The sequence below is a fragment of the Arthrobacter bussei genome (assembly GCF_009377195.2).
Taxonomy (GTDB): Bacteria; Actinomycetota; Actinomycetes; order Actinomycetales; family Micrococcaceae; genus Arthrobacter_D; species Arthrobacter_D bussei.
This window is the reverse complement of record NZ_VJXX01000001.1, coordinates 1,250,232-1,304,730: the sequence shown is the minus strand read 5'-3', so window position 1 is coordinate 1,304,730 and position 54,499 is coordinate 1,250,232. Positions and strand designations below refer to the sequence as shown.

The 54,499-nt window shown below is 69.7% G+C and carries 57 protein-coding genes and 2 riboswitches (2 of these 59 only partly in view); of the genes, 33 read left to right on the top strand and 24 right to left on the bottom strand.

The features are described 5' to 3' along the window. A protein-coding gene (locus FNH21_RS06155; protein WP_241742741.1) for a glycosyl hydrolase crosses the window boundary here: on the bottom strand, positions 1–1,116 show its 5' portion. 123 nt of this gene lie to the left of the window's left edge; only the first 1,116 of its 1,239 coding nucleotides appear in the window; it begins with the start codon at positions 1,114–1,116; the stop codon falls past the left edge of the window. Positions 1,117–1,134: 18 nt separating this feature from the next. Continuing rightward, a riboswitch (cyclic di-GMP riboswitch) is annotated at positions 1,135–1,209 on the bottom strand. Between the two features lie 246 nt (positions 1,210–1,455). On the opposite strand from FNH21_RS06155, the gene FNH21_RS06150 reads away from it, so the two are divergent. Further along, positions 1,456–2,127 (top strand): peroxiredoxin-like family protein, encoded by a 672-nt coding sequence (locus FNH21_RS06150; protein WP_152813073.1) that lies wholly within the window; start codon positions 1,456–1,458, stop codon positions 2,125–2,127. Positions 2,128–2,191: 64 nt separating this feature from the next. Here FNH21_RS06150 and FNH21_RS06145 read toward each other — a convergent pair whose 3' ends face one another. Then, on the bottom strand, positions 2,192–2,593 hold the full coding sequence (locus FNH21_RS06145; RefSeq protein ID WP_152813071.1) for a VOC family protein: 402 nt from the start codon (positions 2,591–2,593) through the stop codon (positions 2,192–2,194). Positions 2,594–2,751: 158 nt separating this feature from the next. Next, complete coding sequence (locus FNH21_RS06140) at positions 2,752–3,771, bottom strand: LacI family DNA-binding transcriptional regulator (protein ID WP_152813069.1); 1,020 nt, start codon at positions 3,769–3,771, stop codon at positions 2,752–2,754. Between the two features lie 112 nt (positions 3,772–3,883). On the opposite strand from FNH21_RS06140, the gene FNH21_RS06135 reads away from it, so the two are divergent. The 5 genes from FNH21_RS06135 to FNH21_RS06115 all read left to right on the top strand — a co-directional run bounded on the left by FNH21_RS06135 (position 3,884) and on the right by FNH21_RS06115 (position 8,800). Then, on the top strand, positions 3,884–4,618 hold the full coding sequence (locus tag FNH21_RS06135; protein WP_191931659.1) for a TIM barrel protein: 735 nt from the start codon (positions 3,884–3,886) through the stop codon (positions 4,616–4,618). Then, a complete protein-coding gene (locus FNH21_RS06130; protein WP_152813067.1) occupies positions 4,615–5,757 on the top strand; it encodes a Gfo/Idh/MocA family protein in 1,143 nt (380 codons plus the stop codon). Before FNH21_RS06135 ends, FNH21_RS06130 begins: the two co-directional genes overlap by 4 nt. A gap of 162 nt (positions 5,758–5,919) precedes the next feature. Next, a complete protein-coding gene (gene mgrA, locus FNH21_RS06125; RefSeq protein ID WP_152813065.1) occupies positions 5,920–6,966 on the top strand; it encodes an L-glyceraldehyde 3-phosphate reductase in 1,047 nt (348 codons plus the stop codon). 91 nt (positions 6,967–7,057) lie between these two features. Continuing rightward, the gene (locus FNH21_RS06120; protein ID WP_338403173.1) at positions 7,058–8,029 is read left to right on the top strand and encodes a TolB family protein; all 972 of its coding nucleotides are present in this window, start codon (positions 7,058–7,060) and stop codon (positions 8,027–8,029) included. A 135-nt stretch (positions 8,030–8,164) separates the two neighbouring features. After that, complete coding sequence (locus tag FNH21_RS06115; RefSeq protein WP_055766972.1) at positions 8,165–8,800, top strand: uracil-DNA glycosylase family protein; 636 nt, start codon at positions 8,165–8,167, stop codon at positions 8,798–8,800. 117 nt (positions 8,801–8,917) lie between these two features. On the opposite strand, the gene FNH21_RS06110 is transcribed toward FNH21_RS06115, so the two are convergent. From FNH21_RS06110 to FNH21_RS06100, 3 genes are all read right to left on the bottom strand, one after another. Then, positions 8,918–9,280, bottom strand: a complete 363-nt coding sequence (locus FNH21_RS06110; RefSeq protein ID WP_152813063.1) for a hypothetical protein — start codon at positions 9,278–9,280, stop codon at positions 8,918–8,920. A 243-nt stretch (positions 9,281–9,523) separates the two neighbouring features. Then, a complete protein-coding gene (locus FNH21_RS06105; RefSeq protein WP_152813061.1) occupies positions 9,524–9,751 on the bottom strand; it encodes a hypothetical protein in 228 nt (75 codons plus the stop codon). Next, a complete protein-coding gene (locus FNH21_RS06100) occupies positions 9,748–10,269 on the bottom strand; it encodes a MarR family winged helix-turn-helix transcriptional regulator (protein WP_338403172.1) in 522 nt (173 codons plus the stop codon). Before FNH21_RS06100 ends, FNH21_RS06105 begins: the two co-directional genes overlap by 4 nt. A 96-nt stretch (positions 10,270–10,365) precedes the next feature. Here FNH21_RS06100 and FNH21_RS06095 point away from each other — a divergent pair, with 96 nt between their 5' ends. Together FNH21_RS06095 and FNH21_RS17280 are read left to right on the top strand one after the other, a co-directional pair. Next, positions 10,366–10,779 (top strand): GNAT family N-acetyltransferase, encoded by a 414-nt coding sequence (locus tag FNH21_RS06095; protein WP_152813057.1) that lies wholly within the window; start codon positions 10,366–10,368, stop codon positions 10,777–10,779. Positions 10,780–10,990: 211 nt separating this feature from the next. After that, the gene (locus FNH21_RS17280) at positions 10,991–11,116 is read left to right on the top strand and encodes a hypothetical protein (protein ID WP_277819705.1); all 126 of its coding nucleotides are present in this window, start codon (positions 10,991–10,993) and stop codon (positions 11,114–11,116) included. Positions 11,117–11,203: 87 nt separating this feature from the next. Here the strand turns inward: FNH21_RS17280 and FNH21_RS17400 are convergent, their stop codons facing one another. Next, positions 11,204–11,953: a GAF domain-containing protein gene (locus tag FNH21_RS17400; protein WP_191931658.1), complete on the bottom strand. Its 750-nt coding sequence runs from the start codon at positions 11,951–11,953 to the stop codon at positions 11,204–11,206. A gap of 537 nt (positions 11,954–12,490) precedes the next feature. Between FNH21_RS17400 and FNH21_RS06085 the strand changes: the two genes are divergently transcribed. Continuing rightward, positions 12,491–13,363 carry a GAF domain-containing protein gene (locus FNH21_RS06085; protein ID WP_152813055.1) on the top strand — a complete coding sequence of 291 codons (873 nt, stop codon included), beginning with the start codon at positions 12,491–12,493 and terminating at the stop codon, positions 13,361–13,363. A 95-nt stretch (positions 13,364–13,458) separates the two neighbouring features. Here FNH21_RS06085 and FNH21_RS06080 read toward each other — a convergent pair whose 3' ends face one another. The 5 genes from FNH21_RS06080 to FNH21_RS06060 all read right to left on the bottom strand — a co-directional run bounded on the left by FNH21_RS06080 (position 13,459) and on the right by FNH21_RS06060 (position 18,746). After that, entirely contained in the window at positions 13,459–14,415 is a 957-nt protein-coding gene (locus FNH21_RS06080) for a hypothetical protein (RefSeq protein WP_152813053.1), read from the bottom strand. A gap of 125 nt (positions 14,416–14,540) precedes the next feature. After that, a complete protein-coding gene (locus FNH21_RS06075; protein ID WP_152813051.1) occupies positions 14,541–15,560 on the bottom strand; it encodes a metal ABC transporter permease in 1,020 nt (339 codons plus the stop codon). Continuing rightward, positions 15,557–16,387: an ATP-binding cassette domain-containing protein gene (locus tag FNH21_RS06070; protein ID WP_152813049.1), complete on the bottom strand. Its 831-nt coding sequence runs from the start codon at positions 16,385–16,387 to the stop codon at positions 15,557–15,559. The genes FNH21_RS06075 and FNH21_RS06070 overlap by 4 nt, the downstream gene beginning before the upstream one ends. Next, the gene (locus FNH21_RS06065) at positions 16,380–17,297 is read right to left on the bottom strand and encodes a metal ABC transporter substrate-binding protein (RefSeq protein WP_338403171.1); all 918 of its coding nucleotides are present in this window, start codon (positions 17,295–17,297) and stop codon (positions 16,380–16,382) included. The genes FNH21_RS06070 and FNH21_RS06065 overlap by 8 nt, the downstream gene beginning before the upstream one ends. A gap of 99 nt (positions 17,298–17,396) precedes the next feature. Beyond that, complete coding sequence (locus FNH21_RS06060) at positions 17,397–18,746, bottom strand: hypothetical protein (protein ID WP_206687029.1); 1,350 nt, start codon at positions 18,744–18,746, stop codon at positions 17,397–17,399. Positions 18,747–18,868: 122 nt separating this feature from the next. On the opposite strand from FNH21_RS06060, the gene FNH21_RS06055 reads away from it, so the two are divergent. From FNH21_RS06055 to FNH21_RS06040, 4 genes are all read left to right on the top strand, one after another. Next, entirely contained in the window at positions 18,869–19,936 is a 1,068-nt protein-coding gene (locus FNH21_RS06055) for a spore photoproduct lyase family protein (protein ID WP_152813047.1), read from the top strand. A 90-nt stretch (positions 19,937–20,026) separates the two neighbouring features. Beyond that, on the top strand, positions 20,027–21,190 hold the full coding sequence (locus tag FNH21_RS06050; protein ID WP_338403170.1) for a glycoside hydrolase family 26 protein: 1,164 nt from the start codon (positions 20,027–20,029) through the stop codon (positions 21,188–21,190). Further along, positions 21,187–21,981 carry a YqjF family protein gene (locus tag FNH21_RS06045; RefSeq protein ID WP_422108747.1) on the top strand — a complete coding sequence of 265 codons (795 nt, stop codon included), beginning with the start codon at positions 21,187–21,189 and terminating at the stop codon, positions 21,979–21,981. The genes FNH21_RS06050 and FNH21_RS06045 overlap by 4 nt, the downstream gene beginning before the upstream one ends. Positions 21,982–22,156: 175 nt before the next feature. Next, positions 22,157–23,038: an SDR family NAD(P)-dependent oxidoreductase gene (locus tag FNH21_RS06040; RefSeq protein ID WP_152813045.1), complete on the top strand. Its 882-nt coding sequence runs from the start codon at positions 22,157–22,159 to the stop codon at positions 23,036–23,038. Between the two features lie 58 nt (positions 23,039–23,096). On the opposite strand, the gene FNH21_RS06035 is transcribed toward FNH21_RS06040, so the two are convergent. Further along, positions 23,097–23,801: an SDR family oxidoreductase gene (locus tag FNH21_RS06035; RefSeq protein ID WP_152813043.1), complete on the bottom strand. Its 705-nt coding sequence runs from the start codon at positions 23,799–23,801 to the stop codon at positions 23,097–23,099. A 164-nt stretch (positions 23,802–23,965) separates the two neighbouring features. Here FNH21_RS06035 and FNH21_RS06030 point away from each other — a divergent pair, with 164 nt between their 5' ends. From FNH21_RS06030 to FNH21_RS06020, 3 genes are read left to right on the top strand one after another with little or no spacing between them, the layout of a single operon-like run. Beyond that, positions 23,966–24,418, top strand: coding sequence for a nuclear transport factor 2 family protein (locus FNH21_RS06030; RefSeq protein WP_338403169.1), 453 nt, complete (start codon positions 23,966–23,968; stop codon positions 24,416–24,418). Continuing rightward, on the top strand, positions 24,415–25,827 hold the full coding sequence (locus FNH21_RS06025) for a purine-cytosine permease family protein (protein ID WP_152813041.1): 1,413 nt from the start codon (positions 24,415–24,417) through the stop codon (positions 25,825–25,827). Before FNH21_RS06030 ends, FNH21_RS06025 begins: the two co-directional genes overlap by 4 nt. Beyond that, positions 25,814–26,488 (top strand): cyclase family protein, encoded by a 675-nt coding sequence (locus tag FNH21_RS06020; protein ID WP_152813038.1) that lies wholly within the window; start codon positions 25,814–25,816, stop codon positions 26,486–26,488. Before FNH21_RS06025 ends, FNH21_RS06020 begins: the two co-directional genes overlap by 14 nt. Positions 26,489–26,700: 212 nt before the next feature. Here the strand turns inward: FNH21_RS06020 and FNH21_RS06015 are convergent, their stop codons facing one another. Both FNH21_RS06015 and FNH21_RS06010 read right to left on the bottom strand, forming a co-directional pair. Further along, the gene (locus tag FNH21_RS06015) at positions 26,701–27,564 is read right to left on the bottom strand and encodes an aldo/keto reductase (RefSeq protein WP_152813036.1); all 864 of its coding nucleotides are present in this window, start codon (positions 27,562–27,564) and stop codon (positions 26,701–26,703) included. 77 nt (positions 27,565–27,641) lie between these two features. Beyond that, a complete protein-coding gene (locus FNH21_RS06010) occupies positions 27,642–28,760 on the bottom strand; it encodes an alcohol dehydrogenase catalytic domain-containing protein (RefSeq protein ID WP_152814110.1) in 1,119 nt (372 codons plus the stop codon). Positions 28,761–28,894: 134 nt separating this feature from the next. Here FNH21_RS06010 and FNH21_RS06005 point away from each other — a divergent pair, with 134 nt between their 5' ends. Then, a complete protein-coding gene (locus FNH21_RS06005) occupies positions 28,895–30,091 on the top strand; it encodes a TerC family protein (RefSeq protein WP_152813034.1) in 1,197 nt (398 codons plus the stop codon). 2 nt (positions 30,092–30,093) lie between these two features. Here the strand turns inward: FNH21_RS06005 and FNH21_RS06000 are convergent, their stop codons facing one another. After that, the gene (locus FNH21_RS06000) at positions 30,094–30,699 is read right to left on the bottom strand and encodes a hypothetical protein (protein ID WP_152813032.1); all 606 of its coding nucleotides are present in this window, start codon (positions 30,697–30,699) and stop codon (positions 30,094–30,096) included. Positions 30,700–30,963: 264 nt separating this feature from the next. On the opposite strand from FNH21_RS06000, the gene FNH21_RS05995 reads away from it, so the two are divergent. Beyond that, the gene (locus FNH21_RS05995; protein ID WP_338403168.1) at positions 30,964–31,761 is read left to right on the top strand and encodes a GAF domain-containing protein; all 798 of its coding nucleotides are present in this window, start codon (positions 30,964–30,966) and stop codon (positions 31,759–31,761) included. 37 nt (positions 31,762–31,798) lie between these two features. Here FNH21_RS05995 and FNH21_RS05990 read toward each other — a convergent pair whose 3' ends face one another. From FNH21_RS05990 to FNH21_RS05980, 3 genes are all read right to left on the bottom strand, one after another. Further along, positions 31,799–32,113, bottom strand: coding sequence for a DMT family transporter (locus FNH21_RS05990; protein ID WP_152814108.1), 315 nt, complete (start codon positions 32,111–32,113; stop codon positions 31,799–31,801). 10 nt (positions 32,114–32,123) lie between these two features. After that, positions 32,124–32,191: riboswitch (guanidine-III (ykkC-III) riboswitch) on the bottom strand. A 44-nt stretch (positions 32,192–32,235) separates the two neighbouring features. Next, positions 32,236–33,873, bottom strand: a complete 1,638-nt coding sequence (locus FNH21_RS05985; protein WP_152813028.1) for an ABC-F family ATP-binding cassette domain-containing protein — start codon at positions 33,871–33,873, stop codon at positions 32,236–32,238. A 203-nt stretch (positions 33,874–34,076) separates the two neighbouring features. Then, positions 34,077–34,310, bottom strand: a complete 234-nt coding sequence (locus tag FNH21_RS05980; RefSeq protein WP_152813027.1) for a hypothetical protein — start codon at positions 34,308–34,310, stop codon at positions 34,077–34,079. Between the two features lie 190 nt (positions 34,311–34,500). Between FNH21_RS05980 and FNH21_RS05975 the strand changes: the two genes are divergently transcribed. The 6 genes from FNH21_RS05975 to FNH21_RS05950 all read left to right on the top strand — a co-directional run bounded on the left by FNH21_RS05975 (position 34,501) and on the right by FNH21_RS05950 (position 41,124). Next, positions 34,501–35,820 (top strand): M20 family metallopeptidase, encoded by a 1,320-nt coding sequence (locus FNH21_RS05975; RefSeq protein ID WP_152813025.1) that lies wholly within the window; start codon positions 34,501–34,503, stop codon positions 35,818–35,820. 55 nt (positions 35,821–35,875) lie between these two features. Next, a complete protein-coding gene (locus FNH21_RS05970; protein ID WP_152813023.1) occupies positions 35,876–37,444 on the top strand; it encodes an AbgT family transporter in 1,569 nt (522 codons plus the stop codon). 108 nt (positions 37,445–37,552) lie between these two features. After that, the gene (locus FNH21_RS05965; protein ID WP_191931656.1) at positions 37,553–38,500 is read left to right on the top strand and encodes an ATP-grasp domain-containing protein; all 948 of its coding nucleotides are present in this window, start codon (positions 37,553–37,555) and stop codon (positions 38,498–38,500) included. A gap of 135 nt (positions 38,501–38,635) precedes the next feature. Beyond that, complete coding sequence (locus FNH21_RS05960; RefSeq protein ID WP_152813021.1) at positions 38,636–39,496, top strand: phosphatidylinositol-specific phospholipase C/glycerophosphodiester phosphodiesterase family protein; 861 nt, start codon at positions 38,636–38,638, stop codon at positions 39,494–39,496. Between the two features lie 213 nt (positions 39,497–39,709). Further along, positions 39,710–40,732, top strand: a complete 1,023-nt coding sequence (locus FNH21_RS05955) for an NADPH:quinone reductase (RefSeq protein ID WP_152813019.1) — start codon at positions 39,710–39,712, stop codon at positions 40,730–40,732. Positions 40,733–40,737: 5 nt separating this feature from the next. After that, complete coding sequence (locus FNH21_RS05950; protein ID WP_152813017.1) at positions 40,738–41,124, top strand: YchJ family protein; 387 nt, start codon at positions 40,738–40,740, stop codon at positions 41,122–41,124. Between the two features lie 274 nt (positions 41,125–41,398). Here the strand turns inward: FNH21_RS05950 and FNH21_RS05945 are convergent, their stop codons facing one another. Then, complete coding sequence (locus FNH21_RS05945; protein ID WP_338403167.1) at positions 41,399–42,592, bottom strand: M14 family zinc carboxypeptidase; 1,194 nt, start codon at positions 42,590–42,592, stop codon at positions 41,399–41,401. A 258-nt stretch (positions 42,593–42,850) separates the two neighbouring features. Between FNH21_RS05945 and FNH21_RS05940 the strand changes: the two genes are divergently transcribed. From FNH21_RS05940 to FNH21_RS05930, 3 genes are all read left to right on the top strand, one after another. Continuing rightward, the gene (locus tag FNH21_RS05940) at positions 42,851–43,273 is read left to right on the top strand and encodes a ChaB family protein (RefSeq protein ID WP_152813015.1); all 423 of its coding nucleotides are present in this window, start codon (positions 42,851–42,853) and stop codon (positions 43,271–43,273) included. 112 nt (positions 43,274–43,385) lie between these two features. Beyond that, entirely contained in the window at positions 43,386–44,441 is a 1,056-nt protein-coding gene (locus FNH21_RS05935; RefSeq protein WP_152813013.1) for an iron-siderophore ABC transporter substrate-binding protein, read from the top strand. Between the two features lie 80 nt (positions 44,442–44,521). Next, entirely contained in the window at positions 44,522–44,848 is a 327-nt protein-coding gene (locus tag FNH21_RS05930; protein WP_152813011.1) for a PRC-barrel domain-containing protein, read from the top strand. 79 nt (positions 44,849–44,927) lie between these two features. On the opposite strand, the gene FNH21_RS05925 is transcribed toward FNH21_RS05930, so the two are convergent. Continuing rightward, positions 44,928–45,194, bottom strand: coding sequence for a DUF6480 family protein (locus FNH21_RS05925; protein WP_152813009.1), 267 nt, complete (start codon positions 45,192–45,194; stop codon positions 44,928–44,930). A 137-nt stretch (positions 45,195–45,331) separates the two neighbouring features. Beyond that, on the bottom strand, positions 45,332–45,721 hold the full coding sequence (locus FNH21_RS05920; protein WP_152813007.1) for a hypothetical protein: 390 nt from the start codon (positions 45,719–45,721) through the stop codon (positions 45,332–45,334). 110 nt (positions 45,722–45,831) lie between these two features. Here FNH21_RS05920 and FNH21_RS05915 point away from each other — a divergent pair, with 110 nt between their 5' ends. Then, positions 45,832–46,803 (top strand): bile acid:sodium symporter family protein, encoded by a 972-nt coding sequence (locus FNH21_RS05915; protein ID WP_422108746.1) that lies wholly within the window; start codon positions 45,832–45,834, stop codon positions 46,801–46,803. Positions 46,804–46,834: 31 nt separating this feature from the next. Here the strand turns inward: FNH21_RS05915 and FNH21_RS05910 are convergent, their stop codons facing one another. After that, positions 46,835–47,119, bottom strand: a complete 285-nt coding sequence (locus tag FNH21_RS05910; RefSeq protein ID WP_152813003.1) for a hypothetical protein — start codon at positions 47,117–47,119, stop codon at positions 46,835–46,837. A gap of 201 nt (positions 47,120–47,320) precedes the next feature. On the opposite strand from FNH21_RS05910, the gene FNH21_RS05905 reads away from it, so the two are divergent. Next, positions 47,321–47,959, top strand: a complete 639-nt coding sequence (locus FNH21_RS05905; protein ID WP_152813001.1) for a GNAT family N-acetyltransferase — start codon at positions 47,321–47,323, stop codon at positions 47,957–47,959. A gap of 88 nt (positions 47,960–48,047) precedes the next feature. On the opposite strand, the gene FNH21_RS05900 is transcribed toward FNH21_RS05905, so the two are convergent. After that, complete coding sequence (locus tag FNH21_RS05900; RefSeq protein ID WP_152812999.1) at positions 48,048–49,418, bottom strand: dihydrolipoyl dehydrogenase family protein; 1,371 nt, start codon at positions 49,416–49,418, stop codon at positions 48,048–48,050. Between the two features lie 150 nt (positions 49,419–49,568). Between FNH21_RS05900 and FNH21_RS05895 the strand changes: the two genes are divergently transcribed. The 4 genes from FNH21_RS05895 to FNH21_RS05880 form a co-directional block, all read left to right on the top strand. Beyond that, complete coding sequence (locus FNH21_RS05895) at positions 49,569–50,330, top strand: DUF7793 family protein (RefSeq protein ID WP_152812997.1); 762 nt, start codon at positions 49,569–49,571, stop codon at positions 50,328–50,330. Between the two features lie 111 nt (positions 50,331–50,441). Beyond that, positions 50,442–51,437 (top strand): MmyB family transcriptional regulator, encoded by a 996-nt coding sequence (locus tag FNH21_RS05890; RefSeq protein ID WP_191931655.1) that lies wholly within the window; start codon positions 50,442–50,444, stop codon positions 51,435–51,437. A 101-nt stretch (positions 51,438–51,538) separates the two neighbouring features. Then, positions 51,539–52,591: an NAD(P)-dependent alcohol dehydrogenase gene (locus FNH21_RS05885; RefSeq protein WP_152812995.1), complete on the top strand. Its 1,053-nt coding sequence runs from the start codon at positions 51,539–51,541 to the stop codon at positions 52,589–52,591. Between the two features lie 307 nt (positions 52,592–52,898). Beyond that, positions 52,899–54,499 carry the 5' portion of a sensor histidine kinase gene (locus FNH21_RS05880; protein WP_152812993.1) on the top strand. 469 nt of this gene lie beyond the right edge of the window, so the window shows 1,601 of its 2,070 coding nt (coding positions 1–1,601); it begins with the start codon at positions 52,899–52,901; its stop codon lies beyond the right edge, outside the window.

The window sequence follows — 54,499 nt, the reverse complement described above, 5'->3', positions numbered from 1 at the left end:
GAGGTATCCGAACAGGTCCGTGATCCAGCGGGCCTTGGAGCCGCCGAGCTCGGAGGAGGACGTCTCGGCGATCACGATGGGCGTTCCGGGTGCGAGGCGCCGCAGCTGCGCGAGCCCGTCCCCGAACAGCGCCGCCGGATCCTGCCAGCTGCTCCAGGACTGCGACGTACCCCAGTTGTAGCCGTCGAGGGCGACGACGTCGGCGTAGCCCTGCCCCGGGTACAGGCCGTCCAGTGGGGTGGAGCCCCAGTAGGGCACGTTCGGGTTCCAGACCCAGCTGACATTCATGGCTCCCGTGGAGCGGAGGACGTCGTGCACATGGCGGTAGGCGGCTACATAGTCCCCCGCACCGTTGCCGTTGACGCCCTCCGACCACGGGTACCAGTCGCCGTTCATCTCGTGCCCGAAGCGCAGGTAGACGGGCTGGCCCCACTGCCCGAGGGCGCTGCCCCACTCACGCAGGTAGGCGTCGAAGTCGCCCGCGGCGATGCGGTCGAGCGAGTAGGCGGGCTGCTCCGTGCCACCGCCCCAGGTCCAGGGCTCCCACGTCAGCAGCGTCTCGGCACCCCGCGCCCTGACGGTCTCCAGCTCGGCGATGGGTGCGGGCTGGTTGAAGTCCTTGTAGGAGAGGACGATCGACGGAGCCTCGCCCGCCAGAGCTGCCACCTCGTCGAGCTCGCTCCCCGCGGCTGGGCCGCCGCCGGTGCCGACGCCGAAGCGGATGCCCTTCGCGGAGTCGGTCCCGGGCGCCGCCGCGAGGACGGTGTACCCGGCGGAGGCCGCGGTGCTGCCGACCGCTGCGCTGATGGTCACCGTTCCCGAACCCCCGGGCACGATCGACACCTGGAGGGTGCCTGTGGACGTCGTCGTGACGGCGACGCGGCTGGTGCCGGCGACGACGGTCCCCTTCGTGCGCTTGGGGAAGCCCGCACCCGTCACGGTGACTTCGGCACCGGCTGTCCCGGCGGAGCCACTCAGCGTGATCGTCGCCGCGGCGCCGGCCGGAGGAGGCGTGAGGCCCACCATCAGCACGGCCATCGCGGTGAGGAGCAGGAGGATCCGGGTGGCGCCGTGGAGCGTTCCGGGCGGGAGGGGTTGGGCGGGGAGGATGCTCATGGGGGGGTACCTCGCTGGTTCGGTAGCCCGGCTGACCGCGTGGGTCCCGTGGCTTTGCGTCCCCGGCTCACGCCGGGTTTGCCTTTGTCGCCCGGCGGTCACCGCCGGTCGTCCGTCCTCGTGGACTGCTTCCATTCTCCCGCGGCCTACACGCCACGGGGTGCGATCACCCCGAATTCTGCCGAAGGATTGGTGCAGGTCCGGCGCAGTGCCTCCTGCAGCGCGCAGCACCGGCACGGCGCGGTGAGGCCCGGTACCGCTGTGCTTTTGGTGTGTCCTGGCCCACAATGGTCCTGTCGCGGTTGGAGGCACCCGCGACGGGTTGTGCTGGAGGGAACCATGAAGCAGATACCGGCGTTCACGCGCACCATCGCGTCTCAGGTCGACGGATACAGGCCGGAGTTCGAGGCACGGGTGGGGCCGGAACTCGCCGCGGTCTTCGCCCGCGAGCAGGAGGACCTCCGCCGCGCAGGACTGCCGGCAGGGATCGCCCGCGTGGGTGATCGGCTCCCGGATGCGGTCCTGCATGACGCCGCCGGCCGGGCCGTGACCCTGTCCACGGTGCTCGATGCCGCCGCCGCGATCATCGTCTTCTACCGCGGGTCCTGGTGTCCGTACTGCAGTATCGCGCTCAAGACCTACCAGCGGGAGCTGCGGCCCGTGGTCGAGGCTTTCGGGACCCGACTGATCGCGGTCAGCCCGCAGGCGCCGGACGTGGCCGCGCGAGGAGGGCGCCAGGCCGGATTGCATTTCGAGCTGTACTCCGACGATGGCAACGCGCTCGCAGCGCACCTCGGCATCGTGACGACCCCCAGCGCGGAGTCGCTGCTGGCCCGGGAGGCCCTCGGTATCGACGTGGCGGGGAGCAACATGGACAGCACTGCAGCCATCCCGTTCCCCACGGTGGTCGTGGCCGACGCCACCGGCACCATCCGGCTGATCGACGTGCGGGTGGACTACACCACGCGGACGGAGACCTACGAGATCATCGACGCGCTCGTGGCGCTGTAGGTCCGCGCCGGCGGCCCGTCCTACCGCCGCTGGGTCGCGCCGTCGGGTCGCACCGCCCGGTGGGCTACTCCTCGGGCTCGTAGCCGATCAGCCAGTGCAGGCCGTGGCGGTCGGTCACCTGGCCGTCCGTGGCTCCCCACGGCTTCCTCGCCAGGGGGTCGGTCACGGACCCGCCGTCGGCGAGGGCGTCGAACCACCTGTGCAGCACCGCGGGTCCGGCGGTGCCGAGGAGCGACAGCAGGACGCCCTCCAGCCGGACGGCGGTGCCGCCGTCGGGAGCGTCCGATCCGCCCAGGGCGACCGCTCCGTCGAGCACCCCGTGCGCCACGGCGTCCGGCGGGCCGTCGGTCCTGCCGAACTCCTCGTACGTGTGCAGGGTCAGATCACCTCCGAAGGTGTCCCGGTAGAAGCCGAGGGCTTCCCGTGCCGTGCCCGGGAAGCTGAGGTAGACGAGGGGTGCAGCCATGGGATGTGCTCCTGACGCTCGGTACTGCTCGGTTGAGGCCCTGCGGTGGTGCGTGCTGCGGGTTCCTGCCGGGTCCGCTTCCTGATGGACGGCTCGGATGGTGGGAGATCATCGGTACCCGGCTGCTCTTTCCGGATGCGGGCCGGTGACGGCCGCCGTCAGCTCCCGGTGCTGGACCTGGCCACGAGGTCGCTCGCCGGCATCGCACGCGTCTGCAGCGTGCCCGAGTCGAGGAGCGAGAGCAGGAGCTCCGCCGCCACCCGCCCCTGCATGACCGGGTTCCGGGACAGGGCGGTGACCGACGGCGAGGCGAGCTGGCAGTGCAGTGAGTCGTCCCAGCTCACGATCGCCACGTCCTCGGGGCACCGCAGGCCCAGCTCGCGGAGTGCCAGGAGCGCGCCCATGGACATGAGGTCGTTGCCGAGGATCACGGCGGTGACGGCGTCCTCCACGGGTTCGCCGAGGAGGGACACGACGGCGTCGTGACCGGCGGCGAGGGCGTAGTTCCCCTCGCGCGTGACCACGGCCATGCCATGCGCGGCAGCGCGGCGCCGGACGCAGGCGATGCGCTGCTCCTCGTGCAGGAACCGGTGCGGGCCCGAGACGTGGGCGATCCGCCGGTGGCCGCGGAGGTGGAGGTGGTTGACGATCGTGGCGGAATCCACGGCGTGGTCCGTCGTCGTGCCCGAGAACGGGGCCGGCCCGTGCCGCTCGGGGGCGCCGTGCAGGACGAACGGGAGGCCCAGCCGGTCGAGCAGCGCGGGCCGCGGATCCTCGTGCAGGTGATCGAACATGAGGACGCCGTCGACCTTGCGTTCGCCCGCCCACCGCTCGTAGGTGGCCCGTTCCTGCGCCGGGTCCGTGCCGACCATCCGGAGCATCAGTGCCATGTCACCCTCGGCGAGGGCCGTCTCGATCCCCGCGAGCAGGCCCATGTAGTAGGGCTCGGTGCCGATCAGGTCCGGATCAGCCGAGAGGACCATCCCCACCGCCCCCGACCGGGAACGGGAGAGCGCGCGGGCCGAGGAGCTGGGGTACCACTCGAGCTCCTCGGCGAGGTCCAGCACGCGGCGCCGCGTCACCTCGCTGACACCCGGCTGGCCGTTGAGCGCGTAGGACACCGACGCCTTCGAGATGCCCAGCCTCTTCGCCAGGCCGGCGATGGTTTCCTTGGCCATGGCTTCCACAATAGCGTCAGGTTTTCCTTGACCGGCCCCGTCCTATCCCCTAGGTTCGTGTTATACCTGAACCGGTTCAGTAGTCCTACTTTCTCAGCGAGGAGAATCCCCCGTGACGTATTCACTCCAGCTCTACACACTGCGGACCGCCATGGGGGAGGACCTGCCGGGCACCATTAAGCGCGTCGCGGATCTCGGCTACACCGCCGTGGAGCCCTACAACTTCGTCGCCACGGCGGAGCAGCTCGCCGAAGCGCTCTCGTCGAACGGACTGAGCGCACCCTCCGGCCACGCGCCCCTGCTGCGCGCCGACCAGGACGAGATCTTCGAGGCCGCCCGCACGCTCGGCATCGGCACCGTGATCGACCCCCACGTGGAGCGCTCGCACTGGACCACCGAGGAGGGCATCAGGGCCACGGCGGAGGCGCTCAACGCTGCGGCGAAGAAGGGCGCCGAGTACGGCATCCGGGTCGGGTACCACAACCACGAGTTCGAACTCGAGGAGCGCATCGACGGCACCTCGGCCCTCGAGGTGCTCACCCGGCACCTCGACACCGAGGTCGTCCTCGAGGTGGACACCTACTGGGCCGCCGTCGGCGGCGAGGATCCCGCAGAACTGCTGCGTCGCCTCGGTGACCGCGTGCGCTTCGTCCACATCAAGGACGGTCCGCTCACCAGGAACAACAAGGAGCAGGTGGCGGTCGGCCACGGCTCCATGCGCGTCTGGGGCGTGCTCGACGCCGTCCCCGGCCTCGAGGCCGCCGTCGTGGAACTCGACGATTTCGACGGGGACGTCTTCACCGCCGTCGCCGACAGCCTGACCTACCTCAACGAGGGGAAGAAATGAGCACGGACACCTCCGGCACCGCGGCAGCGGGCCGCCGCACCGGCCCGGTCGGCGTGGCCGTCATCGGTGCCGGCGTCATCAGCAAGGAATACCTGACCAACCTCATGGGCTTCCCGGACGTGACGGTGCACATCGTCGCCGACATGTTCGAGGAGGTCGCCGCAGCACGCGCCGCCGAGTTCGGAGTGCCCGCCTCGGGCGGCGTGCAGGACGCGCTCAACCACCCCGACGTCGAGATCGTGGTGAACCTGACCATCCCCGCCGCCCACGTCGAGGTGGCCACCGCCGCGATCGCGGCCGGCAAGCACGTGTGGAGCGAGAAGCCCTTCTCGCTGGACCGCGAGAGCGGCATCGGGCTCCTGAAGACCGCCGACGCCGCGGGCCTGCGGCTGGGCTGCGCCCCGGACACCTTCCTCGGGGCGGGTCTGCAGACCGCCTTACGCCTCGTGGCCCGCGGCGACATCGGGGTGCCCCTGACGGCGCTGACCCTCATGCAGTCCCCGGGCCCCGAGTCCTGGCACCCGAACCCCGCCTTCCTCTTCCAGGAGGGTGCAGGGCCGCTGTTCGACATCGGACCGTACTACCTGACCACGCTGGTGCAGACCTTCGGAGCCATCACCAAGGTGGCCGGGTTCGGCTCCACCTCGCGGGCAACCCGGACCATCGGTTCAGGTCCGAAGGCCGGCGAGGTCTTCGACGTCACCGTGCCCTCGCACGTCAGCGCCATCGCCCAGTTCGCGAACGGCGAGTCCTCGCAGAGCATCTTCAGCTTCGACTCCCCGCTCAAGCGTGCGGGTTTCGTGGAGGTCACAGGCACAGAGGGCACCCTCGCGTTCCCCGACCCGAACAACTTCACCGGCGACCTCACCCTGACCCGCCGCGGCTCCGACGAGACCGAGGTGATCCCCGCCGTGGGCGCGACGTCCACGCGCGGCAGCGGGGTGCTCGAGATGGCGCGGGCCATCCGCGAGGGGCGTCCGCACCGCGCACAGGGCGAGATGGCCTACCACGTGCTCGATGCGATGGTCTCCATCTCGGAGAGCGTGGCCACCGGCGAGTTCGTCACGCTCTCCAGCACGGCGACCGCCGCCGAGCCGCTGCCGGAGGACTGGGACCCGTACGCCGCGACCCTCTCCTGATCCCGGGGCGGCGCCGCGCATGAACCGCGGTGCCGGTCCGGACAGGACCGACGGCGCCCGGCCGGCCCCCGGTGGCCCGACAAAGCCACCTGACGAAGACCGCGGACGCGGGAGCCGCCCGCAGCCGCCCTGCTCTCCACCAGATCGAGAACGGACTGTCCGATGACGTACCTGCCTGCCGACGACCGCTACGAGACGATGCCGTACCGCCGTGTGGGACGGAGCGGCCTGCAGCTGCCCGCCGTCTCCCTCGGCCTGTGGCACAACTTCGGGGACGACAGGGCCTTCGAGGTGCAGCGTGACATCCTGCGCCGGGCCTTCGACCTCGGCGTCACCCACTTCGACCTCGCCAACAACTACGGACCCCCGGCCGGTAGTGCCGAGACGAACTTCGGCCGCCACCTGAAGGACGACTTCCGGCCCTTCCGGGACGAACTCGTGATCTCGACGAAGGCCGGCTACGGCATGTGGCCCGGCCCGTACGGCGAGTGGGGCTCGCGGAAGTACCTCCTCTCGAGCCTCGACCAGTCGCTCGAGCGCATGGGCCTCGAGTACGTGGACATTTTCTACAGCCACCGCCCGGACCCGGACACCCCGCTCGAGGAGACGATGGGTGCCCTCGACACCGCGGTCCGCTCCGGGCGCGCGCTCTATGCGGGCATCAGTTCCTACTCACCGGAGCGCACCCTGGAGGCGGCGGCCATCCTGCGGGACCTCGGGACGCCGCTGCTCATCCACCAGCCCTCCTACTCGATGCTCAACCGCTGGACGGAGGACGGCACGCCCAACCTGTACGAGGCCCTCGAGCGGGTGGGCGCCGGGTCCATCGCCTTCTCGCCGCTGGCGCAGGGCCTCCTGACCAGCAAGTACCTCGACGGCATCCCCGAGGACTCGCGCGCCGCGGCGAACAAGTCCCTGGACGCCGGGCAGCTCAGCGAGGAGAACCTGCGGCGGATCAGGGGACTGGCCGCGATCGCGACGGGCCGTGGCCAGAGCCTCGCGCAGATGGCCATCGCCTGGGTGCTCCGCGACAGGTCCGAGGGCACGCCGGTCACCTCTGCGCTGATCGGTGCGTCGAGCGTCGGACAGCTCGAGGACAGCCTCGCCGCCGTGCGGAACCTGGCGTTCACGGCCGATGAGCTGCACGCGATCGACGAATTCGCCGTCGAGTCCGACATCAACCTCTGGGCCAGTGCCCTCGAGGCCTAGCGCGGCGGCGATGACGATGCCGCTGAGGAACGTTTCGAGGGCAGTGCGATCCCGTGCTGCACAAACCAGGGCGACGCGCGGGAGGACCACCGTGGAACGGCAGAGCGGCAGCAGGAGCGACGACCACGGGCTCCGGCCGGGGACCCCGCGGTGGCGCCGGCTGCTCCCGGGCCAGCGTGCTCGCCTCATGGTCTTCGACGTCGTTACCCGCTCCTCGACCTGCGTCTTCGAGACCGACGACTTCGTCATCGAGGCGCCGAACTGGACGCCGGACGGCGCCTGGCTCGTCTTCAACTGCGACGGCCTGCTCTACCGCACCCCGCCGGAGGAGGACGGGCAGCCGCGCGTGATCTTCACGGGAGCGGTGACGGACGCCAACAACGACCACGTGGTGTCCGCCGACGGACGGTACCTCTATCTCTCCTCCCAGGACGGGCATCTCTACGAGGTGCCGCTCGGCGGCGGTGAGGCGCGGCGCGTGACACGGCCCGACGACGGCCTGGAGGCCCGCTACCTGCACGGCATCTCCCCCGACGGGACCACGCTGGCGCACATCGGCTGCCGGCGCCGCGACGGCGTCCAGGCCGTCGACATCTACACCGCGGACGTGAGGGACGGCTTCACCCGCCGGCTCACGGACTCCGACCGGCCGCACGACGGCGCCGAGTACAGCCCGGACGGCGCATGGCTGTATTTCAACTCCGAGCGCGCCTCCGAACGTGCGGGCCACTCGCAGCTGTTCAGGATGCGCACCGACGGCAGCGGCGTGGAACAGCTGACGTCGGACGACCGCGTGAACTGGTTCCCTCATCCGGCCCCCGACGGCAGCCGCCTGGTGTACCTGAGCTACCCGCCCGGCGTGCAGGGCCACCCCGCCAACGAGCCGGTGGTGCTGCGCGTGGCGGAGCCCGACGGACGGAACGCGTGGGACGCCGTCGAGCTGTTCGGGGGCCAGGGGACGCTCAACGTCAACAGCTGGGCCCCGGACGGGCGGCACTTCGCGTACGTCGACTACCCGACGGCGCCGGCGGCGGACGGAGGTGTTCGGGCAGTACCCGGGTGAGCGGCCACGCTGCGGATGCGGGGGTGGGGACCGCTCCAGGAAGGCCGGCTGCGGACTGGCGTAGGCTGGAAGTCAGCGGACACGTTCGCGCCACCTCTGGCGCCGTTCGCGAGGAGGCAGAATTTGGTACAGCGCATGGCAGACCCCACGTACAGGGACCAGCAGTGGGAACAACGCTACGATCCACAGATCGAGGACGTGAACCGGCTGTGTGACACCCTGGCCGAGTCCAAGCCGGGATCGGCGGTTCCCTACATCGATCCGATCCACGACGTCGACGGGTGCAAGATCGTCAGTCTCTTCTCCAATCCCGGGGCGTCCCTGCCCTCGGGCTTCGTCTCCTTCGAGAACGACGACCCCAGCTCCATCCGGATGGCCGGGATCTACGAGGCCGTGGGGCTGCGCCCCGACGCGTTCATGCCCTGGAATGCGCACCCGTGGTACCTGCCGGAGGGCAAGGAGCGGGCGTTGACGATGGACCAGATCTCCGACGGCGTGAAGCCTCTGCTCACTTTCCTGCAGCAGGTGCCCCGTGCCTCCGCCCTCGTGGCGCACGGCGCCGACGCCCACAAGGCTGCACGGCGCCTGATGAAACTCGAGAACCGGGCGATCGCCAAGCGCGGGTTCAAGATCTACGAAGTGCGGTCCCCGGGGGAGCGCGCCTTCAAGGGCACCCCGGCGAACCAGGAGCTGTGGCTCAAGGACATCCAGTCGGCCTACACGGACGCGATGGGCAGGGCCGGCATCCGGGCCCGCCAGTCCATCCAGTAGTCCTCGCCGTCCTACCCGCGACGCCGATCGTCCCGCACGGGGCGGTCGGCGTCGTCGTCAGACGGGCGAGAGCAGTCCCGGCCGATCAGTCCCGGCCGATCACTGGCAGATGAGGACTCAGGCGGGGCCGTTGACCGCGCGCACGCGGGGCTCGGCGGGTGCTGCCGCGACCTCCGAGCGGTTCAGGGACAGCCCACGCAGGGTGGCAGCGACATCCTCCAGGGACCGCTGCACCCACGCGAAGGCGTCGTCGTCCGTCACCTGGTCCTCCGGGTCCTGCGTGCAGGACCGGTGCGCGAGCGCGAGCCGCGCCACAGCACCTTCCAGGGATTCGAGGAGCGCTTCCGTCTCGACGGCGATCTGCGCTGCCAGCGCGCCGACGTCCTGCGCATCACGTCCCCCGGGCACCATGAGGAGCGTGGTCCGGGGAAGCCCCGAGGCGTCGGTGGACGTGAAGGCTGGAGGGCGCTGTGCACTCATGGAACTGAGACCTCGTTCGAGTCAAAAGGGCGCCCTGCAAATCCCCACGGGCGGAAAGACGGTGACCATCGCAAGTCTGCCACCGGTGGGGTGTGTCCCCTAGGGATTCCGACGCAGGAAATCCGCAAGTTACCGCCCGGTTCATCGAGTTGTCATCAGGGCGAGGGATGGGACGCAGGAGTGTGCGCTCGCTGCGGGCATTCGTGTCCCTGGAGCCCCTGCTCCGGGTGGCTGTCCCCGGGTTCAGGCCTCGCCGCCCTGCTCCTCGCGCTTCGGGGTCAGGTAGGTGGACCCGTCCGCGTTCCGCACCACGGTCCACTGCTGCAGTTCCTCCTGCCGCCGGCGCTGCGCCTCGTCGTCGAGATACACGATCGGCCCCGCGGTGGAGCCCCGCTGGGCCGGCCCGAAGAACATGCGCAGCTTGCCGGTTGCTGCCATGAACCGTGCTGACAGGGGTTCCTTGGTGCTCATGATCGGTTCCTCTCGTGCGTCATCGATGCGTCCGGGCGGAGGTTCGTGCGGGCCTGGTCGGCGGGGGAGCTCGGCAGTTCGGTCCCCGTGGCCCTGATGATCGCGTGCATCGCCTCGTTGAGTGCGTCCACTTGGTCGCGGGTGAGGCCGAGGCGTTTCATCATGGTGCCGGGGACGTCGACCGCCCGCGACCGCAGGTCCCGTCCGGCGGTCGTCAACTCGACGGCGAGTGCCCGTTCGTTGCCCGGGACCCGCGTCCGGGTGAGGAGTCCGAGGGCCTCCAGCCGCTTGAGCATCGGGGAGAGGGTCGCCGATTCCATGGCGAGCGCCCTGCCGATGTTCCGGACCGTGCGGGGGCTCTCCTCCCAGAGGGAGAGCATCACCAGGTACTGGGGATGGGTGAGGCCGAGGTCGTCGAGGACCGGGCGATAGGCGCCCACCACGCTCCTCGAGGCGACGGACAGGGCGAAGCAGAGTTGACGTTCGAGCAACAGGTCGTCGTCCATCCGCGCGGTCATCATTCTCCTCTGTGCTGTCCTAATAATTAGTGTACTACTGATGAATGGTGGAAAGGGCCTGCTGGGCCCGGGAGCCGGTGGCTCCTCCCCGAGGCGATGACGGCGGGTGACCGGCTGTCGCTCACGTGCGCGCTCGAGCTCGACGGCGGCCTGATCGGCGATCTGTTCCTCGCTGTCAAGGATTCGTGGACACAGCACGAGGTGGCGGACCGGGCACGTGCGACGAAGGCCGAGATCGGATGGGCCCTGGATCCCGCTCACCAGGGAAAGGGCTACGCCACCGAGGCCGCCGCCGGGCTGCTGCGGCTCTGCTTCGAGGACCTCGGCCTGCACCGTGTGGTGGCGCAGTGCTTCGCTGATAACGAGTCCTCCTGGCGGGTCATGGAGCGTGTCGGCATGCGCCGCGAAGTCTTCCGCCGCGCCGATGCGCTTCATCGCTCCGGCCGCTGGCTCGACGGCGTCGAGTACGCGCTGCTCGCCGAGGAGTGGGGGCTCGCGCATCGCCACTGATGCCCTGCTCCGGACATCTCCGGACATCTCCGCACGGCACCACGACCTGGCCGAGCACACCGGGCGCAGCCGCGGACTCCATGTCTCCGTGGCCTTCGTTGTCAACCACGTCGTCATCCTGGCTGTCGGGCAGTGCAGGGCAGACGATGGTCAGGTCAGAGTGCGGCAGGTGTTCCGGTGCCGCAGGCGAGTTCGAGGAGAGGATCAATGCATGGCGGATCTTGGTGGAATGGCCGACAAGGCCAAAGATGCAGCGCAGGACCACCCCGAGAAGGTCGATCAGGCCAAGGACAGGGCCAAGGACGCCTTCGGCGGCAAGGACGGCGATCAGAAGTAGTTCATCGGCCTGATCACCCGGGTCATCGCAGAGGGAGGCCGGATCACTGTCACGGCGATCCGGCCTCCTTGGTGTGCGGGCACCGATTCACGTGGTCCGTGGTGGCACCATCTCCAGCTGTACGAGCGCTGCCAGGGTGCGCAGCTTCCTCCGGTCGGACGAGCTGAACGTGTGGGGTGTGTCATACAGGAGGCAGAGCACCCCGATGCGGTGGCCTCCGGGACCGTTGATGGGATGGCCTGCGTAGAAACGGATGCGAGGAGCTCCGACAACGTACGGGTTGGTCCTGAACCGGTCGTCGAGGCGCGTGTCCGGGACCACCATGGTGGTATCGAACGCGATGGCAGCGTTGCAGAACGACAGGTCCCGGGGTACGTCCGCGGTCGGCACCCCGTCGGCGACGGGCGTGCGTTGTTTGTCGGCGTCGATGAGCGTCAACGCTGATCCCATGGTGCCGAAATACGTCCTCGCCATGGTCGGCAGCCGTTGCAGCGACATGGATCGCGAGACTGCGGGATCCAGGAGATTCGAGGCGCGGAGGTCCTCGAGGCGTGCGGGCTCTCGACCGTGCACCGGAACCTCCCTGCTTGTGGGGCGGCGGAGCCGTCGATCGACGTGGTCGCCGTCGAGTTCGCTCGGACCGTAGCCGGCAGCGGCGGCCACGTCATGATGCGTGTAGGGGGCCCGCTGTCCCGCGCTGCGCGGGTAGGGCACGTTGAGCAGCTCGTTGACCGCATCCGACACCAGATCACGCTGCAGCGACGTCAGCATTCCACCGTCCAGGAGATAGGCGGACACCTCGCCCAGTGAGCACATGCCACCGCTCTGCCTGTACACGGAGTGCACCCTCTCCGGCTGCACGCCGAACCGTGCGGCGAGATCCGCGGTCACTCCTTGCTGAACATCAGCACTACCCATGTCCTCAGCCCCCCAGTGAACGAAAGAACAACAAGACTCCAATCTACCGATGGTTCAATCGCGACAGCACACCGATCAAGGCCCCGATCGGCTAGTCCTGCCCACCCGACCCGCTACACCCTCAGGCGCCCCCAGGGCCTTCGTCCTGGTCCTCATCTGTTCGCCTTGATCGTCGTCGCGCACAGGGCCACCGTGCGCGAGCCGTGGATACTCCTGAATGACGCTGTCGATCGTGAGCTTCGCTGCGCGAAGGGCCTGCAGTGCGCTCCACTACTCCATGGTTCCGGTGCCCCTGCGGGTATGGGCGGCGGATCGACTTCGGACGATGTCGAGTACGGACAACAGGCTGATCGATGTCCGCTGTGATGGTGAGTCGCCCTAAGGTGGAGGATCAGTCCGCCCGGGACGCCGGTGTCCGGGCGAAGAACGTTCGCCGAGTACGGAGCTTCGTGACTCATGATCAGTAGCTGCAGGCAGCAGTGGACAGCGGTCCAGGCCCTTCAGGCCGGGGAGCTCGATCCTTTCGATGCCTGGGTGTCGTATGTCGGCTTCGGCGGGGAGGTCGACGAGGTCGACGTGTCCGGCTACCTTTCCGGGCTGATGTGCCTGCCCCGTGCCGATCGCGATCTCCTCTCGTACGCCATCAACGAGATGCTCGCGGAGAAGGGACTCGTCATCACCGGCGCCCAGTACAGCCATGACGGCGGTACCGGGAAGACGTGGGTCGCGGACGGCCTGTACAGGCTGCTCGTCGTCTCCGACGAGGTCAGCACCGGCCATCCATTCCACACACGGTCCGGGCGCCCTGCAGATGGTGACGCCGTGCAGCCGGAGGATCGAGCCGGGTTCCTGGCCCACGAGTCCCGACGGTGCGATGCCCTGTCCCGGAGCGGGCTACTCGATTCCGGCGCGGAAGAGCGCTTCGACAGGATCACCGCGAAGGCCCGCCGGCGTTTCGGAACCTCCTCGGCGTCCATCGCACTGATCACCGATGACAGGCAGGTCATCAAGTCCGTGGTGGGACCGATCGGGCAGGACCTGCCCCGCGACGTCGCTCTCTGTTCCCGCACCGTCGAAGCGGACCGCACACTGGTCATCACCGATGCTCGCAGCGACCCCGAGTACAGCGACCACCCCCTCGTCACCGGGAGTCCCGGCATCCGGTTCTACGCGGGACACCCCCTGACCAGTGCCGACGGGTGGCGCATCGGCTCCCTCTGCGTCATCGACGATCGGCCGCGAGCCTTCACATCAGCTGACGCGCGCGACCTGCGGCTCCTCGCAGCCCAGGTACAGCTCGAGATGTGGACCGGAGAACCACCGGGGTAGACGCGTTCCATCATCCGTGCGGTGGGCCCCTTCCCCGGGAAACCGGACACCGGTTCCGACCCCGTTCCGGGTGGACTGCGCCTCACTCCGCCGGGTCAGCGGGGAAGGGCCGCGATCCACTCGGAGAAGTCGGTGAGCTCGGTGCCGGTGACGACGGCGGCGGGGCCTGCGTCCATCGGATCGCTGAGGAGGGCCAGGGATTCGGCCGGCAGGTCCTTCGTGGACTCCCAGACGATCGACGTGGGCGACCCCGAGTCCGGCCAGCACAGGAAGACGAGAGGATCAGCGGTGGTGGACTCCACGATGCCGACACGGTGATGGAGCAGGTCCGCGAGTTCGCTCGTGAACATGGGCGCTGACACGTCTCCCGCAGTGAGGAGGACGCCTGATTCCAGGGTTCCCCTGCGTCCGCGGGGGAGCGGGTACAACTCAGCCCGTAGGCTGGCGCCCTGCCAGGGTGCGACGTCGCCGGGCACCGCGGGAGCCGTGGTCTGCTGCCGGGGGGTGCTCTGCTGCAGGAAAGCGACCAGGTCGGTGTAGCCGATGCTGATCCTGGTCGCCGTGAAGTGCATCCTGCCGCCCACATCCCTGACGTCGACCCCGCCGAGGGCGTTGGGCGCCGGACGGACCGAACCGATGTCGGTCAGGGCGACGAGCCGCGTCGCTCGGAACCACGGGCGGACCGTCAGGTGGTCGTCGAACGCCTCGACCCTGAACCGGTGGATGCCCATGGCGAGAACCACGAAGACCGCCCCGGCCACCGTGATCCCGGTCGCACCGACCAGGGGACCCGGACCCTCCAACTCCTCGGTCCTGGCGACAGAGACGATCGTGAAGAACCCCCCGACAACCAGGAGGACGATGCCGAGCACCCGGAACAGGGCAGCCTGCCAGCGCCGATTCCTCACGACGAACAGCGCCCCCGTGTCTGCATCCGGGCGAGCCGTTCCGCGACCGCTCCGGTCACCCCGGCGGACGGCCCCGCCGACGATCACGGGGATCACGCTCGACAGCAGGACCGTGACGACCACGGCAATCATGATGGGAGACATCCACCGAATGTAGCCCGTACCGCACGTGCAGTGTCCTCGCCGCACAGAACACCGCAGCGCGGGACGGCCCACACGCCCACTCCGGCAGGCGACGGCAGTGCTGTCGCAGGAGACAGTACCGGCAGTCAGGCCGAGCGTGAGGTGTTCCGCCGTGGTGCGTCACTCCGAGCACCGCGGCTGGCCGACGCCACGCGCGCGTGGCCGTCCGCCCTGGTATCGGCCGGATACCCACGTACGGCGCCGACCCGGGAAAGGTGCTGCAGGTGCTGAGGATCGGGGCGTCGAAGATGACGCCTGCGGTGCAGGAGCGGCCTGATCACCGCCACGCCCGCGTAGAGGGTGATCGCGAGCACCGTGATGGTCGCTCCCGGGGAGAGTGCATGGAAGTACGTGATGGAGAGTCCGACGACGCAGACGATTCCGCCCAGCACCATGGCCACTCCCATGGTGGCGCGGAAGGAGGGCGCGATGAGCTGCGCCACGGCGACGGGCACGATCATCAGTGCCGAGACCAGCAGTACGCCGACCACACGCATGGAGATCGCCACGGTCAGCGCGGCGGTGACGGCGACCAGGATGTTCAGGGCCCGCACCGGCAGCCCGCTGGCGCGGGCGAACTCCTCGTCGTAGCAGAGGGCGAACAGTGCCGGCCGCAGGCCGAGGCCGACGCCGAGGATGAAGACGGCCAGTCCGGCGCTGAGCCACACGTCGAGGGAGTCGACGGTGGAGATGGATCCGAAGAGGTACCCGGTGAGGTTCGCTGCTGTTCCGCCCGCGAGCCCGATGAGGAGCACGCCACCGGCGATACCACCGTAGAACAGCATCGCCAGGGCGACGTCGGCGCTGGTGCGGCCGCGGTCGCGGACGAACTCGATGAGGAGCGCCCCGATGATGGCGGCGGCGACCGCACCGGGCACGGCCAGGGCGTCCGCGGAGGCGGTGCCGGCGGCAGCGCCGGCGAGCCACCCCATCGCGACACCCGTCAGTGCGACATGGCCGATGCCGTCGCCGAGCAGTGCCAGACGGCGTTGGACGAGGTACGTGCCGATGACCGGAGCGCTGACACCGACGAGGCCGGCGATGAGCAGGGCCCGCTGCATCAGCTCACTGGACAGCATGGACAGCAGTGTGTCGAGGAAGGTCATGATGATCCTCTCCGGCCGGTCGTGAGGTCAAGTGCGTGATGGTCCGGGTGGGGTGCGCGGTCCGTCCCGCGGACACGCGCGTCGTCCGAGGCGTCGGAGGGCAGTGTGCTCCCGGCCCTCGGCGGAAAGCCCTCGATGCCTGCGGCGTCGTCATGCCTCACCCGGCCGTGGTCGAGGACGACGGTGCGGTGGATCAGCGGGGCGAGGACGCCGGGATCGTGCAGCACGACGATGATGGTGGTCCCTCGCGCCTGGAGATCGCTCAGGGTGACCGCCAGCGCCGTCTGCGAGTCATGGTCGATGCCGGACAGCGGCTCGTCGATGATCAGCAGGTCCGGCCGGCGGATCAGGGCGCGGGCGATCAGCACGCGCTGCTGCTGTCCGCCGGAGAAGAGGTGGACGTTGTCCCGGGAGCGTTCGCGCAGACCGACCTGCCCGAGGGCGTCCTGCGCGCGCTCGCGTGCGTGCGACCCGGGGACCAGGCGCCGATGGTCCAGCAGGCCGGCGGCAACGACTTCCTCGGCGGTGACGCTCATGACCGGCTGGGCGTTCACCCGCTGCGGAACGTACCCGAGGCGTGACCAGGGCACAGCGCGGCGCATCACGAGGTCCGCGCCGTACACGGCGATCCGCCCGCGGGTGGCCGGCACCAGCCCCAGAACGGCCCTGACCAGGGTCGTCTTCCCCGAGCCGTTCGCCCCGAGCAGGGCGAGGGTCTGGCCGTCAGCGACCTCCAGGTCGATGCCCTCGAGGACGGAGTTCGCGCCGAGCTCCACGTGGAGTCCGTCGATCTGCACCGCGGGATGCCGGCCGGCACGGTCACGCACAGTCGAGCGCTTCCCGCAGGGCGCTGAGGTTGCCGCGCATGACGTCGAGGTAGTCGCCGCTGGTGTCCGCGTGCGATTCGATCGGATCGAGCAGCGCCGTCGTCACGCCGAGGTCCGCGGCCAGCGTCTCGGCGACCTTCGGATTGACGAGGGATTCCGTGAAGATGGTCGTGACGTCCTGGCCCTCGATGACGCGGCGGATCTTCGCAATCCGGGCCGGCGCCGGTTCGGCTTCGGGGTCGATGCCCGAGACCCCCGTCTGCTCGAGATCGTAGCGGTCCGTCAGGTAGCCGTACGCCTCATGGGAGACGACGATCGTGCGGCGCTCGCATGTGGCGAGACCCGTGCTGAAGTCCTCGTCGAGGGTGGACAGCTCCTGGTTGAGCTTGTCGGCGTTCGCCGCATACTCTACTGCGTTCTGCGGGTCCAGTTCGCCGAGACGTTCGGCGACCACGTCCGTGACGTCGCCGAGGCGTTCCGGGTCGAGCCAGAAGTGGGGGTCCCCCGCGTCGTCGTCCTCGGCCGTGCCGCCGCCGGCGGTCGAGAGCTGTGCGGCATCCGCCACGTCGATGGCATGCTCCGGCGCGGTCTGCACGACCGCTTCATCCACAGCGGCCTGGAAGCCGGAGGCGTAGACCACTGCGGAGGCGTCGGCCAGTTCGGCGACCTTTGCCGGTGAGAGTTCGAGGTTGTGGGGCTCCGCGCCGGGAGGGGTGATCGAGCTGATCTCGACGGTGTCCCCGCCCACCCTCTCGACGACGAACTGAAGGGGGTAGAACGAGGTGAGCACCGTCATCGACGTGCTGTTCGTGCCGTCGGGATCTGCGGGATCGGACGGCGGGGCGCAGGCGGACAGGGCGAGGGCTGCCATGACCGGCAGAACGAGGATTGGACGCGACAGGACGTTCACTGGATTCCTTGAGGAGGTTCGGGGAGGGTCGGGGCCTGATCGATGACGGGCAGCCGCGACGACCCGACGGGCCGTCGCGACTGCTCAGTGCCGGTGGCCTCAGCCTTCGCCGTCGGCGTGGTCGTGTCCGTGTCTTCCCTCTCCGGTCACGACGGCGAGCTCCACCGGGGTCTCGGGAAGGTCGAAACTGTCCAGCAGGGTACCCTCGGCGACGTCGATGACATGCAGCTTCTTGGCGGACGGCTCCGTGACATAGGCGAAACCGTCGGTTCCGACCTTGACGGTCGGGGCGGGAGACTGCCATTCCTCGGGCTCCTCCCAGGGTGCGACGACCTCCACCTCGTGAAGGACGGCGCCGGTCTCCTCGTCGAGGATGTTCAGTTCCCCGTCATAGGTCAGGACGAGGGCCTCACCGTCGGCGCCCCGGGCGAGTGAACGGAACCAGTACGCCGATCCGAGGTCGACGGTGGTCATGACGGAGGCGTGGGTGTCGATCAGCCCGACGCGGGTGGGGCGTTCCTGCTCCGCGTCAGGGTCCGTCTTGTAGTCGGCCAGGACGATCGGGGACTCGTGGCTGCCGAACTGGTTGCCGGAGCGCTGGTAGGGCTCATCGACGTGGATCTTGTGGAACTCGCCGTCCCGATAGACCACCGGACCGTTCTCGCAGCCCAGGGAGACGACGTCGCCGGCCGTGGTCGGCATGGCGGCAGCTTCACCGTGCACCCCCGGGCAGTCCGTCGTCTCGGCGAGGAGCTCACCCTCGGGGGAGACGACCTGCACGGTGGAGCGGGAATCCGCTGTCCCCTGCGTCATCAGCAGATCACCCGACGTCAGGGGGACTGCCACCCCGTGGTGCGGGTCATCGGTTGAGAAGCTCTCGACCTCGTCCGCGTCGATCCGGCCGTCCTCGAACGCCGAGGTGTCCATGATGCTGATCGCTCCGCTGCCGTCGGCGAAGAGCGCGGTCTTCCCCCCGTGCGCAACGACGTGTCCGGCCTCGGCGGCCTCCACCGTGGAGCCCGTGAGCGCAGGGGCCTGCTCGTAGTAGTGGTCGTGGTCCCCGTGCCCTTCGACGATCAGACCGCTGTCGAACACGCGGAATTCCTTGCCGGCGCTGACCAGGACGTGCCGTCCGTCGCCGGCCTCGTTGAGGCGCAGGAAGCCCTCGGACTCGGTGTTCGTCAGCACGTCACCGGTCTCGGTGTCGACAGCCATGATGCCGCCGTCGTACGTCAGGACCGCCCGGGGTGCGAGACCGTCGACCTCCTGCCGATCCGTGGCGTCGGCGCTGGTCGGCGTGCCTGCTTCCGAGGGGCGGTCGGCGGTCGTGGCCGGATTCGCCGGGGCATCGGCGCCGGATCCCGTCGAGGCCGGAGTGGAACACGAGGTGAGCACCAGGGCTGCGAGGACGGCGGTGGACAGGGGGAGAGTTCGACGATGTAGCGACATACCCCTAGGTTAGACGTAAATGAAGATCATTCTCAACAAGGGCCGGGAGGAGAGGAATGTGCCATGGAAGTGTCGGTGGCGGAACCTACCGTGGAGGTAGTCGACGCCACGCGAAGGGATCCATGCTCCAGGCCGAGAAGCTCCTCCAGATCAGTCGCATCTACGTCGAACCTGCAGCAGCAGCGCTGCCGCGAGGCCAGGAGATCCTCGCACGCTGGCCGGAGGCCGACGTCGTCGAGGTCGCCAGTCACTGGCGCATCCCGGAGCTCAGTGGTGACGAGGCGAACGTACGCCGCTGGGTCCGCATCAAGACCGAGGCCCTGATCATCGGGGTGAAGAAGTCGCTCACGGCGAAGCCCAACGGCAGGTCCGCGGATTTCATCGCGCCCTCCACGGCCAACGGCTGTGCCATGGCCTGCGCCTACTGCTATGTCCCCCGGCACAAGGGGTACAGCAATCCCATCACGGTCTTCGCGAACATCGACCAGATCAGCGGCTACCTCGAGCGGCATGTGGCGCGCCAGGGCATGAAGCTGGAACCGAACCAGTGCGACGACCGGGCCTGGGTGTACGACATCGGGGAGAACAGCGACTGCTCCGTCGACGCCCTCGTCAGCGACAACGTGCAGGACCTCGTGTCGCTCTACCGGGAGCTGCCCACCGCCAAGCTCTCCTTCGCCACCAAGTTCGTGAACCGCGAGCTGCTCGGGTGGGATCCGCAGGGACGCACGCGGATCCGGTTCTCCCTCATGCCGGAGAAGCTCGCACGGATGGTCGACGTGCGGACCACACCCGTGGCCGAGCGCATCGCCGCGATCAACGACTTCGTGGAGGCGGGGTACGAGGTCCACGTCAACTTCTCGCCGGTCATCATCACGCCCGGGTGGAAGGAGGACTGGCGGGAACTCTTCGCTCAGCTCGACGCAGCGCTGTCGCCTGCAGCGAAGCAGCAGCTTGCGGCCGAGGTCATCTTCCTCACGCACAACCAGCAGCTGCACGAGGTCAATCTCGGCTGGCACCCCCAGGCGGAGGAGATCCTGTGGCGCCCGGACCTGCAGGAGACCAAGCGGTCCCAGAACGGCTTCGCGAACGTGCGCTACATCGCCTACGAGAAGCGTGGCTACCTGGAGGCCTTCCTCGGCCTCGCCGCCGACGCGCTGCCGTACTGCCGCATCCGTTATGCCTTCTGAAGCCACTGCTTCCGTCGCCCGGCGATCCTGCCGTCGCGGGCGCGCCGGGACCGGGCCGGGAGCGCAGATGCACCGCTGTAGATTGGCCGGGTGGTCTCAACCCTCGCGCGCGTGCTCACCGCACTGCTCCTCCTGTCCCTCTGCGCCTGCAACATCAACCCCACGGCCAGGCCGTGCCCGCCCATCGACGGACGCGACCTCGCGCCGGAGGTGGGCACCCTCATGGGCGTGAACCTCGAGTGGGGGAAGGAGACCCTCGCCGAGTACGCCGGGAAACTGGGGAGCCGGCCCGCCGTCGCCGTGTCCTTCGCCGACTTCCCCTTCGCCGCCGAGGATCCGGCCCTCATCGCCGCCGCGGCCGAACAGCTGCGTCAGGAGGGCGGGACACTCCTGCTGACCCTCGAGCCGCAGCAGGGTCTCGCGGCCGTGACGGCGGAGCGCGCCGACGAGCTCGCCGCGATGCTGGCGGGCTTCAACACCAGCGGCGTGCCGGTGATCGTGCGCTTCGCCCACGAGATGAACGGCTCGTGGTACCCGTGGGGGCAGCAGCCCGCCGAGTACATCGATGCGTTCCGCCGGGTGTCGGACGCCGTGCACGGCCGGGCTCCGGGCTCGGCGATGATGTGGGCTCCGAACTATGCCGGCGGCTACCCGTTCGCGGGCGGCGCCCACGAGGCACGTCCCGGCACGGCCGGCTTCGCTGCTCTCGACACCACGGGTGACGGCGTGATCACGAGTGACGACGAGCCCTACGCGCCCTACTATCCCGGCGACGACGCCGTCGACTGGGTGGGCATGTCCCTGTACCACTGGGGGAGCACCTACCCCTGGGGTGAGAGCGAGATGCCCGAGGACGGCAAGTTCGTGGAGCAGCTCACCGGCGCCTACGACGGGAAGAACGGGGACGATTCGATGCTCCCCGACTTCTACGCCGACTACGGGGTGCGGCACGGCAAGCCCGTCGCCATCCCCGAGACAGCGGCCCTCGTCACGGACGGGATCGGGGACCTGCGGACCATCAACATCAAGCGCGCCTGGTGGGAGCAGGTCTTCGACCCGGCGGTGCACGAGCGGTTCCCGCAGCTGAAGATGGTGAACTGGTTCGAGTGGAACAAGGTGGAGCCCGAGGTGGGCTCCGCCGTGGACTGGACCGTCGTCGAGGACGCCACGGTCCGTGCCGAATTCACCGCGGCGATGCCCGAGTGGTACCTCTTCGCGGACGAGCCCGACGACTGCGGGGAGCAGATCTCATGACCGGTGGACCAGAGGACGACGCCGCGCGATCGGATACGACGGCACAGCCCGGTGGCGGGCGGCAGGACGACTGGCAGCTCGTGCCCGCGCTGCCCCGGCCGGTCATCATGGACCAGTTCTGGGCGGACGCCGTGTTCCTGCATTGGCGGGTCGCCGCGGCCGAGGTGATGCGGTACATGCCGCCCGGTGTGGTGCCGGACGAGGTCGACGGCTCGTCGTGGGTGGGACTCATCGGTTTCCGGATGATCGGTGCGGGACTGGGCCAGGGGCTGCCGGTCCCGTACTTCGGTTCGTTCACCGAGATCAACGTCCGGCTCTACTCGCGCGGCCCGGACGGCACGCGCGGGGTGGTGTTCGTGACCCTCGACGCGTCGCGCCTGGCCGTGGTCCTCGCCGCCCGGGCCGGCGGCATCCCGTACGTCTGGTCGAGGTGCTCGCCCGTCCAGCGCGGGAGCGGCGACCAGCGGGAGTACGGGTACGACGTCGTCCGCTTCCGACGGCAGGCCGAGTCCCGGTTCGCCGTCCGGCCGGATGTCTCGCGGACGGCGGCGGACCGCCTGTCCCTCGAACTGACGGCGCGCTTCGGCCTGCACAGCACCCTGGCCGGCCGCACGCTGTACATCCCCAACACACACACCCCCTGGCCCCTGCACCCCGTGACGCTCACGGCGCTCGATGACGGATTGCTGGGAGCCGCGGGGATCCGCGTCCAGGGGCAGCCGGAATCGGTGCTCTTCTCGCCCGGCGTGCAGACGCAGTTCGGCAGGCCGCGCGTCGTGCCCGCCGCGTGACGCCACCGGTCGGTCGCCGTCGACCTCATGGCTCCTCCTGCCCGGGCGGCGCCCGACGTCACCGGAGCGATCACCCCGCTGCCACCTCGGGAGTGCTCGGTGACGGGGTGCCGAAGCGGCATCATGGTGCGAGGCCCGCACCGAGCGGCCTGATGACAGAGCCGGAAGCAGGTTGATGACTCCCGTCCAGCAGCAGGTCGTGTTCGTGACCGGAGCCAGCCGCGGTGTGGGCCGTGGGATCGCCCACGCTTTCGGCGAGGCCGGTGCAACGGTCTACGTCGGTGGACGGACGACCGTGGACGGCACCGCGCCGTCCCGGCTGCCCGGTACGATCACCGAGACCGCCCGGCTCGTGACAGAGGCCGGCGGAACAGGGGTCCCCCTCCCTCTCGACGTCCGGGACGACGCCCAGATCGAGACCGCGATCGCACGCATCGGCGCCGAGCAGGGTCGTCTGGACGTGTTGGTCAACAGCGCCTGGGGCGGATACGAGCGGTTCACCGACGGAAGCCCCGTCAACCCGGGCCCCTTCTGGGAGCAACCGCTCGACCTGTGGGACGCCATGCACCGGGTGGGGCTACGGGCGCACTACGTGGCCTCGTCCTTCGCCGCCCCCATGATGGTGGCCCGCGGCACGGGCCTGATCATCACCCTGTCCTCGTTCGCCGGGCAGGTCTTCGTCCCCCCGGTGGCCTACGGCGTGGCACATGCGGCCATCGATCGGTTGGCGGCGGACATGGCGGTCGACCTCAGGGATCACGGGGTGGTGTCGGTGGCGCTGTATCCCGGGCTGGTCCTCACGGAGAGTGTCCTCGCCAACATCCAGTACTTCGAGCACGAGCAGAATCGGGAGACCCCTCGCTTCGTCGGTCGCGCCGCCGCCGCCCTGGCCGCGGATCCCGACGTCATGCGGCTCACCGGCCTTCCGCTGGTGGCCGCGGAAGTGGCAGCCGCGTACGGGGTGGAGGACGAGGAGGGTCATCGGCCGGTCTCGAACCGGAGCGCGATCACGGGACCGCCCACGCCCGGGTTCCCCGATCCCTTCCCACGCCCTTAGGGAGGAGGAGGAGGAGGAAGGACGGCAACCGGACGCTCGGAGCTGGTGGGAGGAGGCGTCAGCCGCCCTCGAGCGTGATGCCCGACGGGCGGATACTCAGCGTCTCGATGGTCGATTCGGGTGTCGCATCGACGGCGAGCCGCACTGCTCTCGCGACCTGGCCGGGCTGGATCCAGGCCTCGGGACGGTAGTCCTTGCCCTCCCAGGCATGCAGCTCCTCCTGCATGTCCGTGGCGACGCGGCCGGGATGGATGGAACTCACCCTCACGCCGTGCGCCCGCTCCTCGTCGCGCAGCGCGTCGGTGAGGGCACGCAGCGCGAACTTCGTGCCGCTGTACACCGAGGAGCCCGCGCCGGAGGAGTAGCCCGACCCGCTGTTGATCGCGATCACCTGGCCACGCGCGCTGCGCAGCGCCGGCAGGAGCGCGCGTGTCAGCGATGCCACCGCGAACACGTTCACCTCGAAGCTCTCGCGCCAGGCGTCGTCGGACAGTTCGGCGACGGAACCCATCCTGAGCACTCCCGCGGAGTGCACGAGGACTTCCAGCCGGGGGATGCCCGCCACAGCGGCGGCCACCTGACCGGCGTCGCGCAGCTCTGCCGCGAAGGGTTCGGCGGACGGGAACGACGACGAGAGCTCGGCGAGCGCCGAGAGGTCACGGCCGCCGAGGAGGAGGTGGTGCGTGGAGCCGAGCTCGTCGGCGATGGCGCGGCCGATGCCGCGGGAGGCGCCGGTGATGAGGGCTACGGGGTGGGGGGACATGCTGCCACCCTAGCAACGCCGGCCTGCGGGCGCGTCCGATCGGGCCGCACGGACTCCGGGCGCCGCACCCGCCCTCGCTCCCTTCCCCCGCGGGTCCTGGACGGTCTTCCGTTGACATTCGTGGTGAACGTCACCGATGATCTCCGGACAACAAAGGTTCACTGGTGGACAACAAGAGGACGGAAGAGGCCTGTATGCCGAACGAGAACCTGACTGACGAGGACGTCCTCGCTGCGGCGACCGCCCTGGTCGATGCCTTCCGGGCCACCGACACCCGTGCCTACTTCGGGTCCTTCACGGAGGATGCGACCTTCGTGTTCCACACGGAGTCCCGGCGGCTGGACAGCAGGGCGGCCTATGAGCAGCTCTGGGCCGGCTGGCTCGCGGACGGCTGGCGCGTGACGGAATGCATCAGCAGCAACCCGCGGGTGCAGCTCCTCGGCGATACGGCCGTGTTCACCCACGACGTCACGACCACCACGGCCGTCGGCGGTGTCTCCGACACCACCCGGGAACGCGAGACGATCGTGTTCCGCCGCTCCGGGACCACCCTCCGTGCCGTCCACGAACACCTGAGCCCCGTTCCCGCCGATGCCCCTGAGGAGAGCGCATCATGACCGACACCACCAGCTCCGCCTACCGGCGCCTGTCGCACCACCTCGACAAGAACTCCGACGGCTACGGTCCCCTCCGCGGCACCCTCGGAACCGCGCGCATGGGGATGATCTGGCTGGCGGCGAACCTCGTCGTCACGACCCTGCTGACGGGAACGCTGTTCGTGCCAGGCATCAGCTGGGGCCTTGCCGTGGGCATGATCGTCCTGGGCACGCTGATCGGCGGCTCCGTCCTCGTGCTGGTCGGCAACATGGGGACGCGAACGGGTCTGCCCACCATGTCCCTGACCAAGGGCTCCTTCGGACTCCGCGGGTCCTTCCTTCCGGTCGCGGCGAACGTCGTGACGCTCATGGGCTGGAGCTGGGTGCAGGCGATGCTCGCGGGCGTCACCGTGAACTTCCTCGTGGAACAGGCCACCGGATTCTCGAGTCCGGTCCTGTTCTCCGTGCTCTGCCAGCTCCTCGTCGTGTGCCTGGCGATCTTCGGTCACACGGGGATCGCCCGGGTCGAACCGTGGCTGGCCCTCGTGATCCTCGCCTTCATGGCCTACATCTTCGTTGCGGCTTTCCTCGCGCACGGGCCTGCCGAATTCGCGGCGATCCCGCAGGACGTCGAGGCCGGCTGGACACCCGTCGCGGCGCTCGACGTCGTCATCGCCACGGCCATCTCGTGGACCGTCCTGTCCGCCGAGTTCAACCGACTCGCTCGTACCCAGGCCGCCGGGATGATCGGCTCCGGTGTCGGGTACATGCTGTCCACGGTGCTCGCCATGACGCTCGGAGCCACCGCCATCGGCTACGTGGTGCTCGACGGCGGCGAGGCACTGCCGTTCGATCCCACCGTGATCGTCGCCGCGTTCGGCGCCCCGCTCGCCGTCGTGATCTTCCTGTCCGTCATGGCGACGAACACCATGGTGGTCTACGGCATGGTGGCCTCGGTGGTGAACATGGTGCCCTCGCGCCGCATCACCTTCCTGCCCACGGCGATCGTCCTCGGCGTGATCTCGATCCTCGGCTCCACCTGGCTCGCGCTGCTCGACCGGTTCACGGCGTTCCTGGTCGTGATCGGTGCGCTCTTCATCCCGGTGTTCGCGATCATGATCGTCGACTACTACCTCGTGCGATCGCGTCACTACGGTCGTGACATCCTCCGTGGAACGGGCGGAGCGTACTGGTTCACGGGCGGAGTCAACCTCGCTGCCGTGCTGGTCTGGGTGATCGGCGCGGGTGCGTCCCTGCTGCTGACCTACGTGGTGCCCAGCCCGATCGGAGCCACGATCCCCACGTTCGTCCTCTCCGCGCTCCTCTACCTGGCGTGGGCTGCGGCCAGCGGGCGGATCGACCGGTCCAGGCATCCCCACGTCCATCTGCTCGACCTGCCGGAGACAGAGCGGACCAATGCGGATCGTTGACATCAGCCACTCCATCCGTTCCGGCATGCAGGTCTACCCGGGTGATCCCGAGGTGAGGGTGGAGACCGTGGCGACGGTGGGGGAGGACGGTTACCAGGTGGCGTCCCTCCGGCTCGGATCGCATACCGGGACGCACCTCGACGCACCGCTCCACTCCGTGCCCGGGGCCGCCGCCGTGGACGAAATCGATCTCGCGCGCCTCGTGGGGATCGCCGTCGTCGTGGACTGCGAAGGACGGGAGTCGCACGCGGTGATCACGTGGTCCGACGTCGGACAGCAGGTGGGCCGTGCAGTGCGGCGGGCGGCGGACGAGGGTGCGCCCCCGGCCATGGTGCTGTTCCGCACGGGCTGGTCCCGGCACTTCGGGACCCAGCGCTATCTCGAGCACCCCGTGCTCGCGGCCGATGTCGCGGAGGGCCTTCTCGCCGAGGGGATCACCCTGATGGGCAGCGACACCCTCAGCCCCGATTCCACGCTGCGGAACGACGGCGCCCTGCCGTTCCATGCCCTGTTCCAGGGGGCCGGCGGGCTGATCCTCGAGAACCTGACCAACCTCGCCGCCGCGGACTGGGCACATCCCCTCGTGTCCGTCTTCCCGCTGGCGCTGGCCGGCGTCGACGGATCACCGGTCCGCGCCGTCGCGATGCAGCCTGATGCCTGACCGCACTGCCGCACGACCCTCCCGGCAGGCGCGCAGCAGTGCGCCGGACGACGGCCGCCGGGGCGCACCACGGGCCTTGCATGCCCGGTAGGGCGGGCAACGCCGGCAGGACACGCGGACTGCCGACCCGTGGGAAGCGCCGACGGCCTGTAGGGGAACGCCCTCCCCTCCGAGGGAGGGAAGGGCGTTCTGGAGTGCGGGGTGACGGCTGGTCAGACGGCTGCGGAGAGCGCCTGGATCTCCTCGTCCGAGAGCTGGAGCTCGGCGGCCTTCGCGGAGTCGGTGATGCTCTCCGGCCGCGAGGCGCCCGGGATGGGGATGACGGTCGGCGAGAGGGCCAGCTCCCAGGCCAGGCAGACCTGCTGGGGGCTCACCCCGTGCTTGTCCGCGGCCTCCTGGAAGGGTGCGAAGGTCTCACCGAGCCCGCCGGCCTTCTGGATTCCGCCGAGGGGGCTCCACGGGAGGAAGGCGATGCCGTTCTCGCCGCAGTAGCGCAGCTCGTCCTCGCTGGAGCGGAAGGCGGGGGAGAACTGGTTCTGCACCGAGACGAGGCGCCCGTCGAGGATCTGGTTCGCCTTCCGGATCTGGTCCACCGTCGCATTGGAGATGCCGGCCATGCGGATCACGCCGTCGTCCAGCAGGTCCTTGAGGGCACCGATGGAATCCTCGTAGGGCACCTCGGTGTCCGGGCGGTGGAACTGGTAGAGGTCGATCGCGTCGCCACCGAGCCTCGCCAGGGATGCCTTCGCGGCCTCCTTGAGGTAGTCCGGGTGACCGTTCTGCGTCCACGAGCCATCACCGGGGCGCAGGTGCCCGCCCTTGGTCGCGACCAGCACGTCCGAGGCGCCCGACCCGAAGCTCGAGAGGGCCTTGGCGATGAGGGACTCGTTGTGGCCCACCTCGTTCGCGTCGCGGTGGTAGGCATCCGCGGTGTCGATCAGGGTGACGCCCGCCTCGAGGGCGGCGTGGATGGTGCGGATGGAGCGGTCCTCGTCGGGACGACCCTCGATGGACATGGGCATGCCGCCCAGGCCGACTGCGCTGACACTGGTACCGCCGAGTGTGCGTTGCTGCATTGTCGTTCTCCTTTGGATAGACGTGCTGCCCTCAAGGTAAGCACGCTTCAGGAATTGGTGCCAATGACAACAAAACCTCAGTCGAAGGAGAAGATCCGCCGCACCACCCGGCCCTCGGCGAGGGCGTCGAGGCTCTCGTTGAGATCGGCCAGGGGCCGTGTGTCGGTATGCAGGAGTTCGACGGGGAGCTTCCCGCGCCGCCAGAGGTCGAGGTAGGCGGGGATGTCCCGCTCGGGGACGGCGTCCCCCATGTAGGAGCCGAGCAGCCGCCGGCCCATGCCGGCGAACTGCAGGGCCTGGGTCGAGATCGCCTGATCAGGGTGGGGCAGTCCGACGGAGACGAGCGCACCGCCGCGGGCGAGCAGTTGGAGCCCCGACTCCAGCACGCGGGCGCTGCCCACGGCCTCGATGACGACGTCGGCCCCGCCGTCCGTCGCCTGCCGCACGAGGTCCTCGGCGTCCTCCGGACCACCAGCGTGCTGCGCGCCGCACCGGAGACCGAGCTCCTGCTTGGATGGCAGGGGATCGATCGCGATCACGGTGGTGCCCGCGATCTGCGCGGCGGCCATGACCGCCATCAGGCCCACGGCGCCCAGCCCGAAGACGACCACGGACTGTCCCGCTGCCATCTCCGCCGTGTTCAGGACGGCGCCGATGCCCGTGAGTGCCGCGCAGCCGAACATGGCGGCGATGTCGAACGGCACGTCGTCGTCGATCACCACCAGCGACTCCCGGGCCACGACGGCGTAGTCGGCGAACGCTGAGACGCCGAGGTGGTGGTTGATGCGCTCCCCGTCGGCGGTGGCCAGGACGGCCGGACCGTGCAGCAGGTCACCACTGCCGTTGGCCTCGGCGCCGCGGTAGCAGAGCGCCGGCCGCCCGGCCGAACAGGCGCGGCAGGAGCCGCAGGCGGGTACGAAGACGAGGACCACGTGGTCCCCGGGCCGGACGTCGTCGACGCCGTCTCCCACGCTCTCCACGACGCCGGTCGCCTCGTGGCCGAGGGCCATGGGCAGGGGGCGGACCCGGGACCCATTGATCACCGAGAGGTCCGAGTGGCAGAGACTGGCGCGGGCGATCCGCACGCGGACCTCACCCGCGCGAGGTGCGGGCACGGGGAGCAGGTCCAGCGTGAGGGGCTTGCTCCGTGCATACGGGGCAGGCAGTTCGGCGGTACGCAGCACCGCGGCGCGCATCATCGGGCTCATGGCATCCCCTCGTCATAAAGGTGTGGACTGCGCCAGTCTAGGGGGAGGCCAGTACCGTTACGATCATGACCCGGGGCGGACCGGATCGGCTCACCGCCGGCATCTTCTGAGGAGACTGCAGCATGGAAGTACCGTTCTACGTCTGGACCGCCACGGTGATCGGCATCGTGGGACTGCTGCTCTTCGACTTCTTCTTCCACGTCCGCAAGGCGCACACGCCGACCCTCCGCGAGTCCGCCATCTGGTCCTCCATCTATGTGGGGATCGCTCTGGTCTTCGGCATCGGCGTCCTCCTGTTCGGCGGACCGACCATGGGCACCGAGTACTTCGCCGGCTACGTCACCGAGAAGGCGCTCTCCGTGGACAACCTGTTCGTGTTCCTCATCATCATGTCCAGCTTCAAGGTGCCGCGGGCGGACCAGCAGAAGGTGCTGCTCTTCGGCATCGTCTTCTCGCTGATCGCGCGGACCGGATTCATCTTCCTGGGCGCCGCCCTCATCAACAGTTTCGCCTGGGTGTTCTACATCTTCGGGCTGATCCTGCTCATCACCGCCGGCAACCTGCTGAAGCCGGGCGGGCACGACGACGACGGCGACAGCACGATCATCCGGCTCGCCAAGCGCTTCCTCCCGGCGTCGGAGCACTACGACGGCGACAAGCTGTTCACCATGGAGAACGGCAAGCGCGTCCTCACGCCGATGCTCCTCGTCATGGTGGCCATCGGTGCGACCGACATCCTGTTCGCACTCGACTCCATCCCGGCGATCTTCGGCCTCACGCAGAACACGTTCATCGTGTTCACGGCCACGGCCTTCTCCCTGATGGGGCTGCGGCAGCTGTTCTTCCTCATCGACGGACTGCTCGACCGCCTCATCTACCTCTCCTACGGGCTGGCCGTCATCCTGGGCTTCATCGGCGTGAAGCTCATCTTGCACGCGCTGCACGAGAACAACCTCCCCTTCATCAACAACGGCGAGCACGTGGAGGTCGTCGAGATCAGCACGGGCCTGTCGCTGAGCGTGATCCTCGGGGTCCTCGTCGTGACCGTGCTGGCCTCGGTGCTGAGCCCCAAGGGCCGGGCGAAGAATGCGATCTCCGGAGCGAAGCGGCATGCTGCCGAGTACCTGGACCTCAACTACGAGACGGATATCAGCGAGCGCGAGAAGATCTACGCGCGGCTGTGCGCCGAGGAGCGGGACCTCAGGACCCTCCCCGAGAAGTTCAAGCGGCTCATCCGGAACGAGACCGAGTTCATGGAGATGATCCGCAAGGCGCACGCCGAGCACGACGCCGCACTGGAGCGCGAACCGGGACGCTAGGGCTAGCGCCACTCGCGCGAGATGATCCGGCCGATCACGCCGCTGTCGAGGATCTCGCCGAGCAGCTCGAGGGCCGCGCCGGGCGGCAGGGGGATGCCCGGCCGGCCCATCAGGGGGCGGACGTCGAGGCCCGTCAGGAAGCGCGAACCGAAGGTGTCGAGCGAGCGCGGAGCCACGAGGTCGTCCACGGGGACGCGGAAGGGCCCTTCATCGAGCCGGCCGGCGCCCTCGTCCTCCGTGCCCGGTCCGGCGCCGGGCAGGATGCCGTCGAGCAGCGTGTCGTCGAACAGGCTGTCGTCGAACAGACCGCCATCGAACATCGCATCATCGAGGACGACGTCGGCGACCGTGCGGTCCGTGACGGCAGTCCAGGAGTAGGGGGCGCGGCAGAGGGCCGCCTCGTCGGCCGGGCAGGCGTCGTCGATGAGTTCGTTGACGGCCTGCGACACGAGGTCCGCGTCGTCGTTGTCGAGGGTGTACACGCCGTACAGGTAGGCGTCGAACTCGAAGTAGTCGGTCCAGCCGCCCATGTTGCAGTAGTGCATCCACGTCTCGTAGGTGGAGAGGCCGGCGAACTCCATGGCCGTCAGGGTGTCGTCGTTCTGCATCGTGCTCAACTCCTCGTCGCGGCCCCCAGCTGAGCCTCCATCCATCCTCGTGACCGCACGTCAACTGAAGCGGCCGCTGACACTCAGTTTTGGCGCAAGCTCGCGGCAGTACCTCAAGGCAGCCCGTCGAAACCTCCGTAAAACACCGGACGGGGACACATCCGCCGGCCCTGTCGCGTCGAATCATGCTCACCGAGGCCGTGGCGTGCGTCACTCCGGCCGACTGCGCGTCCGCCTCGGACGCCGATGAGAACGGGATCGAACGTGAAAGCAGTCACGCAGCAGTGGTTGACCCAGCAGGTGCTGGCGGATGTCGGCGCGGACCCTTTCGAGGCGTGGGTCGTGTACGTCGGTCTCGGTGGGACCGCCGACGGCGTCGTGGTGGACGGGTACCTCAACGGCCTGCTGCCCGCCCGGGCCGAGGACCGCGACCTCATCGCCCGCGCCGTCAACGTCCTCGCCGAGGAGACGCCCGGTACCGGGACCCGGGCGCCGTCGGGGGTGCAGTCGGCTTGGGCTGACCGGGAGGAGCCCTTCGCCTCCTGGAGCACCTACGGCATCTCGCCCGCGGACCTCATAGCCCCCCTGGTCAGCGCGCGCCGAGCCGAACTCCTGCGCCTCGAATCGCTCGAGCGGACCGGTCTCCTCCGCTGCGTCGGCGAGGACCAGGTGGACGCCATCACGGCGGAGGCGGCGCGCCGCTTCCCCGGCTGCTCCTCCTCACTGGCCCTGATCACCCGGGACCGGCAGGTCATCACGTCGATCTCCGGGACCATCGGGACGGACGGCCCGCGGGGCACGTCCTTCTGCCACCGCACGGTCGGGGATGCCCAGCCCTTCGTCGTCACCGATGCTGCCCTGGATCCGCGGGTCTCGTCGAACCCCCTCGTGACCGGAGGACCGCGCATCCGCTTCTACGCGGGATACCCGGTGCGCGGGCCGGGGGGCTGGCGGATCGGATCGCTGTGCGTGATGTCGGACGAGCCGCGGGGGTTCTCTCCGGCGGACGCGCGGACGCTGGAGCTCCTCGCAGCCTCGGTGCAGGGACTGATCGGCGTCTAGCCGCGCCCCGGTCGTGTCGCGCGTCGGGCGGACGGTGTCAGTGGGTCAGCTTCAGCCCGACCACGCCGCCCACGATCATCAGGACGAAGACGATCTTCAGGAGGGACGCGGGCTCGGAGCCGGTGGCCATGGCATAGACGACGGTCAGGGACGCCCCGATCCCCACCCAGACCGCGTAGGCGGTGCCGATGGGCAGCGAGCGCATCGCGAAGGCCAGGCCCGCCATGCTCGCGACGATCGCGGCGGCGAAGACGAGGCTCGGCGCGAGTCTGCTGAAGCCCTCCGACCTGCCGAGGGCTGTCGCCCAGACGGCTTCGAGGATTCCGGAGATGATGAGGACGATCCAGGCCATGATGAACTCCCACGCGCCGTCTTGTCGCACTCCGGGTACGGCGCCCTCGTCCGGGAGGCCGGTCGTCCCTGCCCCGGTCCCCATGGTGTCACGATCGCGTCCTGCACGGGGAAGGAACCGTCTCAGCCGACCGTGACCCTGCCTGCGTCGACCTGCCAGCGGCCGTCGAGCCGGACGTTCTCGAGCAGTCGCCGATCGTGCGTGACGAGCAGGAGGGCGCCGGTGTAGGACTCGAGGGCGTCCTCCAGCTGTTCGATCGCCGGGAGGTCGAGATGGTTGGTCGGTTCGTCGAGGACGAGGAGGTTCACGCCGCGGGCCTGCAGGAGCGCCAGCCCGGCGCGGGTCCGTTCCCCGGGGGAGAGGGACCCGACGGCGGCGCGCACCTGGTCCGCCTTCAGGCCGAACTTCGCGAGCAGCGTGCGCACCTCGCCCTGCGTCATCTCCGGGACGAGCGCTTCGAAGGCCTCGCCGAGCGGCAGGGTCTCGTCGAGCTGCCCGCGGGCCTGGTCGATCTCCCCGATGGCGACGCTCGAGCCGAGGGCCGCGCCGCCGTCGTCCGGCTCCTGGTGGCCGAGGAGGAGGCGCAGGAGGGTGGACTTCCCGGCGCCGTTCGGCCCGGTGATCCCGATGCGCTCGCCGGCATTCACCTGGAGGGACACCGGGCCGAGCGTGAAGGACCCCTGCGTCGCCGATGCGTTGTTGAGGGTTGCCACGACCGAGCTGGAGCGCGCTGCGGACCCGATGGTGAACTGCAGCTGCCACTCCTTGCGCGGCTCCTCGACCTCCTCCATCCGGGCGATCCGCGACTCCATCTGCCGGACCTTCTGCGCCTGCTTCTCGGAGGACTCGACGCTCGCCTTCCGGCGGATCTTGTCATTGTCCGGGCTCTTCTTCATCGCGTTGCGGACTCCCTGCGAGCTCCATTCCCGCTGCGTCCGCGCACGTCCCACGAGGTCCTGTTTCTTGTCCGCGTACTCCTCGTAGGCCTCGCGGGCATGGCGCCGTGCGACGGCGCGTTCCTCGAGGAAGGCGTCGTACCCGCCGTCGTACACGGCCACCCTGTTCTGCGCCAGATCAAGTTCGACGACGGTGGTCACGCAGCGGGCGAGGAACTCGCGGTCGTGGGACACGAGGACCACGCCGCCGCGCAGGTTCTGGATGAAGGACTCGAGGCGCTCGAGTCCCGCGAGGTCGAGGTCGTTCGTCGGCTCGTCGAGCAGCACGATGTCGAAGCGGCTCAGGAGCAGGGCCGCGAGGGCCACGCGGGCCAGCTGGCCGCCGGAGAGCGCCGTCGTGGGGGTGGCCGGGTCGATCGCTCCGGCGACGTCGGCCAGCACGGACGGCATCCGGTCCTCGAGGTCCACGGCGCCGGAGGACATCCAGTGGTCGAGGGCGGCCGCATAGGCGTCGTCCGCGCCCCTGGCCCCGCTCCCGAGGGCGGCCGCGGCGTCCTCCATGGCGAGGGTCGCCGCCGTCGTCCCCGTGCGGCGGCCGATGTACCCGGCCACGGTCTCGCCGTCGAGCCGCTCGTGCTCCTGCGGGAGCCAGCCGACGAAGGCATCGGGTGGCGTGGTGCGGACCGTTCCGGCGATCGGGGTGTCGGCGCCGGCGAGCAGCCGCAGGAGGGTCGTCTTCCCGGCGCCATTGGCCCCCACCGCGCCGACCACGTCTCCGGGCGCGACGGTGAGGTCGAGCTTCGAGAAGAGGGTGCGGTGGGCGTGGCCCCCGGACAGGTCCTTCGCCACGAGGGTTGCAGTCATGGTTCCAGTCTAGGAGGGGAACCTGTCCGGGACCGGTCCTCCGACCCCGCCCGGCGTAGCCTTCGGGCAGCATCCCGCGCCCGACGACCGGGACGCAGGCCGAGCAGCGTCGGCACCGGCGACATCGCGGTGGGCGGAGCCACGCTGCCGCGGGCGTCGCCCACGCGAGCTACGGGATCCGGCGCTGACCTCGTGCACGGCCGTCAGGCGGTGACCCGCCAGATGCTGTAGTCATCGAGGTGGAGGATGGCCCGGTGCCCGGCCAGGGTGTCACGGACCCACACCACACCGAGCCCGGGTGCCGCGTCCTCGACGCAGCCGCGGTAGTGGACCTCGCCCCTCCGGCGCGCTTCGACCACGGTGCCCGCGGTCAGCGAGCCCATGTCGAGGATCCGGGCGGAAGCGGTAGCGGTGGCGGGGGTGGCGACGACGGACATCGGGTGCTCCTCGTGATTCGGGATGTGCGGTCCGCCGACGCGTGGTGCGGCCGGCGACCCCTTCATGATTCGGGAGCGGTGTTGCCGGGATATTTCCGGCAGATTATGTTTCAGGACGCCGCCCCGGGATGTTGCTCCGGAGGTCCCGCGGGGTCTGCACAGCCGGCTGATCGTTGCCTAAGCTACTCGAATGAGCCAACCCACCGACCCGGACCGGGCCTACCTCCGAGCCATCGACGAGCGCACGCGGAGCCTCCTCGCAGAGGCCACGCCGGACCCCTCGCCGTTCGACGGGGCGCCGGCCGCCCTGGCCGACGACGTCGAGCGCGGCGTCGAAGGCGTGGCGGAGCGCCTGCGGGCCGTGGTCCAGCATCTGCACGCCCACCCGGAGACGGCGTTCAGGGAACACGACAGCGCGACGCTCCTGCACCAGGAGCTCACCCGGCACGGCCTCGACGCCCGCCTCGGCGTGCACGGGGTCGAGACCTCGGTGCGGGCGGAGATCGGCAGCGCAAACCGGGGGCCCACCATCGCGGTCCTCGCCGAGTACGACGCCCTGCCGGAGATCGGGCACGCCTGCGGCCACAACGTGATCGCCGCGGCCGGGCTCGGCGCGTTCCTCGCCCTGGCATCGGTGGCGGACCGGTTGCCCGGCCGCGTCGTGTTCCTCGGCACCCCGGCCGAGGAGGGACATTCCGGCAAGGAGGTCATGGCGCGCCACGGAGCCTTCGACGACGTCGACGCCGCCATCATGGTGCACCCCTACGGCTACGACCTCGCCGACCAGGTGTGGCTCGGGCGCCGCCTGCTCACCATCACCTTCACGGGGGTGGAGGCCCACGCATCCGCGCAGCCCTTCATGGGACGCAACGCGCTCGACGCCGCCAACCTCGCGTACCAGGGCATCGGCCTGCTGCGGCAGCAGCTGCCGCCGTCGGACCGGGTGCACACCAACCTCACCGAGGGCGGGCAGAGCCCGAACATCATCCCCGGCCGCGCGGTGCTGAAGCTCTACGCGCGGTCCCAGCAACCGGCCACGCTGAGGGACCTCAGCGCGCGCCTCGAGGACGTGGCCCGCGGTGCCGCGCTGATGACCGGCACGGGCGTGGAGCTGCAGTGGGACGAGCATCCGCCGTCGCTCCCCATCCGCACCAACACCGCGCTGACCGGTCGCTGGGTGGCCGCCCAGCAGCGGCGGGGGCGTGCACCGCTCCCGCTCGGTGTCGTCTCGGAGACCCTTGCCGCCTCCACCGACTTCGGGAACGTGAGCTACCGCGTCCCGGGGATCCATCCCCTCATCCGCATCGCCGAACCGGCCACGGCGCTGCACACGCGCGCCTTCGCCGAGGCGGCCCGCAGCGCGGCGGCGGAGCAGGGGGCGCTGGACGGCGCCGTCGGGCTCGCCCTGACGGCCCTCGACTACCTGACGGATCCGTTGCTCCGCGCGGCGGTCCACGAGGAGTTCGAGGACCAGGGCGGCGCGATCGACGTGCCGTCCTACTTCGCCTGACCCGCTCCGACCAGCAGCATCGCCCGTCCGCAGCACCCACCGCCAAGGAGAACGCATGTCATCCACTGCAGCAGCCCGTCCCGGGCTGGGCGACCGCTTCCTGACCGGCGTCGAGCGGGTCGGCAACAAGCTGCCCGATCCGTTCATGCTGTTCCTCATCCTGTTCGCGATCACCGCCGTGGTCACCACGGGCATGGCCCTCGCGGACGTGACCGTCCAGGTGCCCGGCGCCGAGGAGGCCACGGTCATCAGGGGGCTCTTCACGGGCGAGGGACTGACCTGGCTGACGGAGAACATCGGGGCCAACTACCTGGGCTTCCCTCCGCTCGCCACGGTGCTGCCCATCCTGCTCGCCGTGGGCGTCGCGGAGAAGTCCGGGCTCCTCGGCGCGCTCATCCGGCGGGTCTTCGGGTCCGCGCCCCGCTGGGCGCTGCCCTACGCCGTGGGTTTCGTGGGCGTGGTGGGCTCGGTCATGTCCGACTCCGCCTTCGTCATCATCCCGCCCCTGGCCGCCCTCGTGTTCAAGGCTGCGGGGCGCCACCCGGTGGCGGGACTGCTCGGCGGCTTCGCGGCCGCGGGAGCCGGCTACTCCACCAACCTGCTGGTCACGAGCCTCGACGCCCTGTTCGCCGGGATCACGACGGCGGTCACGGAGAACCTGCCGAACGCGGGCGCCGCCGTCACGCCGCTGTCCAACTACTACTTCAACATCGCTTCCTCGCTGGTGCTGATCCTCATTGCCGGGTTCATCATCGACAGGGTGCTCGAGCCGCGCCTGGCCCGGCAGGACGTCCCCGTGGACGAGGTCGTCGAGGACGGGGAGCACGCCTCCGCGCCCGTCGTGCTCAAGGCCGAGCTCGAGCCGGTGGAGGCACGCGCCCTGCGCTGGTCCGTGATCGTGGGCGCCGTCGTCGCGCTCGTGATCCTCGTGGCCGTGATCATCCCCGACTCGCCGTGGCGCAACGAGACCGGCGGATTCCTGCCGCGCTCGCCGCTGCTCAGCTCGATCGTCTTCATCGTGTTCCTGCTCTTCACCATCCCGGGCCTGGTGTACGGACGCGTCGTCGGGACGATCACCACGGGCCGCGACGTCCCACGGGTCATGGGCGAGGCCATCAAGGACATGGCGGGCTTCCTGGTGCTGGCGTTCATCCTCGGGCAGTTCATCGCCCTCTTCAACTGGTCCGGCATCGGGTCCTGGATCGCGGTCGCGGGAGCAACGGGCCTGGAGACCATCGGCCTGACGGGCTACCCGGCGGTCCTCGCGTTCATCCTGCTCGCCTCCGTCCTGAACCTGTTCATCGTCTCGGGCTCGTCCATGTGGACGCTGATGGCCTCGGTGTTCGTGCCGCTGTTCGCGCTGCTCGGCTACGAGCCGGCCTTCATCCAGGGGGCGTTCCGCGTGGGTGACTCGGCCACGCAGGTCATCACGCCGCTGAACCCCTACATGATCGTGCTGCTCACCATGCTCCGGAAGTACGAGCCGAACGCAGGTCTCGGCACCCTGATGGCCAGGATGCTGCCCTTCGTGGTGCCGTTCTGGCTGGCCTGGGTGGCCATCCTGACGGTGTTCTTCTATCTCGACCTGCCCATGGGCCCGGGGAACGACATCTTCATCGAGTAGCAGGGAAGCAGGCCGCCCTGGCCGGACCCCGGTCCGGCCAGGGCGGAATAGGTATCCGGGAGCACGGGTTATGCGGGGCGAGCCTGTCCCACGACGAAAGGACGATCCGTGACCACGGTCTACGCCCTGCACGAGAACCCCGAGTGGTTCCCGCCCTTCGCGCGCGCCTTCGAAGCCGAGGGGGTGGAGGTGGTCGAGTGGCTGCTCACGGACGGTGTGCTGGACCTGGACGCGGTCCCCCCGGAGGGCATCTTCTGGTCCCGGATCAGCGCTTCCGCGCACACCCGCGACCACGGTCTGTCGAAGGACTACGCGCGCTCCGTGCTGTCGTGGCTGGAGGCGCACGGCCGCCGGACGGTCAACGGGCGCCGCGTCCTCGAGCTCGAGATGAGCAAGGTCGACCAGCTCACCGCGCTGAGGGCCGCCGGTATCGACACACCACGTACCGTGGCCGCCGTGGGTCGCGAGCGCATCGTCGAAGCGGCGCAGGGCTTCGACCCGCCGTTCATCGTCAAGCACAACCAGGGCGGGAAAGGGCTGGGGGTCCGGAAGTTCGAGTCCCATGACGAGCTCGCCGCCTACGTGGCGTCAGGCGAGTTCGAGGAGCCTGCCGATGGTATCACGCTCGTGCAGGAGTTCATCCAGGCCGCGGAGCCCTTCATCACCCGCGCGGAGATCGTCGGTGGCCGCTTCGTCTACGCCATCAAGGCCGACACGGCCCGCGGTGGCTTCCAGCTCTGCCCGGCAGACGCCTGCGCCATCGACCCGGAGACCGGCAAGCCGATCATGCCGCCTGGGGCGACCATCGCCCCGGAGCCGGACCAGCAGCTCTTCAGTCTCCGCGAGGACTTCGACCACCCGGTGATCGCGCAGTTCGAGGAGTTCGCGCGGCGCAACCATCTGGAAGTGTGCGGCATCGAGTTCATCGAGACCGCCGACGGCCGGGTGCTGACCTACGACGTGAACACGAACACCAACTACAACGCAGCCGTCGAGGCGGTCGCTCCCGCCTCGGCTCCTCGCGAGCTGGTGCGGTACCTCAAGACCCTGGGCTGAGCAGCGGTCCCGCCGGTGGCGGCGTGGTTCCCGGTCCCGCAGGTTCATCCGCCGGCCCACCGGCGTCGGTCTCCTGATCACCTGTGCTTCCTAGCGTGGGGGAGTCACCGCACCCCACGAGGAAGCCGAAGGCCCATGCCGATCGCCCGTACCCTGCCCGCCCTGCTCGCCGCCACCGCCCTGGCCCTGCCCGCCGCACTCGCCGCGCTGCCGGCGTCCGCCGCGCCCGCCCGCGACGACGTCGTCCTCGGGCACCCGCAGGCCGCCGCCCACGCGCACAACGACTACGAGCACGACCGTCCGCTGTACGACGCACTCGAGCACGGCTTCACCAGCGTCGAAGCCGATGTCTACCTCGTCGACGGGGAGCTGCTCGTGGCACACGATGCGGAGGACGTGACCCCGGGGGTCACCCTGGAGAGCCTGTACCTCGACCCGCTGGACGAGCTCGTCCGCGGCAGGGCCGGGAGCGTCTACCCGGGCTGGAACGGCGAGTTCCAGCTCCTCGTGGACATCAAGGGCGACGCCGAGCAGACGTGGGCGGCCATCGAGGCGGAACTCGAGGAGCACCGCAGCATGCTCACGCGCTACAGCAACGGCAAGGTCAAGCAGGGTGCGGTGAGTGTCGTCATCAGCGGTAACCGGCCGCTCGCGACCATGGCCGCGGACCGCCAGCGCCTCAGCTTCTACGACGGCCGGGCGACGGACCTCGGGGGTGCGCTCCCGTCGTCGCTCATGCCGCTGATCAGCAACAACTGGACCCAGCTGTTCACCTGGCGCGGGGTGGGCGAGATGCCCGTCGCCGAGCGCGCCAGGCTCGAGGCCTACGTCGCGACGGCGCACCAGCAGGGTTCGCGCGTCCGCTTCTGGGCGACCCCCGACCTCCCCGGCGCCGCCCGCGACGCGATCTGGGCCGAGCTGGCCGACGCCGGCGTGGACCACATCAACACCGACGACCTCCCAGCTCTCGAGGCGTTCCTCGCCGCGCGCGGCTGACACAGCAACCACCGACCCACGACGTCGCCCTGCGGACCAGCGGAGGCGCCGTCGTCATGCGCGCACGGATCCCGGTGCCCGGCAGTCCGCGTTCGGGCTGCACGCTCGTGCAGGCGCTCGTGCAGGCGCTCGTCGAGGTGGACGGAGGCACGGTCGGGGTCGCGGGCGAACGCGGCGGGAATGCGGTTCCGCCCTCCGTGGTTCGCTCTGACCATGAAGTCAATCGTCTATACCTCCACAGGCCCCTCGTCCGTCCTCTCCATCGTGGAGCGCGAGATGGCGGAGCCGGGTCCCGGCGAGGTACGGGTCCGTGTGGTCTCATCGGGTGTCAACCCGACCGACTGGAAGGCCCGTGCCGGCGGGAACATCGCGTTCCCCGAGGTGGTGCCGAACCAGGACGGCGCCGGTGTGGTCGACGCCGTGGGTGACGGCGTCACAGGGCACGCGATCGGTGACCGGGTGTGGATGTACCTGGCGGCCCACGGCCGACCGACCGGCACGGCCCAGGAGTTCTCCGTGGTGCCCGCCGAGCGTGCGGTCGTCCTGCCGGACGGCGTCGACTTCGCTGTCGCGGCGAGCCTGGGTGTACCCGCCATGACTGCGCACCGTGCCCTGACCGTCCACGAACACGGCCCGTCCCGTCTCGCGCCCGGCGCACTCGAGGGGCGCGTGGTCCTCGTGCAGGGCGGCGCCGGGGCGGTCAGCCACGCGGCGATCCAACTCGGCGTCTGGGCCGGGGCGACCGTCATCGCCACGGTCAGCAGCGACGCGAAGGCCGGGCTGGCCCGGGCTGCTGGGGCGCACCACGTGCTGCGCTACCCGGACGACACGCTCGCAGATCGCATCCGTGAGGCAGCGCCCGACGGCGTTGATCACATCGTCGAGGTGTCCCCGGCGCAGAACGCGGCACTCGATATCGCGGTGGTGGCCAACCACGGCAGCATCGCCTACTACGCGAACAACGGCGGGGACCACTTCTCCGCTCCGATCATCGAGAGCTTCGCGAAGAACGTCCGGTGGCAGGGCCTCCTGCTCTACACCGTGGGGCAGGATGCGCTCGACGCGGCAGCGGAGGACGTCACCGCCGCCCTGCGGAGCGGCGCGCTGCCCGTCGGGGAGGACGCCGGGCTCCCCCTGACCTGGTTCCCGCTCGAGGAGACAGCCGCGGCCCACGACGCCGTGGAGGACGGGACCGTCGGCAAGGTCCTCGTCCGCGTGGCCGACGAGATCGATTGAGACCCATGGTGTCCGACGACTGCCCCTGCGGGTCCGGCGTGAAGTACGAGGAGTGCTGCGCACCGCTCCACCGGGGTGGCACTGCCGGGACGGCGCTCGCCCTGATGCGGTCGAGGTACTCCGCCTTCGCCCTCGGGCTCGAGCAGTACCTGCTCGACTCCTGGCACGCGTCGACGCGACCGCCCGGCATCGATCTCGACGGGGACACGGAGTGGCGGCGCCTGCAGATCGTCGACACGACCCACGGCGGCCCGTCGGACGATGCCGGGTCCGTAAAGTACCGGGCGTCGTTCCGCAGCGGCGGGAAGCCGGGGCTGCTGGAGGAGCGCAGCCGGTTCATCCGGGTGGAGGGGCGGTGGCTGTACGTCGACGGGGACGCGCGCTGGCGGTAGGGGATCGGATCAGGTCCTCCTCCCGCCCTGAACGCCCCTCGGAGGTGCGCGATCATCTCCGCCGTCGGTGAGCGACGAGTCAGGCGTTCGACGAGGCGGGGCGCCGCGTCCGCGCTCACGTGCCGGCACCGTCTGTCCGACAGGAGGGCCAGGAGCGGTTCCAGGAACGGTCATGGTCCTCGTGGGCTGTCGACGGCGCCCCCGCTCACCGCGGGGGCGCCGTCGTCGTTCGCTGTGCCGGCCGTGCTGGTGCTACGGCGTGAGGGGGATGGTGCTACGGCGTGACGGGGATGGTGCCCGCGTAGTCCGTGCTGTAGCCGGTGACCGGAGCGTGCGGGATCTCCTCCCACACCTCGGGATCGGTCTGTTGCACCTCGCCGTTCGCCAGCCCCGTGAGCAGCGTGCGCATGGCGAGGATGTTCTGCTGGATGCTCTTGCCGCGGGCCTTCTGGCCGAGCGAGCCGTCACTCGTATTGCCCGAGGTCTCGAAGAAGACCACGGGGTTCGAGTGGCCCTCCGGGTTCAGGCCCTGGTAGTCCAGGCCCAGCATCATCGCCGAGACCACTCCACCCTTGATGTCGATCTCCAGGCTCCCGCCCACCTGGTAGCGGTCCATCGTGATGTAGCCGGTGCCCTTGAGCTCCTCGTAAACGTACCCGTGCATCTGCCGCGTGAGGACGTCGTACGCGCCGCCCTCGAGCGTCGGCAGCGTGGGCCCGCCGGGCGCGAGCGAGATCCCGAGGGAGAGCGTGACGTCGTCGCCCGTGCCGTACTGCTGCTTGAGGCCCTGGTGGTGGATGTCGATGCCGTAGTCCGGGTCCACCATGGTCCAGTACTCGTAGAAGGCCAGCGACTCGCGTGCCTGGAACTTGTCCGCCACCCAGTCCCGGTTGAGGTCGACGATGAGGTCCCGACCGTTCGCGTCCTTCCGCGGCGCATTCGCGGCGGTGTCCCAGAGGACGGTCTGCCGGATGTTCAGCTCACTGCCATCCGGGTTGTACATCGGGATGAAGTGGATGGTGAAGGCGTCGCGGATCTCCTCGTACTGCGCGGATCCGTTGGTCCCGAGGTCCTTCAGCAGGCTGAGGATGGCCTCGGCGCCGTAGGGTTCGTTGCCGTGGATGCGACCCTGCACCCAGACGTCCTGAGGCCCATCGCCCACGGTGGCCACGTACAGGTCCCTGCCCTGTTCGCTGGTGTTCACCGCGGTGCCCGCTTCGGCGAGGGTGAAGACGTCGACGCCGTAGCGTGAGGTCTTCTCGATCTTCTCCAGCTCCTTGATGGTGTCCGCATAGGTGAGGATGCTCGCGGTGCTGGTGCTGCCTTCGGGTGAAGGGAAGTTCCCCTTCGCCTGTGCGGGTCCGGAGGTCAGCAGCGGCAGGCTGACGAGGGCGGCGAGACCCAGTGCCAGTGCGCGGCTCCGGGATGTCCTGGGCTTGCCTGATGCGGTGGTGTTGCTCCTGATCACGAAATTCCTCCATTGGCGCGTGAGTGGATGCCGGTCGGGAATCGCCGCACGCACCCCCTTGCGCGGTTGGTCCTCCCCAATGACTGGTGCGCCCTACGGTACCGTTCCGGCGCGACGGTGCACAGGGTGCACTGGGTGCACAGGGTGCACAGGGTGCACAGGGTGCTGAGTATGCTCGGAGGAGCCCGGTGGCCGAGAGGGCCCGCGCGGCCCCGCCCGTTCCCGCCGGAGCCGGCGTCGAGACGGAAGGAACCAGCCATGTCGCGTTTCACGAAGGACGGCAAGGTCAAGGCCGAGACCCTGCCCAGCACCCTCCAGCGGTCCGAGGTCAAGGCCCAGGACACGTTCGCCGCCACCCTCGATGCTGCGGAGGAGCAGTACGGGGACGGTGAGCGTGCCCGCCGTACGGCGTTCGCCTCCCTCAAGCACGGGTTCGAGAAGGTCGGGGACCACTGGGAGCAGAAGGACTCGAGGGGGCCGTCCGATGATCACGCGGTGGGCGGCGGCGCCGATGCGCGGCCGACCGCGGGAGGAGTGGATGCGAATTCCTCGAAGAAGCACCTCTACGACCTCGCGAAGAAACTCGACGTCCCCGGCCGGTCGAGCATGACCAAGGCCGAACTCGTCAACGCCCTGCAGCGCGCCAACGACCGCGAGACACGGAAGGCCCGCGAGAAGTAGCCGCAGGCTATTACGCAACGAAAGCATTTCGTAATAGGGAAGACCTTAGGTTAGCCTTACTTCTACCCCGTCCCCACGGCCTCCAGCGAGGCCATAGAAGTCAAGGAGCCTCATGGCCCCCTCACGCCTGCGCGGCCTGATCGCCGCTGCCGCCATCACCGTCCTGTCCCTCTCCGCCTGCTCCACCGGCCCCGCCGACGGCGGTTCCGAGGCGACCGGCGGCAGCAGCGCCTCGGCCGACGCGGGAGCCTTCCCTGTCACCATCGAGCACGCCTTCGGTGAGACCACGCTGAGTGAGAAGCCCGAGCGCGTGGCGACGGTCTCCTGGGTGAACGCGGACGTGTCCCTCGCCCTCGGCGTCGTGCCGGTCGGGATGCCGGCCGACTCCTACGGCGGCAATGAGAACCAGTCGACGCCGTGGAAGGACGCGAAGCTGGAGGAGCTCGGCGCCGCGATCGGCACCGAGGGCGCCCCGGTCCAGTACTCCGAGACGGACGGGATCGCCTTCGACGACATCGCGGCGACCGATCCCGACGTCATCCTCGCCGCCTACTCCGGCCTGTCGCAGGAGGACTACGACACCCTGAGCAAGATCGCCCCGGTCGTCGCGTACCCCGAGGTCGCCTACGGCACTGCGTGGCAGGACTCGACGCGGATCATCGGCGAGGCACTGGGTCTGACCGACGACGCGGAGCAGCTCGTCACCGAGACGGAGCAGGCCATCGCCGACGCCGCGGCCGACTACCCGCAGCTCGAGGGCAAGACCTTCATCTACGGCCCGCTGGCTCCGGCGACCGCCGATGCCGTGAGTGTCTACACGGCCAACGACAACCGGCCCCGCTTCCTGACCGAACTCGGCATGGTCCAGGCGGACGTCGTCACGGAGAACACGAAGGGTTCCGAGGAGTTCTTCATCCCCTGGTCCGCCGAGCGGGCGAACGAGCTGGACTCCGACATCTTCGTCACCTGGGTCCCGGACGAAGCCACCAAGGACGCCATCGCCACCGACCCGCTGCTCGGACAGATCCCCGCAGTACAGAACGGCGCCCTGGTGGCCGACAGTGACAACACGCTGACGCTGTCCGTCTCCGCGGCGAACCCGCTCAGCCTCGTCTGGGCCCTGGACCGATTCCTGCCGATGCTCGGTGAAGCCGCGGACAAGGCGTGACCGGTCTGTCCTGATTGCCCTCCGGCCGCATCTGGGCTGGAATGGGAAGCGAACCGATCCTCGTCCTCGAAGGGAAGCCGATGTCTCAGGCAGAAATCAACAAGCTCCAGGCCGCAGTGGCCTGGGACAGCAAGGGCAAGAAACTCGGGGATGTGAACGATGTGCATCTCGAGAAGGAATCGGGCATCCCCGCCTGGATCACGGTGTCGCTGGGCCTGCTGAACTCCCGCAAGCACTTCGTGCCGCTCGCGAACTCGCGCTTCGAGGGTGCCGATCTCCACCTCGCCTGGACGAAGAGCGAGATCACCGACGCCCCCAAGGCTGCGAACAGCATCGAGCTCTCAGCTGCCGAGGAGACCGCGCTGATCGACTACTACCGTCTCCGTGACGAGGCGTCCGCGTCCTAGCTCGCTTTCCGCCCACGCAGAAGCCCCCGTCCGCTCCATCGGTGGACGGGGGCTTCTGCGTGCTCGACGCGAGTGCCGGCTAGAACATCTGGAAGATGCCCACGATGTTGCCGACGATGAACACGAGCACCAGGAGCACGACGAGCCCGATGACGCCGAGCCAGACGCCCTGCAGGCCCTTCGAGGGCGTCTCCTCGTCCGCGTGGCCCTGCTGCCAGGTGGTGCTGGCCTCGGCCGGCGGTGTCTCTCCCGGTGGCACGCCGCCGCCCGGCTCGAGGCCGGTGATGTTGTTCTCCAGCGGGTCGGGGTTCCCTGCGTTCGAGGGATCGGGGCGCTTTTCGCTCATGCTGTCCTCCACGTGGTTGGCAGTACGGTTTCCACCTACCCTACGCCGGAAACGCTAAGCGTGCTTAGCGATCGTCGCCGGGCCGGCTCCTTCGCCGGCGGGCGTCCGCGCCGGCCGGTGGATCAGGTGGCCTTCGGCTACTGGCCGACGCCGGCCGTGCTGCCCCCGGTCGGATCGAACCGCTGCCCTGCAGCGGAGTGGGGTGCGGCGTCGGAGCCGTCCTGCTCGTCCTCGTCTCCGCCCCGTGCAGCTCCGTCCGCCCCGCCCGCGCCGGGAGACGGAGCAGCCGGCAGCGCCCCCTGCTCGCGCGGCGTCCAGGACATCGTGATGTTCACGCCCTCCTCGGTGTCCTCGACGAAGAGGTGGAGGTCCTCGCTGACCAGGGCCTCGTGGTGCACCGGATCGCCCGCCTCCCGGGCCATGTCCGTGAGCCGGCAGATCGCCACTGCCATGGCCCGTCCCCAGTCGTGGGGATGCTTGCTCGTCGATTCCGCGGTCGCCGCGAATTTCCTGTCGGTCGTCGCCATCGTCTTCCCTGCTGTCAGTGAGGAACTAAGTACCCTTGGCTTCCAGGTGAGGCAACTTTAGCAGTGCGTCATACGGGCCGGCACGTGATATCCCGTTAAGGATGACCGGGATGACGAGACCACCGCAGGCCGCCGAAGAACGCAGCGCACGGATCGCCGTGACGCTGTTCCCGCTCCTGATCCTCGCCGGCGGATTGGTGGCGGTGCTCACGCCGGAAACCTTCACGGGGCTCGGCCCCCTGGTGAATCCGCTCCTCGGTGTCATCATGTTCGGCATGGGTCTGACGCTCAGGCCGGTCGACTTCGCCCTCATCGCCAGGCGTCCCCTGCCCGTGGTGATCGGGGTCGTGGCTCAGTTCGTCATCATGCCGTCGATCGGCTGGGCGGTGTCGATGGCTCTCGGGTTGCCGCCGGCGTTGGCTGCGGGCGTCATCCTCGTGGGCTGCTGCCCCGGGGGGACCGCCTCCAATGTCGTCTCCTACCTCGCCCGCGGTGATGTGGCGTTGTCGGTGGCGATGACCTCGGTCTCGACGATCCTCGCGCCGCTGCTCACCCCGCTGCTCACCCTCTGGCTCGCGGGCCGGTACATGCCCGTGGATGCAGCAGGTATCGGCCTGTCCATCCTCCAGATCGTCCTGGTGCCGGTGATCGTCGGGCTCGCCGTTCGATTCTTCCTGCCCCGGGCCGTCGAGCGGCTTCTTCCCGCCCTGCCGTGGATCTCGGTGGCGGCCATCACGGTGGTGGTGATCGCCGTGGTGTCCGGCAGCGCGTCGATCATCTTCTCCGCCGGGCTCCTGGTCCTCGCGGCCGTCATCCTGCACAACGGGCTGGGTCTCGCTCTCGGTTACGGGGCCGCACGGCTGTTCGGTCTCCCGACGGCCGCGAGAAGGACCACGGCCATCGAGGTCGGGATGCAGAATTCGGGGCTCGCCGCGGGGCTCGCCCGGACCTACCTGACGCCGGAGGCAGCCCTGCCGGCAGCCATCTTCTCCATCTGGCACAACGTCTCCGGAGCAGCGCTGGCCGCGTACTGGCGTCGGCGTGACGCGCGTGCAGCAATCGTCGCCGCCGATCCCGCCTGAGGTCCGCTGCGCCCGCCGGTCAGGAGGGTGGTCAGTCCGAGCCGCCGCCCACACTGACCAGCCGCCACCCGTCCCGCGCCGCGTCGAACGTGATGCCGAACTCCAGGACGGGCGAAGCCGGTCCCGTCTGGGCGGAGAAACGCCATCCCGTCGCTGAAGGCGCTGCTGCGGCCGCCGTCGCCGGCCGACCGACGACCTGCCAGATCCCGCCGTGCCACCGCAGCGCCAGCGGCCGGCCCTGCGGCGTGAAGCGCACCGCTGCCGGCTCGTCGAGCTGCCTGTGCCCGTGGTGCACACCGAACACCTGTGCTGTCATCCGCTGTCCTCCGATGGTGCGTCCTCTTCCGAGTGAATAATAGAACACGTCTTCTATTCCTTCGGCAAGGGGTGATGCGATGACGGGTTCTTCCGGCGCTGCGCGCTCACCGGCCGGCCGGAGTGGGGGTGGCACCGGCTAGTGTTCCTCACGCCACGGTCTAGCAGCAGGCTTCGGTTCCTGACCATCATCGGATTCTCCATGACAGAGCCCTCAACTGTTCCCGATGTCACCAGCACCACCGGTGGCACATCGCTCCACTCCGTCTCAGGTCTCACCCATACCGACACCATCCCGGCGCCCGATCGCGGGCCCTCCACCGACGTGCCTCTCACCAAGCGGGAGCGCGAAGCACAGTGGATGGGCGCGGCCCTCGAGACACCGGATCTCTCCGCCGTACCCCTGGCCGAGCTCCGCGTCCTGGCCAACAGGATGTTCCGGATGCTCGATTCCGACCATCCGCCCCTGCAGGCGGGCGAGCGCTACGCGGCGGCAGTGGAGGAGATCGAGGAGCGCTCGCGCCGGATCGCGGCCCGTGGCGAGGCCGGCGGGATCCGGGAGGTGTTCAAGGACTCGGGATTCAACTCCCGGTTCGAGCTCTACTTCGACGGTTCCCTCGCCGCCTACATCCGCTACTCGATGCTCGGCGGACAGCTCACGCTCCGGGCCCTGGTCGAGAAGCCCGGCTTCGAGGACCGGGGCCTCGGGCCGGTCCTCATGCGCCACGCGATGCTCAATGCGCACAAGCGTCGGCTGAGCGTCGTGGCGGGGTGCCCTTCCGCGCAGGCGTTCGTCGAGCAGAATCCGCAGTACCGGACCCTCGCCCGGATGCCGCGCTAGCGCTCACGGCCTCCGGCAGGCGATCGAACCTCACCGGCTGCAGGCCGGCCTGCCGCCGACCGTGAGGGTTCGCGGTGGCCGGACGGCTTCAGCCGCGGAGGGCAGCCCGTGCCGCGTGCCCGATCACCGCACTGTAGGTCGGGTAGGCGAACTTCACGCGGGCGAGGGTCGCGAGATCGGTTCCGCCCGCCATGGCGGAGGCGACGGCCGTGATCACCTCGACGGCGTTCTCGCCGACCGCGTGTGCGCCCAGGATCAGTTCGCGCCGGCGATCGACCACCAGCTTCAGGAAGCCCTGCTCCCGGTCGTCGATGATGGGACGCTCCACCACGGCGTAGGGCACCGTCACGGCATGGCACTCGGCGTCGCGCTCGCGGGCCTTGGCCTCGGTGAGGCCCACGCCCGCGTAGTCCGGATCGGTGAAGCCGCCTTCGGGCAGGAGGTGGTGGGGCGTGGTCCGCGTGGCACCGAGGACGGCATTCTCCGCAGCCGTCTCGCCCTCGAAGACCGCGGCCTGCACGAGCATGCTGCTGCCGTTCGCGTCGCCGGCGACGAAGATGTGGGGCACGTTGGACCGGAGGTAGCCGTCCACCGGGATGAAGGAGCGCGAGGTCTGCACGCCCGCCGCCTCCAGCCCGAGTCCCGGCAGGTTGGCCGGCCAGCCCGCGGCCATGATGACGGCGTCGACGTCGCGTGACTGCTGTTCGCCGTCGCGCTTCCAGGTCAGGGTGAGCTGCGCGCCGTTCCGGCTGATGCTGTCGATGCCGCCGATGCCCGTCGCCACCTGCACCCCCTTGCCGGTGAAGCTGGCGGTGACCGCTGCAGCGACGTCCTCGTCCTCCGTCATGAGGATGCGTGGAGCGAGGTCGAGCAGGAGGACGTCGGATCCCATGGCGTCGAAGATGGTGGTCATCTGCGCGCCGGTGTGACCACCGCCGATGATGGCCACAGAGCCGGGGAGGCTCTCCAGGCCCAGGACCTCGTGGGGTAGGACGGCGAACTCGGCACCCTCGATGGGTAGCCGGCGCCCGCTGCCGCCGATGCACAGGATGATCGATGCCGCCGTGACCTCCCTGCCGTCGACGAGGACGGTGTGCTCGCCGGTGAGTTCGGCGTCGCCCTCGATCAGCTCGATGCCGAGGCGCTCCATCGTGGGGCCGTATCCCTTGGCCTCGAGGACCCGGGCGACCGTGGCCCGGACGCGCTGCACGGTCTTGTCCCAGTCCACCGAGGGTTCGTCCACGACGATCCCGTAGTCGTAGGCCGTCCTCACCTCGCGGAACAGGCGGGCGGTCTTCGCCAGGACGCGGGTGGGGACGCAGCCCGAGTTCACGCACGTACCGCCCAGGGCGGACCGCTCGACGACGGCGGTGCGCGCCCCGAGTTCCGCGGCGCGGGTGGCCGCGGCCATACCGGCGGGTCCACCACCGATCACGAGGACATCGAACGTGTACTCCATGGAACAGCTCCTTCGGTCCGTGCACGGGTGGCTGCCCCCATCCTCCACCGGATCCGGACCGGGATACAACGCGCCGCCGGTTGCCGGGGGGAGTGTCGCCCACGGGCTGTGGCCCCTAGGATCGAAGCCTAGGATCGACGAAGGACGTGCATGACGGGGGACGCTGGGGAGCAGTCTCGATTCACCCTGACCGACGACGGCGCCGTGCTCCGCCTGGCCTGGGCCGCGGGAGTGACCATCGAGGCCGACGACGTCCACGCGACGATGGCCGCGGTGAGGGCGGCCTCGCCGCGGGGCAAGAGGCCGCTGCTGGTCACGATCGGCCTCGTGGAGGCCATCACCCTGGAGGCCCGGCACCTCCTGATCGAGGACACGTGCTCGCTGCGCACGGGCGTGGTCGGCGTGGACGAGGTGGGCAAGGTCCTCACGGCGTTCAACTACCGGTCCGTCACCCCCAGCAGGTACTTCACGAACGAGCCCGACGCGCTCGCCTGGCTGACCGGCCGTGCCGACGTCGGCGAGCCCACCAGCCGTCCTGCGGAAGAGCCGGAGCCCTACCTGGTCCGGTTCGACGAGGGCGTGATCGTGGTGGAGTGGGACCGCGGCACCAGCGTGAGTACGTGCACGGCGGAGTCGCTGGTCTCGGCTGTCGTGGCGCTCGCGCCCGAGGGACGTACCCCGATGCTCGCCCTGAACAACAACATGGTCTCGCTGACGCCGGGCGCCCTCGAGGTGTTCGCCCACCGGCTCGGCGTGGCAGCGCTCGCGATCGTCGGCGTCGAGGGAGACCGCGTGATCGCCGCCTACTACAAGCAGCTGCACAATCCGCCGTACCCCACGCGGTTCTTCCCGACGGCCGCAGAGGCGCGTGCGTGGTTGGCCCGCGGAGCGGGTCCGGCGCAGGGGGATTGACGGGGATCCTGCCGGGCGAGGACCGCGCCGACCAGACCGCGAACGGGGTCCTGTCCGTGCAGGTACCAGCAGGGCCTCCCACGCCGGTCCGATCCCACCTACCGTGGAGGGGTGAGCAACCAGAGCGACATCCAGGACTTCCTGACGTCGAGGCGCGCCCGCATCACGCCGGGCCAGGCCGGCCTGGCCGCGTTCGGTACCAACCGCCGGGTGCCCGGGCTCCGCCGCGAGGAGGTGGCGATGCTCGCCGGCGTCAGCGTCGACTACTACGTCCGCCTCGAGCGCGGCAACCTGTCCGGCGTGTCCGACGGCGTCCTCGAGTCCCTCTGTGCCGCACTGCAGCTCGACGACACGGAACGCACCCACCTCTACCATCTCGCCCGATCCGGCACCACGGAGGTGCGCGCTCGCCGTCAGCCGGCGTCGCGCCGGGTCCGCCCGAGCGTGCAGCGCCTGCTTGACGCGATGGTGGGCGCTCCGGCAGTGGTGCAGAACGGCAGGCTGGACCTCCTCGCCGCGAACCACCTGGGCCGCGCGCTCTACGCGCCGCTGTCCGACGGCGCCCGGGGCCCCGTCAACTACGCCCGCGCCACCTTCCTCGACCCGCGGTCCAGGGACTTCCTCGGCAACTGGGAGCGGGCGGCCGACGACTGCGTCGCCCTGCTCCGGCTCGAAGCCGGACGCAACCCGCAGGACCGCGAACTGACCACCCTGATCGGCGAGCTGGCCACGCGGAGCGATACCTTCCGCGTGCGCTGGGCAGCCCACAACGTCCACCTCCACACCACGGGTTCGAAGACCTTCCGGCACCCGGTCGTGGGTGAGCTCACCCTCACCTTCGAGGGCCTGCAGCTCGCCGCGGACCCGCATCTCACCCTCTTCGCCTACACGGCCGAACCCGGCTCGCCGTCGTCGGATGCCCTGGCGCTCCTCGCCAGCTGGAGCGCGCACGATCGTCCCGGCGCCGTCCCCGCCCCGGTCGATGACAGCTCCGGCGGCCCGACGGCGGAGGTGCTGCCCGACGACGGCGTGCGCACCAGCGGGTCGCGGTCCGTGCCGGGCGCCGTCGGACGTCCTCCGCGCCGTTCCGGGCCCGAGGGCGGCTAGACCCAGCGGCCCCGTCCCGTGTCCCGGGTCGGGCAGCCCGCACCACCAGATCCACGGCAGGCGGTCCCGCCTGCCGTTCCGACATCCTCCAGGAGGAACCCATGACCACAGTCCACGCCTACGCAGCGCCGTCCGCCACGGATCCGCTCGTCCCCACCACCATCGAACGCCGCGACGTCGGTGCCAGGGACGTCCTCATCAAGATCGCCTACGCCGGGATCTGCCACTCGGACATCCATACCGTGCGGGGGGAGTGGGGGCCCCAGCAGTACCCGCTGACCGTCGGTCACGAGATCGTCGGTGTGGTCGAGGAGGTCGGCTCCGAGGTCACGCGCCACCAGGTCGGCGACCGCGTCGGCGTCGGCTGCATGGTGAACTCCTGCGGTGAGTGCGCCAACTGCGCCGAGGGTGAGGAGCAGTACTGCCTCAAGGGGAACGTCGGCACCTACGGCGCGAAGGACCGCGACGGCACCATCACGCAGGGCGGCTACTCCACGCACGTCGTGGTCGTCGAGAACTTCGTGCTCTCGGTCCCCGAGAGCATCCCCTACGAGGCTGCGGCCCCGCTCCTGTGCGCCGGCATCACCACCTACTCGCCGCTGAACCACTGGAACGCCGGTCCCGGCACGAAGGTCGCCGTCGTCGGACTCGGTGGCCTCGGCCACATGGCCGTGAAGATCGCCCACGCCATGGGCGCCGAGGTGACCGTCCTGTCGCAGAGCCTCAGCAAGCAGGAGGACGGCAAGCGCTTCGGAGCCACCGACTACTTCGCGACGAGCGACCCGGAGACCTTCGAGAAGCTGGCCATGAGCTTCGACCTCATCATCAACACGGTGAGCGCGAAGATCGACCTCGACGCCTACCTCTCACTCCTGCGCCTCAACGGCACCATGGTCAACGTCGGAGCTCCCGCCGACGCCCTGCCCCTGCACGTGTTCACGCTGTTCAACCAGCGTCGCTCGTTCGCCGGATCGGGGATCGGCGGCATCCGCGAGACCCAGGAGATGCTGGATTTCTGCGCGGAGCACGGCATCGCCCCCGAGGTCGAGGTGATCTCGGCCGAAGCCATCAACGAGGCCTACGAGCGCGTCCTGTCCTCGGACGTCCGCTACCGCTTCGTCATCGACACGGCCACGCTGGCCCAGGCGGGCTAGGGTCCGGGATCGGGCAGGCTCCGGCCGCATTCCCGGACAGGGCGAGCCATCGACCGGTGGCTCGCCCTGTCCGCCGTCGGGCCGTTGTGGGCGGCGCCGATCCGGCGCCGATCCGGAGCCGCCCCGAGGCCGCCCGGGGCCACGCCGGGCCACTCCGCGCCACTCCGCGCCACGCCGAGGCCCTGTGCAGCCCTCGACCCGCGGGGAACCCCACGGCGGACACCGGCCGGGACGACCAGCCAGTAAGCTGAGGTCCACGGCGGCCCTGCTCAGAGGGCGGACGGCAATTCTTCGGACGGGTAGTGGGATGAGCGAGGGGCGGATGCACGGGGTCGCGGGACGGCTGGCAGCGCTGTCGCCGACGACCCTGCATCTCCTGTTCGGTCTGGTGCTGGCTGCGGCCGCAGTCTTCGGCCGCAGCACGAACCTCGAGTCCTCGGGCCTCGCCCTGGTCTGGCCTGCTGCCGGTATCGCGTTCCTGTGGAGCCTCTGGGCATCGCGGTCCCGGGTGGACTTCACCGTCTCCCTGATCGGCGCCTTCCCGATCCTCGCCGCGGTCAATCTCGCCACGGGTCTCAGCCCGTCGCTCGGCTTCGCCGTGGCTGTCGGCAGCATCGCGCAGACGGCCGTCGCCGTAGCCCTGTTCCGCCGATTCATCCCCGGACTCGAGATCCGGACCGTGGGGGATTACCTCCGCCTCGGATCCATCGCGATCGCAGCCTGCTCCGTCGGCGCCCTGGCGATCGTCGTGGGCAGCGCGATCGACGGATCCGCCGATCCCCTGTCCGCCTTCGTCCCGTGGCTCGTCCGCCACGGCGTCTCGCTCACAGGGATCGGGTCGCTCGGCGTCGTGATCGCCTCGAGCATCAGGGCCAGGGCGGCGGGCCAGACACCTCCCTCGCTCCCGTCCGCCCGCCGTGCCGAGTACGCGATGCTCGCCGTCGTCTCCGTGGTCCTCTACGTCGCGACCTTCGGGGCCGGGACGGCGCTGCCCATCGCCTACACCACCATCCCGGCGCACATGTGGGCCGGACTTCGCCTCCGTTCGGGCTGGGCCATGCTCCATGGCCTGGTCAGCGGCGCCTTCCTCGTCTTCTTCACGCTCGAGCGCCGAGGGCCCTTCCAGGACCTGGACCCCGGTATCGCCGCATACGTCGCGCAGTCCTTCATGTTCATCGCCTTCTCCCTCTCCGCCGTGCTGGCACTGAGCATGGACGAGCGGCGCCGCCTCATCTCCCGTCTGTACCGGGCCAATGCCGAGGCGAAGGCCGCCGCCGATCTGCGCGACCTCGTGATCGGCCGGATGAACGACGGCGTCCTGGTGGCCGGCGCGGACAAGCGCCTGATCTTCCAGAACGCGACGAGCGAGCGGTGGCTCGGTGCCGGGACCGCGCGCCCGGGCGAGGTGTGGCGGCGCGACTACACGGTCACGACGCCGGACGGGCAGCAGCTCGACGACGACGCCAACCCGCTGACCCTGGCACTCCAGGGCATCGTGACCGAGCGGATGGACCTCGATCTCACGCACTGCTCGGGTGAGGTGATGCACCTGTCCGTCGACGCGATGCCGCTGCCGGGCGAGGGCGGCGCCGTCGTCGTGCTGCGCAACGTCACGCACGAGCGCCTGTACGAGCGGGATCTCGGGCGGTTCGCGTCCGTGGTGGCGCACGATCTCCTCACGCCGCTGACCGTGTTCGACGGCTGGCTGGAACTCCTCGAGGATCCGGACCTTCCCGCGGACGAACGCCAGGCCAGCATCGAGCGGCTGCAGCAGGCGAGCCTGCGGATGCGGACTCTCATCCGGAACCTGCTCGCCTACAGCCTCGCCAAGGAGGAGCGCCTCACCGCCTCACGGATCGACGTGGGCCGGATGGTGGAGGGGATCATCGACCTCCGGACGGCGCTCCC

Coding starts and splice junctions, on each gene's coding strand:
- FNH21_RS06150 (WP_152813073.1), top strand. CDS start 1,456: ATGAAGCAGATACCGGCGTTCACGCGCACCATCGCGTCTCAGGTCGAC.
- FNH21_RS06145 (WP_152813071.1), bottom strand. CDS start 2,593: ATGGCTGCACCCCTCGTCTACCTCAGCTTCCCGGGCACGGCACGGGAA.
- FNH21_RS06140 (WP_152813069.1), bottom strand. CDS start 3,771: ATGGCCAAGGAAACCATCGCCGGCCTGGCGAAGAGGCTGGGCATCTCG.
- FNH21_RS06130 (WP_152813067.1), top strand. CDS start 4,615: ATGAGCACGGACACCTCCGGCACCGCGGCAGCGGGCCGCCGCACCGGC.
- mgrA (WP_152813065.1), top strand. CDS start 5,920: ATGACGTACCTGCCTGCCGACGACCGCTACGAGACGATGCCGTACCGC.
- FNH21_RS06115 (WP_055766972.1), top strand. CDS start 8,165: ATGGCAGACCCCACGTACAGGGACCAGCAGTGGGAACAACGCTACGAT.
- FNH21_RS06110 (WP_152813063.1), bottom strand. CDS start 9,280: ATGAGTGCACAGCGCCCTCCAGCCTTCACGTCCACCGACGCCTCGGGG.
- FNH21_RS06105 (WP_152813061.1), bottom strand. CDS start 9,751: ATGAGCACCAAGGAACCCCTGTCAGCACGGTTCATGGCAGCAACCGGC.
- FNH21_RS06100 (WP_338403172.1), bottom strand. CDS start 10,269: ATGACCGCGCGGATGGACGACGACCTGTTGCTCGAACGTCAACTCTGC.
- FNH21_RS06095 (WP_152813057.1), top strand. CDS start 10,366: ATGACGGCGGGTGACCGGCTGTCGCTCACGTGCGCGCTCGAGCTCGAC.
- FNH21_RS17280 (WP_277819705.1), top strand. CDS start 10,991: ATGGCGGATCTTGGTGGAATGGCCGACAAGGCCAAAGATGCAGCGCAG.
- FNH21_RS06085 (WP_152813055.1), top strand. CDS start 12,491: ATGATCAGTAGCTGCAGGCAGCAGTGGACAGCGGTCCAGGCCCTTCAG.
- FNH21_RS06080 (WP_152813053.1), bottom strand. CDS start 14,415: ATGTCTCCCATCATGATTGCCGTGGTCGTCACGGTCCTGCTGTCGAGC.
- FNH21_RS06075 (WP_152813051.1), bottom strand. CDS start 15,560: ATGACCTTCCTCGACACACTGCTGTCCATGCTGTCCAGTGAGCTGATG.
- FNH21_RS06060 (WP_206687029.1), bottom strand. CDS start 18,746: ATGTCGCTACATCGTCGAACTCTCCCCCTGTCCACCGCCGTCCTCGCA.
- FNH21_RS06055 (WP_152813047.1), top strand. CDS start 18,869: ATGCTCCAGGCCGAGAAGCTCCTCCAGATCAGTCGCATCTACGTCGAA.
- FNH21_RS06045 (WP_422108747.1), top strand. CDS start 21,187: ATGACCGGTGGACCAGAGGACGACGCCGCGCGATCGGATACGACGGCA.
- FNH21_RS06040 (WP_152813045.1), top strand. CDS start 22,157: ATGACTCCCGTCCAGCAGCAGGTCGTGTTCGTGACCGGAGCCAGCCGC.
- FNH21_RS06035 (WP_152813043.1), bottom strand. CDS start 23,801: ATGTCCCCCCACCCCGTAGCCCTCATCACCGGCGCCTCCCGCGGCATC.
- FNH21_RS06025 (WP_152813041.1), top strand. CDS start 24,415: ATGACCGACACCACCAGCTCCGCCTACCGGCGCCTGTCGCACCACCTC.
- FNH21_RS06020 (WP_152813038.1), top strand. CDS start 25,814: ATGCGGATCGTTGACATCAGCCACTCCATCCGTTCCGGCATGCAGGTC.
- FNH21_RS06015 (WP_152813036.1), bottom strand. CDS start 27,564: ATGCAGCAACGCACACTCGGCGGTACCAGTGTCAGCGCAGTCGGCCTG.
- FNH21_RS06010 (WP_152814110.1), bottom strand. CDS start 28,760: ATGCGCGCCGCGGTGCTGCGTACCGCCGAACTGCCTGCCCCGTATGCA.
- FNH21_RS06005 (WP_152813034.1), top strand. CDS start 28,895: ATGGAAGTACCGTTCTACGTCTGGACCGCCACGGTGATCGGCATCGTG.
- FNH21_RS06000 (WP_152813032.1), bottom strand. CDS start 30,699: ATGCAGAACGACGACACCCTGACGGCCATGGAGTTCGCCGGCCTCTCC.
- FNH21_RS05990 (WP_152814108.1), bottom strand. CDS start 32,113: ATGGCCTGGATCGTCCTCATCATCTCCGGAATCCTCGAAGCCGTCTGG.
- FNH21_RS05985 (WP_152813028.1), bottom strand. CDS start 33,873: ATGACTGCAACCCTCGTGGCGAAGGACCTGTCCGGGGGCCACGCCCAC.
- FNH21_RS05980 (WP_152813027.1), bottom strand. CDS start 34,310: ATGTCCGTCGTCGCCACCCCCGCCACCGCTACCGCTTCCGCCCGGATC.
- FNH21_RS05975 (WP_152813025.1), top strand. CDS start 34,501: ATGAGCCAACCCACCGACCCGGACCGGGCCTACCTCCGAGCCATCGAC.
- FNH21_RS05970 (WP_152813023.1), top strand. CDS start 35,876: ATGTCATCCACTGCAGCAGCCCGTCCCGGGCTGGGCGACCGCTTCCTG.
- FNH21_RS05960 (WP_152813021.1), top strand. CDS start 38,636: ATGCCGATCGCCCGTACCCTGCCCGCCCTGCTCGCCGCCACCGCCCTG.
- FNH21_RS05955 (WP_152813019.1), top strand. CDS start 39,710: ATGAAGTCAATCGTCTATACCTCCACAGGCCCCTCGTCCGTCCTCTCC.
- FNH21_RS05950 (WP_152813017.1), top strand. CDS start 40,738: ATGGTGTCCGACGACTGCCCCTGCGGGTCCGGCGTGAAGTACGAGGAG.
- FNH21_RS05940 (WP_152813015.1), top strand. CDS start 42,851: ATGTCGCGTTTCACGAAGGACGGCAAGGTCAAGGCCGAGACCCTGCCC.
- FNH21_RS05935 (WP_152813013.1), top strand. CDS start 43,386: ATGGCCCCCTCACGCCTGCGCGGCCTGATCGCCGCTGCCGCCATCACC.
- FNH21_RS05930 (WP_152813011.1), top strand. CDS start 44,522: ATGTCTCAGGCAGAAATCAACAAGCTCCAGGCCGCAGTGGCCTGGGAC.
- FNH21_RS05925 (WP_152813009.1), bottom strand. CDS start 45,194: ATGAGCGAAAAGCGCCCCGATCCCTCGAACGCAGGGAACCCCGACCCG.
- FNH21_RS05920 (WP_152813007.1), bottom strand. CDS start 45,721: ATGGCGACGACCGACAGGAAATTCGCGGCGACCGCGGAATCGACGAGC.
- FNH21_RS05915 (WP_422108746.1), top strand. CDS start 45,832: ATGACGAGACCACCGCAGGCCGCCGAAGAACGCAGCGCACGGATCGCC.
- FNH21_RS05910 (WP_152813003.1), bottom strand. CDS start 47,119: ATGACAGCACAGGTGTTCGGTGTGCACCACGGGCACAGGCAGCTCGAC.
- FNH21_RS05905 (WP_152813001.1), top strand. CDS start 47,321: ATGACAGAGCCCTCAACTGTTCCCGATGTCACCAGCACCACCGGTGGC.
- FNH21_RS05900 (WP_152812999.1), bottom strand. CDS start 49,418: ATGGAGTACACGTTCGATGTCCTCGTGATCGGTGGTGGACCCGCCGGT.
- FNH21_RS05895 (WP_152812997.1), top strand. CDS start 49,569: ATGACGGGGGACGCTGGGGAGCAGTCTCGATTCACCCTGACCGACGAC.
- FNH21_RS05885 (WP_152812995.1), top strand. CDS start 51,539: ATGACCACAGTCCACGCCTACGCAGCGCCGTCCGCCACGGATCCGCTC.